At 59.5% G+C, this 57671-nt stretch carries 45 protein-coding genes and 1 pseudogene (1 of these 46 running past the window's edge); 27 read left to right on the top strand and 19 right to left on the bottom strand.

What is annotated here, in order from left to right; all coding sequences use genetic code 11:
- Positions 1-969, top strand: partial view of an ATP-dependent DNA helicase RecG gene (gene recG / locus AC07XF_RS16305; protein ID WP_495027291.1) — the 3' portion only. 1107 nt of this gene lie to the left of the window's left edge; 969 of the gene's 2076 nt are visible here — the last part of the coding sequence; the start codon falls outside the window, past its left edge; it ends in the stop codon at positions 967-969.
- Between the two features lie 78 nt (positions 970-1047).
- On the top strand, positions 1048-2448 hold the full coding sequence (locus tag AC07XF_RS16300) for an aminoacyl-tRNA deacylase and HDOD domain-containing protein (protein WP_495027290.1): 1401 nt from the start codon (positions 1048-1050) through the stop codon (positions 2446-2448).
- A 155-nt stretch (positions 2449-2603) separates the two neighbouring features.
- On the opposite strand, the gene AC07XF_RS16295 is transcribed toward AC07XF_RS16300, so the two are convergent.
- A complete protein-coding gene (locus AC07XF_RS16295; RefSeq protein WP_008000275.1) occupies positions 2604-2975 on the bottom strand; it encodes a hypothetical protein in 372 nt (123 codons plus the stop codon).
- Between the two features lie 257 nt (positions 2976-3232).
- Positions 3233-3442: a hypothetical protein gene (locus AC07XF_RS16290; protein WP_495027289.1), complete on the bottom strand. Its 210-nt coding sequence runs from the start codon at positions 3440-3442 to the stop codon at positions 3233-3235.
- A 508-nt stretch (positions 3443-3950) separates the two neighbouring features.
- Between AC07XF_RS16290 and AC07XF_RS16285 the strand changes: the two genes are divergently transcribed.
- On the top strand, positions 3951-4331 hold the full coding sequence (locus AC07XF_RS16285; protein WP_495027288.1) for a DUF6124 family protein: 381 nt from the start codon (positions 3951-3953) through the stop codon (positions 4329-4331).
- Between the two features lie 199 nt (positions 4332-4530).
- On the opposite strand, the gene AC07XF_RS16280 is transcribed toward AC07XF_RS16285, so the two are convergent.
- Positions 4531-4932 (bottom strand): GFA family protein, encoded by a 402-nt coding sequence (locus AC07XF_RS16280; RefSeq protein WP_495027287.1) that lies wholly within the window; start codon positions 4930-4932, stop codon positions 4531-4533.
- 353 nt (positions 4933-5285) lie between these two features.
- Here AC07XF_RS16280 and AC07XF_RS16275 point away from each other — a divergent pair, with 353 nt between their 5' ends.
- Complete coding sequence (locus AC07XF_RS16275) at positions 5286-9881, top strand: hypothetical protein (protein ID WP_495027286.1); 4596 nt, start codon at positions 5286-5288, stop codon at positions 9879-9881.
- A 22-nt stretch (positions 9882-9903) separates the two neighbouring features.
- Positions 9904-14445, top strand: a complete 4542-nt coding sequence (locus tag AC07XF_RS16270; RefSeq protein ID WP_495027285.1) for a dermonecrotic toxin domain-containing protein — start codon at positions 9904-9906, stop codon at positions 14443-14445.
- 35 nt (positions 14446-14480) lie between these two features.
- Here the strand turns inward: AC07XF_RS16270 and pdxR are convergent, their stop codons facing one another.
- A complete protein-coding gene (gene pdxR / locus AC07XF_RS16265) occupies positions 14481-16034 on the bottom strand; it encodes a MocR-like pyridoxine biosynthesis transcription factor PdxR (RefSeq protein WP_495027284.1) in 1554 nt (517 codons plus the stop codon).
- A gap of 92 nt (positions 16035-16126) precedes the next feature.
- On the opposite strand from pdxR, the gene AC07XF_RS16260 reads away from it, so the two are divergent.
- From AC07XF_RS16260 to AC07XF_RS16245, 4 genes are all read left to right on the top strand, one after another.
- Positions 16127-16750 (top strand): FMN-binding negative transcriptional regulator, encoded by a 624-nt coding sequence (locus AC07XF_RS16260; RefSeq protein WP_150724855.1) that lies wholly within the window; start codon positions 16127-16129, stop codon positions 16748-16750.
- 10 nt (positions 16751-16760) lie between these two features.
- A complete protein-coding gene (locus AC07XF_RS16255; protein ID WP_495027283.1) occupies positions 16761-17207 on the top strand; it encodes a GNAT family N-acetyltransferase in 447 nt (148 codons plus the stop codon).
- A gap of 16 nt (positions 17208-17223) precedes the next feature.
- Positions 17224-17904, top strand: a complete 681-nt coding sequence (locus tag AC07XF_RS16250; RefSeq protein WP_495027282.1) for a GNAT family N-acetyltransferase — start codon at positions 17224-17226, stop codon at positions 17902-17904.
- Positions 17905-18120: 216 nt separating this feature from the next.
- On the top strand, positions 18121-20424 hold the full coding sequence (locus AC07XF_RS16245; RefSeq protein WP_495027281.1) for an autotransporter domain-containing protein: 2304 nt from the start codon (positions 18121-18123) through the stop codon (positions 20422-20424).
- Positions 20425-20632: 208 nt separating this feature from the next.
- Here AC07XF_RS16245 and oadA read toward each other — a convergent pair whose 3' ends face one another.
- Positions 20633-22456 carry a sodium-extruding oxaloacetate decarboxylase subunit alpha gene (gene oadA / locus AC07XF_RS16240; RefSeq protein ID WP_495027280.1) on the bottom strand — a complete coding sequence of 608 codons (1824 nt, stop codon included), beginning with the start codon at positions 22454-22456 and terminating at the stop codon, positions 20633-20635.
- A gap of 11 nt (positions 22457-22467) precedes the next feature.
- Positions 22468-23883: an acetyl-CoA carboxylase biotin carboxylase subunit gene (locus AC07XF_RS16235; RefSeq protein WP_007971702.1), complete on the bottom strand. Its 1416-nt coding sequence runs from the start codon at positions 23881-23883 to the stop codon at positions 22468-22470.
- Positions 23884-24074: 191 nt separating this feature from the next.
- Here AC07XF_RS16235 and AC07XF_RS16230 point away from each other — a divergent pair, with 191 nt between their 5' ends.
- The gene (locus AC07XF_RS16230) at positions 24075-25037 is read left to right on the top strand and encodes a LysR family transcriptional regulator (RefSeq protein ID WP_495027279.1); all 963 of its coding nucleotides are present in this window, start codon (positions 24075-24077) and stop codon (positions 25035-25037) included.
- Here AC07XF_RS16230 and AC07XF_RS16225 read toward each other — a convergent pair.
- Together AC07XF_RS16225 and hexR are read right to left on the bottom strand one after the other, a co-directional pair.
- Positions 24979-25188: a PA3496 family putative envelope integrity protein gene (locus AC07XF_RS16225; protein ID WP_007989628.1), complete on the bottom strand. Its 210-nt coding sequence runs from the start codon at positions 25186-25188 to the stop codon at positions 24979-24981. The two genes, AC07XF_RS16230 and AC07XF_RS16225, sit on opposite strands and share 59 nt — an antisense overlap.
- Before the next feature lie 223 nt (positions 25189-25411).
- Positions 25412-26278: a transcriptional regulator HexR gene (hexR, locus tag AC07XF_RS16220; protein WP_007927594.1), complete on the bottom strand. Its 867-nt coding sequence runs from the start codon at positions 26276-26278 to the stop codon at positions 25412-25414.
- A gap of 351 nt (positions 26279-26629) precedes the next feature.
- On the opposite strand from hexR, the gene AC07XF_RS16215 reads away from it, so the two are divergent.
- On the top strand, positions 26630-26944 hold the full coding sequence (locus AC07XF_RS16215) for a hypothetical protein (RefSeq protein ID WP_495027278.1): 315 nt from the start codon (positions 26630-26632) through the stop codon (positions 26942-26944).
- 62 nt (positions 26945-27006) lie between these two features.
- Here AC07XF_RS16215 and AC07XF_RS16210 read toward each other — a convergent pair whose 3' ends face one another.
- Positions 27007-29877, bottom strand: coding sequence for a putative bifunctional diguanylate cyclase/phosphodiesterase (locus AC07XF_RS16210; protein WP_495027277.1), 2871 nt, complete (start codon positions 29875-29877; stop codon positions 27007-27009).
- A gap of 256 nt (positions 29878-30133) precedes the next feature.
- Here AC07XF_RS16210 and uvrD point away from each other — a divergent pair, with 256 nt between their 5' ends.
- The 4 genes from uvrD (at position 30134) to AC07XF_RS16190 (ending at position 34508) form a co-directional block, all read left to right on the top strand.
- Positions 30134-32317: a DNA helicase II gene (uvrD, locus tag AC07XF_RS16205; RefSeq protein WP_007971693.1), complete on the top strand. Its 2184-nt coding sequence runs from the start codon at positions 30134-30136 to the stop codon at positions 32315-32317.
- Positions 32318-32463: 146 nt separating this feature from the next.
- Entirely contained in the window at positions 32464-32904 is a 441-nt protein-coding gene (locus AC07XF_RS16200) for an EamA family transporter (protein WP_007989639.1), read from the top strand.
- Positions 32905-33083: 179 nt separating this feature from the next.
- Positions 33084-33962, top strand: coding sequence for a Tim44 domain-containing protein (locus AC07XF_RS16195; protein ID WP_495027276.1), 879 nt, complete (start codon positions 33084-33086; stop codon positions 33960-33962).
- Between the two features lie 138 nt (positions 33963-34100).
- Entirely contained in the window at positions 34101-34508 is a 408-nt protein-coding gene (locus tag AC07XF_RS16190; RefSeq protein WP_007989643.1) for an SMI1/KNR4 family protein, read from the top strand.
- Between the two features lie 22 nt (positions 34509-34530).
- Here the strand turns inward: AC07XF_RS16190 and AC07XF_RS16185 are convergent, their stop codons facing one another.
- Positions 34531-36294: a cation:proton antiporter gene (locus AC07XF_RS16185; RefSeq protein WP_495027275.1), complete on the bottom strand. Its 1764-nt coding sequence runs from the start codon at positions 36292-36294 to the stop codon at positions 34531-34533.
- Positions 36295-36581: 287 nt separating this feature from the next.
- Between AC07XF_RS16185 and AC07XF_RS16180 the strand changes: the two genes are divergently transcribed.
- Positions 36582-37064: an acyl-CoA thioesterase gene (locus AC07XF_RS16180; protein WP_007989648.1), complete on the top strand. Its 483-nt coding sequence runs from the start codon at positions 36582-36584 to the stop codon at positions 37062-37064.
- 129 nt (positions 37065-37193) lie between these two features.
- Here AC07XF_RS16180 and pdxY read toward each other — a convergent pair whose 3' ends face one another.
- Positions 37194-38066, bottom strand: a complete 873-nt coding sequence (gene pdxY, locus AC07XF_RS16175; protein ID WP_495027274.1) for a pyridoxal kinase PdxY — start codon at positions 38064-38066, stop codon at positions 37194-37196.
- A 119-nt stretch (positions 38067-38185) separates the two neighbouring features.
- Here pdxY and AC07XF_RS16170 point away from each other — a divergent pair, with 119 nt between their 5' ends.
- A complete protein-coding gene (locus AC07XF_RS16170; RefSeq protein ID WP_495027273.1) occupies positions 38186-38599 on the top strand; it encodes a DUF3301 domain-containing protein in 414 nt (137 codons plus the stop codon).
- A gap of 4 nt (positions 38600-38603) precedes the next feature.
- Here the strand turns inward: AC07XF_RS16170 and AC07XF_RS16165 are convergent, their stop codons facing one another.
- A complete protein-coding gene (locus AC07XF_RS16165; RefSeq protein ID WP_495027272.1) occupies positions 38604-39575 on the bottom strand; it encodes a CobW family GTP-binding protein in 972 nt (323 codons plus the stop codon).
- Positions 39576-39602: 27 nt separating this feature from the next.
- Here AC07XF_RS16165 and AC07XF_RS16160 point away from each other — a divergent pair, with 27 nt between their 5' ends.
- Positions 39603-39959, top strand: a complete 357-nt coding sequence (locus tag AC07XF_RS16160; protein ID WP_495027271.1) for an NADH:ubiquinone oxidoreductase — start codon at positions 39603-39605, stop codon at positions 39957-39959.
- A 15-nt stretch (positions 39960-39974) separates the two neighbouring features.
- On the opposite strand, the gene zigA is transcribed toward AC07XF_RS16160, so the two are convergent.
- A complete protein-coding gene (zigA, locus tag AC07XF_RS16155) occupies positions 39975-41180 on the bottom strand; it encodes a zinc metallochaperone GTPase ZigA (protein ID WP_495027270.1) in 1206 nt (401 codons plus the stop codon).
- 142 nt (positions 41181-41322) lie between these two features.
- Here zigA and AC07XF_RS16150 point away from each other — a divergent pair, with 142 nt between their 5' ends.
- The 7 genes and pseudogenes from AC07XF_RS16150 to AC07XF_RS16120 all read left to right on the top strand — a co-directional run bounded on the left by AC07XF_RS16150 (position 41323) and on the right by AC07XF_RS16120 (position 46367).
- Positions 41323-41700, top strand: coding sequence for a glutamine synthetase (locus tag AC07XF_RS16150; protein WP_495027269.1), 378 nt, complete (start codon positions 41323-41325; stop codon positions 41698-41700).
- Positions 41701-41873: 173 nt separating this feature from the next.
- Positions 41874-42770 carry a GTP cyclohydrolase FolE2 gene (gene folE2 / locus AC07XF_RS16145; RefSeq protein WP_495027268.1) on the top strand — a complete coding sequence of 299 codons (897 nt, stop codon included), beginning with the start codon at positions 41874-41876 and terminating at the stop codon, positions 42768-42770.
- Positions 42767-43435: a metal ABC transporter ATP-binding protein gene (locus AC07XF_RS16140; RefSeq protein WP_495027267.1), complete on the top strand. Its 669-nt coding sequence runs from the start codon at positions 42767-42769 to the stop codon at positions 43433-43435. The genes folE2 and AC07XF_RS16140 overlap by 4 nt, the downstream gene beginning before the upstream one ends.
- Complete coding sequence (locus AC07XF_RS16135) at positions 43435-44301, top strand: metal ABC transporter permease (protein WP_495027266.1); 867 nt, start codon at positions 43435-43437, stop codon at positions 44299-44301. The genes AC07XF_RS16140 and AC07XF_RS16135 overlap by 1 nt, the downstream gene beginning before the upstream one ends.
- Before the next feature lie 11 nt (positions 44302-44312).
- Positions 44313-45188, top strand: a complete 876-nt coding sequence (locus tag AC07XF_RS16130; protein ID WP_495027265.1) for a metal ABC transporter substrate-binding protein — start codon at positions 44313-44315, stop codon at positions 45186-45188.
- A 16-nt stretch (positions 45189-45204) separates the two neighbouring features.
- Positions 45205-45457 (top strand): annotated as a pseudogene (locus AC07XF_RS16125) (dihydroorotase); the annotation flags it as partial.
- 31 nt (positions 45458-45488) lie between these two features.
- The gene (locus AC07XF_RS16120; protein WP_495027264.1) at positions 45489-46367 is read left to right on the top strand and encodes a His/Gly/Thr/Pro-type tRNA ligase C-terminal domain-containing protein; all 879 of its coding nucleotides are present in this window, start codon (positions 45489-45491) and stop codon (positions 46365-46367) included.
- A gap of 97 nt (positions 46368-46464) precedes the next feature.
- On the opposite strand, the gene AC07XF_RS16115 is transcribed toward AC07XF_RS16120, so the two are convergent.
- Entirely contained in the window at positions 46465-46986 is a 522-nt protein-coding gene (locus AC07XF_RS16115) for a DUF3617 domain-containing protein (RefSeq protein WP_116262400.1), read from the bottom strand.
- 132 nt (positions 46987-47118) lie between these two features.
- Between AC07XF_RS16115 and cls the strand changes: the two genes are divergently transcribed.
- Positions 47119-48558, top strand: coding sequence for a cardiolipin synthase (gene cls, locus AC07XF_RS16110; RefSeq protein WP_495027263.1), 1440 nt, complete (start codon positions 47119-47121; stop codon positions 48556-48558).
- Here cls and cfaB read toward each other — a convergent pair.
- The 5 genes from cfaB to AC07XF_RS16085 all read right to left on the bottom strand — a co-directional run bounded on the left by cfaB (position 48555) and on the right by AC07XF_RS16085 (position 55920).
- On the bottom strand, positions 48555-49739 hold the full coding sequence (gene cfaB / locus AC07XF_RS16105) for a C17 cyclopropane fatty acid synthase CfaB (RefSeq protein ID WP_495027262.1): 1185 nt from the start codon (positions 49737-49739) through the stop codon (positions 48555-48557). The two genes, cls and cfaB, sit on opposite strands and share 4 nt — an antisense overlap.
- Positions 49740-49956: 217 nt before the next feature.
- Positions 49957-51867, bottom strand: a complete 1911-nt coding sequence (locus AC07XF_RS16100; protein WP_495027261.1) for a cation-translocating P-type ATPase — start codon at positions 51865-51867, stop codon at positions 49957-49959.
- Positions 51864-52922, bottom strand: coding sequence for a protease modulator HflK (hflK, locus tag AC07XF_RS16095; protein WP_108230959.1), 1059 nt, complete (start codon positions 52920-52922; stop codon positions 51864-51866). Before hflK ends, AC07XF_RS16100 begins: the two co-directional genes overlap by 4 nt.
- Complete coding sequence (gene hflC / locus AC07XF_RS16090; RefSeq protein ID WP_495027260.1) at positions 52919-53965, bottom strand: protease modulator HflC; 1047 nt, start codon at positions 53963-53965, stop codon at positions 52919-52921. The genes hflK and hflC overlap by 4 nt, the downstream gene beginning before the upstream one ends.
- Positions 53962-55920: an SPFH domain-containing protein gene (locus AC07XF_RS16085; RefSeq protein ID WP_495027305.1), complete on the bottom strand. Its 1959-nt coding sequence runs from the start codon at positions 55918-55920 to the stop codon at positions 53962-53964. The genes hflC and AC07XF_RS16085 overlap by 4 nt, the downstream gene beginning before the upstream one ends.
- A 214-nt stretch (positions 55921-56134) precedes the next feature.
- On the opposite strand from AC07XF_RS16085, the gene lpdA reads away from it, so the two are divergent.
- Positions 56135-57535 (top strand): dihydrolipoyl dehydrogenase, encoded by a 1401-nt coding sequence (gene lpdA / locus AC07XF_RS16080; protein ID WP_495027259.1) that lies wholly within the window; start codon positions 56135-56137, stop codon positions 57533-57535.
- Positions 57536-57671: the final 136 nt, after the last annotated feature.

Below are 57671 nucleotides of genomic sequence, written 5' to 3'. Positions count from 1 at the left end.
GGCATACCGATGGTGGTCGGCACCCACGCGCTATTCCAGGACGAAGTGCAATTCAAGAACCTGGCGTTGGCGATCATCGATGAACAGCACCGTTTCGGCGTGCAGCAGCGTTTGGCCTTGCGGCAGAAAGGTGTCGGCGGGCGCATGTGCCCACATCAGCTGATCATGACCGCCACACCGATTCCGCGCACGCTGGCCATGAGCGCCTACGCCGATCTCGACACCTCGATCCTCGACGAACTGCCCCCCGGCCGCACCCCGGTCAACACCGTGCTGATCACCGACACCCGGCGGGTCGAAGTCATCGAGCGGGTGCGCAGCGCTTGCGCCGAAGGGCGTCAGGCCTATTGGGTGTGCACGCTGATCGAAGAGTCCGAAGAACTGACCTGCCAGGCCGCCGAAACCACCTTTGAAGACCTCACCGCCGCCCTCGGTGAATTGAAAGTCGGGCTGATCCACGGCCGCATGAAGCCTGCGGAAAAAGCCGCGGTGATGGCCGAGTTCAAGGCCGGCAACCTGCAACTGCTGGTCGCGACCACAGTGATCGAAGTCGGCGTCGACGTCCCTAACGCCAGCCTGATGATCATCGAGAACCCTGAACGCCTGGGCCTGGCGCAATTGCACCAGTTGCGCGGCCGCGTCGGGCGAGGCAGCGCCGTCAGCCATTGCGTGCTGCTCTACCATCCGCCGCTGTCGCAGATCGGTCGTCAGCGCCTGGGCATCATGCGTGAAACCAACGACGGTTTTGTCATCGCCGAAAAAGACCTCGAACTGCGCGGCCCCGGCGAAATGCTCGGCACACGGCAAACCGGCCTGCTTCAATTCAAAGTCGCTGACCTGATGCGCGATGCCGATTTACTGCCCGCCGTACGTGATGCCGCCCAGGCATTGCTCGAGCGCTGGCCGACCCACGTCAGCCCGCTACTCGACCGTTGGCTGCGTCATGGCCAACAATACGGCCAAGTGTGACAACTGTCGCAGTTTCTGAGGCGTGGCCCTGAGCAAGCTGGTTATACTCCTGCAATTGTTTTAGCACGGATACAAACCATGACCGAAGTTGCCTTCGCACCCGACACCCCGCACGCTCCGTCGGTTATTCGGCTGATGCTGGGCAAGTTAGGCATTGCCTACGAAGAAGTGCTGGACCATCACGGCCTCAATGCCGCGCGCAAGGTCCAGGCCGTTTTACTGGATGACAGCGTTGGCGCGCTGATGGTGTTGTTCCCACAGAGCCAATTGCTGGACCTCAATCGCCTCACTGAACTCACCGGTCGCCGCCTCACCGCCGTACCGATCGAGCGCCTGACAAAAATGCTCGGCAAGCACAACCTCAGCTTGCTGCCGGGCCTGCCGGCGCTGACCAGTTCACCCTGCCTGTACGACGAAAGCCTGCTGCGTCAGCCGAAGTTGCTGATCAACTCCGGTGAGCCGGGCGTGCTGCTGGAAGTCTCCAGCGAAGACTTCAAGACCATGCTGGCCAAGGCCAGCGCCGCCAACTTCGGCGAAAACCTGACCAGCATCCGTCCCAACCTCGACCGCCCCGATGACGACCGCGAGGAAATCACCCAGGCCGTCCAGGCGTTCACCGCACGGCGCATCCAGCAGCGCCTGGAAGCGACCATCGAAATTCCGCCGCTGGCCGAAACGGCGCAAAAAATCATCAAGCTGCGCGTCGACCCCAACGCCACCATCGACGACATCACCGGCGTGGTCGAAACCGACCCGGCGCTGGCGGCACAAGTCGTGAGCTGGGCGGCGTCGCCGTACTACGCCTCGCCGGGCAAGATTCGCTCGGTGGAAGACGCCATCGTGCGCGTGCTGGGCTTCGACCTGGTGATCAACCTGGCGCTGGGCCTGGCCCTGGGCAAAACCCTGAGCCTGCCCAAGGACCACCCGCAACACTCCACGCCGTACTGGCAGCAATCGATCTACACCGCCGCCGTCATCGAAGGCCTGACCCGCGCCATGCCGCGCGCCCAACGCCCGGAAGCCGGCCTGACCTACCTCGCGGGCCTGCTGCACAACTTCGGCTACCTGCTGCTGGCCCACGTGTTCCCGCCGCACTTCTCGCTGATCTGCCGTCACCTGGAGGTCAACCCGCACCTGTGCCACACCTTTGTGGAACAACACCTGCTGGGCATCAGCCGTGAACAAATCGGCTCGTGGCTGATGCGCTACTGGGACATGCCCGAAGAACTGGCCACCGCCCTGCGCTTCCAGCACGACCCGGCCTACGACGGCGCCTACGCCGAATACCCGAACCTGGTGTGCCTGTCGGTGCGCCTGCTGCGCAGCCGTGGCATCGGCTCGGGCCCGGACGAAGGCATCCCCGACACCCTGCTCGAACGCCTTGGCCTGAGCCGCGAAAAAGCCAACGACGTGGTCAGCAAGGTCCTCGAAGCCGAAGTGCTGCTGCGCGAACTCGCCTCGCAATTCACTCAGGGCTGAAAAGCATCGTCGGAGCGCCGCCCGGGGCAAGCCACGCTCCCACATGGATCACCTGAATCCTGTAGGAGCGGGCTTGCCCGCGAAGGTCGTCAACGATGACGCGTGCATCCTGGATAAACGCGGAGCACTTGAGTTTCTCGCGAGCAAGCTCGCTCCTACGCCTTCTTCGGCTTCAAATACTTGGTCAACCCCTGGAACCAGATCACCAGCGCCGGGTTGCCCTTGATCTGAATCGACTTGTCCTGAATCCCCGTCATGAACGCCAGTTGCTTGTTCTTCGCCTGCATCGTGGCGAAGCCATACGCGGCGTCTTTAAAGGCAATCGCAAACGCAGGCTCGGCGTGCACACCCGATTGGCTGGTAATGCGCTGGTCCTTCACCCGAAAATGCCGCGCCACCTTCCCGTCCAGGGTCTGCAGCTGAAACACCAGATCCTTGTCACCCAACTGCTGCTGAAACGCCGGATTGGTCCGGCTGGCCTTACCCATCAACAAACCCAGCATCCACAGCAGAAAACGAAATTTCATGCGCACAGCCTCAGAAGAAAAATGAACGGCCGGGGCAGTGTAACGGCTTCGAACAGGAACGCCACTATCGAGTTTCATTGGAAGAAGATGTCGCCGTTTTTGACGCTGATGACTACCAAGTCATTGACGAAACACGTCTTCCAGTCGCTTTCAAAAACTACAATTTCTTGACCTGAATTTGAGTTATTGCATTGATATCGCCAATGAGTTTCATCGCTTTTGCGTGGTGCCTTGAATGAATCAATAGCCGATTACAGTCAATCGCCCTCCATCATTACAGCGAGCGTCATATTGATGAACTCTTCGTTCTTGCTGATGGTAGAGAGGGCGCTACGCACGTTATTGGCGACGTCATCTGATCCACGCTGCTCAACCCAGTTCGAAAGCTCCATGATGGCGGCTTCGAGAGCAGTTTGGTTTTCGTTGATCTTTTGCAGCAGGGATGGGAGTAGATCTAAGTTTGGCATCGTGAATCCTGCTTAGGTCATTTGCTGCCTTTGGCAACACTACGTCATTTCCTCGTCGATCATGACTACGAAACATCATGGTCAAACTCAATGTAGCTTAACGGTCAGTTGCAACCCAAATGGCTGAGCAGGCACGTGAAAAGAGACGTTTAAGTGAAGTGCGATTTCGTACCTATTCCCCGCAACCTTCTCGGAATTTTCCTTCGAAAAGTCGAGCCCTCCATGAACTATTCACCTTCCCTATCCCCGGTTAACCTCTGCTCGTCACCGCAAAAAACGGTGACACGGACGTGCAAGTCCGGTACATATCGCCGCGCAAACGCCTCGCAGACCTTTAAGCATTAAAATGTTTTTTGGATCGCAATATGGCGGCTGTGCGTGGGAGGTCCCTTTGGGACCTGCCGGGGTCCGATATGCCCGGTCTTGCACACCTGCGCACGGCTGCCACCACCATTCGAATGCAAGCGAAAAGGTGTCAGTCCCTAAACACACATATCGGGATACACCAATGATCAAGCCAACACCCAATCCGCCAGATAACCCTGACACATCTCCCTACGAGGGCCTCGATACTAAAAGGCTTCATGAAGCCGCGGAACGCGCCCTCGATCACCATCTCGCCCCACCAAAACAAACACCACCAAAACGCAAAGGCCAGCTATTCAGCGTGTACCCAAACGTCAACACCGAAGCATTACTCGCTAACGCCTCAGAAGACCTACTATCCATCAGCGCCATAGCCGCCGATCTCGCAGACGATGTTGATGGCTCGCGCCGCTCTATTGCCTTGGCGATCAGCCGCCTGGCTGATGGAGTTCAGTTACTGGTGGAGCGAGCACTGGATCATCTGGATGACCCAGAAATACCGGGGAGTCTTGTCAAAGCATAAGGCTGGATCAAAATTACTCGCGCAGAGAAAGCACAGCCCCAATTGTCGTAAACAATTGGGGCTGATTTTTTGAAGCAAGCCATGATTGGGTAATTGCACGGACTTGCCCACCCATTTGCATTCGACCTGACCAGTCATTTGCATCAGATTTGACTAGCACGATTCGTGGACATGACCGGCAGAGAACGACCCGATGCAGTCAGTCGACCTGGGGACATAATTTGGATGGCGTGTACCAGTGGACTGCGGAGTCGACATGAACGTGTTTTTGCTTTTGAGGCAGGAAGGGTGTGTCAAGCGTTCCCAATGCTATCGAAACCCAGTCAGCAAATTCGCCTTGAGATCGTGACCAGAACAACGTCGAACCACAGTGCGCGCAGAACTCGCGTAACACCGTATCTGAGGAAGGATAGGTTTTGATGCTGGTGGCGCCGCCAAGTATCCGTAGCGCGTTGCGGGGAACGCTGCCGTACGAAGCGAAGGCTGCCCCGTGACCTTTGCGACACTGGCTGCAATGACAATGACTCACTGCTTTTGGTGGAGTGAGTAGCTCGTAACTGACTGCTGCGCATAGGCAGCTTCCTCGGTATACCTCTGTCATGCGCCCAACCCTGCACGTGAAAACACGCCAGCTTAACCATCTCAATCAAGACAGTCGACTGACCGCTCCCGGCCGTTCTCTGCCGATCATGGTTACAACGCGTGCTGGTCAGAACGAATGCAAGTGACTGGTCAGGTCGAATGCAAACGGGTGGTCAAGTGGAGCGCAATTTCGCAATGATTCAGGAATTCCCTCATCACACATAAAAATGGTTCTTCCCTGGATTCCGTGAAGAACCTTTTTTTTGCCCGCGATATTTATTTACCGCCAACCGCGCCCTGCCGGTCACTACCTTGCAACGGATCGCGCACCGAACTTTCGACGGTGCCTGCCGCCTCACAAAGGATGTGACCATGACCGAAATTTTCAGCCCGCTCGTCATACCCGGCCTCTCCGCCGATCAAGATGCCCTGCTCACTCAACTGGTGACAGGCCCTTCGATCAGCGAGGTTGCCACCCATGCGCTGCAACCGGCCCTGAATACGCTGTACCCGAACCTGCCGATCGACCCTCGCCTGGCGATGGTGGTCACACCGACCTGGACGCTACGCGAGCAACTTGTCGTCCCCGGGCCGCGACATTTCGAATCGCTGACGGATGCCCTGGTACGCCACGGTGTCGCGCAAACGCCCGTGGTTTACCTGGATGGCGAGCACTACCTCACCCTGCAACCGCTGGAGCCGTCACCGGCGCAACTGCCCGTCAGCGTCGAAGCCATCGGGCGCCTGCTCAATGAGTTGGCGCCGCTGCTGTTCGATGCCTTTCAAGAGCAACAGGTCGACTACTGGAACCAGTTCACCGGTCCCTCGACCCCGCGCTGGAAAGGCTTATCTCAGTCGTTGCGCGAACTGTGGAACATCGAGGCCAACCCGAACTGGTCGAACGACCAATGTGCGATGGCTCGCAACTTGTTCACCTACCCGGACAAAAGCAATCGCATGACGCACGATCGCTATGGCTCCCGCGCTTGCCTGATCGACCTGGACTACCAGAACGAGGGTGTCTCGACCCACCTCAACACCCTGGACATGGCCGTACTGATCGGGACTCTGGGCAGCCGCACGCTGATCCTCAGCCACACCATTACTAATGGCTTCCAGGCCCACGACTCGTTGCAGGAACTGGGCGAATCCCTGCGGATGTATACCAATGGCGACGTACCCGGCGATACCTTGCAATGGCGCCTTATCGAGCCGGAGGGTAATTTTTTCGACCATCAGGCATGCACCCTGATCGCCCTGCAGGCGGACTCGATTGCCGCACTGGCAAACGATAGCGCAGAGGCAAACCCCGACCTTGCCCCCCACATCAGCCGCACCAAAAACGAACTCGCCCCATCGGACAAGCCGGCACCCTCGCGCTTCAACCAGGTCGAGCAGGCGCTGCCTGACTGGATGGCCAATGCCACCTCCCGCGATCTCACCGCCTACAGCCGTCACCTGATGGATCTGGTGACCGTACAGAACCAAAACGCCGGGCAGTCGTTCCAGGACGGTATCAAACCGATCCGCGAATTCGCCCTCGATCAATTGCGCGATGCCATGCTCACCGAACATCCCGAGGCCACGGACTTGCAGCTGGCGGACATCGAGATCGTGATCGACAGGGTCGTGGTCTGGGGCAGCTTTGCACCGCCAGTGGACCCCGAGCGCACTACGCTGAGCCTGGTCGATCTGGCGCTGCAAAACCTGATCGCCCTGCCGCTGGGCAACAAATCCGTGCGCAGCACCAGCGCCGCGATGCTGCCAACCTGGTTGACGGTCAGCTATCTGGAAGGGTTGATCGTCAGCGTCAACATTGGTGAAACCTATCCGGCGCTGATCAAAAGCAAACTGCTCGACGATCCCCTTGAAAGCCTGCGCCGCCAGAACCTGTTCACCAGCCGGTTACGCGTCGAGTTGCCGCTGCTGGCCTTGCAGCAAAAAATTCGTACTCGGGGCGGGATCGATGAGTTGGGCTACCGCTATGTCGCGGCCGTGGTCCAGGTCCTCGACGCCAATCGCTGGGTAGACGGTCAGGAGATCGTCATCCGCCCGCTGGCGTTCTCCCCCGCCTGGCGCCTGGGGACGTCCACAGACGAAGTGACCAACATGTTCGTGATTGCCCCCCGGCAAATGGACAAGGGACCTTGCCTGCTCTACCAGCCACTGCTCGACCAGCCCTTGAGCCAGTACCCGACGCCGGCCAACCTGATCTATGCCATCCGGCATTCTCCGAGGCTGCGACAATCGGTGCTCGCCTGGCTGCCGGACAGGGTTCGCACCAATTACGCCAACCATGTGTTCACCGGAGATTTGCCTTCGGTCTGGAGTCTCTCGCAACTGCTGGCCGACCCACTGACCTCCCTGCAAATGAGTGGTCCCCTTACCCTTGGCTCTCGAGTCGTCGCGACGGATTACCTGGCCAACCTGTTCAAGGCCAACGTCAATGCAATGGTCGAGCTGGCACACCGGCAATCGGTGTCCAACACGCAAAATCGCTGGGCGACCTTCAAGCAGGCCGGCTGGAAGATCCTCAACACAGCGTTGCCTTTTCTGGGCCGGACTGTCGGGACGGCCGCCTGGATCTGGCAAGTACTCGATGATCTGCAACAAACCCTCGACGCGGGTGAGGAAGGCAACGCCGAACAACAGAAAACCGCCATGGCCGACCTGTTGCTGACTCTGGCCATGGTGCTCGCCCATCACGCCAGCACTCGCCGTCCGACAGCCCGCATAACCGAGGAAAAATCTTCGCCAACGTCTACGACCGAGGCCGTGGAAAAACCGGCAGCAACGCCGATTGCCTTTATTCAACTACCCGACATCGTCGGCGAGCCCTCGGCTACACAGCACCGCATTTCAGTCGCGACCGATGCCGCCCTGAGCCTGACCAAAACCCTGGATCGCTTCAATATCGCCAGACCCGAAAATCTGACTTCTCCCAATGGTGCAGCCGGTATCCATCAACATCTCTACCGGCACGGAAACAGCTATTACGCGCCTGTCGGTGAGCGTTGGTTCGAAGTGGCCGTCGAAGAAACCGGTGAAGTGTCGATCATCGATTCAAGGCCACAGTCCCCCGGCAATGGCCCCGCACTGATCAGCAATCAACGGGGCCAGTGGTTCGTCGACACGCGCCTGCGTTTGCGTGGCGGCGGCTTGTCGAGTCGGCGCAAGGCGTTGCAACAGCAAAACCGCCAACGCATTGCCGAGCTCAAACGGCAACTGGCCGAGTTTGATAACGAACGCGAGCGCGCACGGGAGGAACTGACCAGTACCTACAACCAATTGAAAGCGACCAGCGACGAGGCACACGCTGCGATAAAACTGCAGTTTCTGGAAAGGCTCGACCGGCGAACCAGCGACTATGCCGCCCCCATCGAACAGCTGAAATCGCTGAACCTGCTCGACACGGTTCCCAACTACCGCAGTGCCATGGTCGAGATGCTCGGCACCCAGCTGTTCTTCAACCAGACATGGCTCGATCAGCAAAACGCGGTGTTCGTCCAAACCCTGCGCGAAACCCTGGCGTTGCTTGAGGCTGAAGAAACGACGGAGGGGGCCGGGGATCGTGCGACCTACCGGAAAATGATCGACCTGACCGAGGGTATGATCGGTAAAATCGAGTTTGCCCAATCGCGGTTCGAGGAACTGAGCCAACTGGGCAGAAGTGCTGCCGAGGTTGCCAACACCTACAAAACAAAACTGCCCGTTTACAGCCTTGACGATCTCAAGGCGCTTCAGGTTTCCCTGGCCCGCGAGGTATGCCTGAAAGAAGGTGACAGCATTGCGCTGACTGAGGCCCGCAGCGAGTTCGCACGCTTGATCGACTCCACCAACCTGGTTATCCAGACGTCCCAGGAGCTGATGCTCAAAGACAGTGCCTGGAGTGACGGTGAACGTACCGAAAACCTCAATGGCATGCTCGAACAGTTCGTCGCCATCGATCAGTCCTTCGAAGACTTCGCTGTCAGCCACAAGGAAGCCGTGCAGGAGCAACCGTTCAAACATTTGCGCACACGAGTCAGCGAATTCCAGCAGCACACCGAAAGTTACCTGGCGCAGTTGCTGCGCGAACAACAGCCACTGGAGCCCCGACCCGGTCCCTCGAGGCCTGCGCCCGCATCACGCAAACGGGTGATCAAGACACGCTTCAAGGGCACGGTCGTTGGCGAAGTCCGTCTCTCGGCACCGGGGGAACCGGTGTTGCTGGATGTGCGCGCCCCCGTGACCGGCAAGGTCATTGCCACCTTTCATGAAAAGACCCCCGGAGTATGGCTCGAGCGAGTGCCCGCAAGTCCTCGCCGGCCAACTGCGCAGACTCCCGCACTCGATACGCAAATCATCCACGGCCGGACGCTGCTCGATGGCGTGGAATCCTTCATCCGGCAAACCGAAGCAAGCTCGAAAAAACCCGGACGCATTCCGGTGGAGGTCGAGGAGCTGTTTCAACAGAGAGCCGATCTGCTCGACCAGGCGGCCCGAACCCTGGAACGGTCCCAGTTCGAATCGAACACAACCGACGCTGCCGCGACAACCCTGACCAGGGAACTCAACGAGGCACGCAATCGCCTGTACACCGAAGGTTCCCGGATACGCGTCGAGATGATCAAACAGCAACCGCCCACGGCATCCCGTGTCGAGTGGCTGGTGAGCAAGGATGAAATCGACATTGTGCGCAGCGGTGAACGACGCCGCCTCAAGGGCCCGCGCAAGGATTTCCTGCAGGAGTACGAAATCCGCGAGCGCAGTTCCGGACAAGCGCTGTGGTATGCCCATTTTCACTACGCCAGCCAGAACGCGCCCCTCGACACGTTTACCGCCGCCCACCTGAAACTGCGCGATCAACGGCTAATGGCAGGCGGCCTGGACCTGCGCTCGGCCGCCACCAACCCGCAATTGATCGCCATCTATCGCAGCGAGATCAGCCCGCAACTGGCACGTGCGCTGTTCTTCTCGCAAAACTGAAACGTCAAAAAGGAAAATGACGATGACCCCACATTCGGAAAATATCGAGACTCCGGTCCTGCTGAAAAAAAGCCTGGTCGTCCACCAGACGAGCCAAGGGCCGACCGTCAATGAAGTCGCCGCTCAAATGCTGCGCAAGGCCCTCAAAACGCTGTATCCCGAACGGGATCTCGACCCCGACCATACGATGATCGGCACGCCGCAATGGCAAACGCTCGACGGCGCGCTCGTGGCCTTGTCGACCCGGTTCGAGTCGCTGACCCAGACGCTGGTGCATCAGTTTTTTACCTCTACCCACGCCAATTACCTTGAAGGCGAACACTTCCTGACGTCGAACCCACAGGCCTCGCCCGTGGTGCATCTTGACGTCGACATCGAAGCCATCGCCGAGATGCTCAACGACTACTCCCCCCTGCTGTTCGTTGCGTTTGAAGAGCGCCAACTGGCCTACTGGAACAGCACCGGGAAACAGGCACCGCACTGGCAGGAGCTGTCCGATGCCTTGCGTAAAACATTCGATGTGCAACACGTCACCGGCTGGGATGCGCTCCAGTGCCGCGTGGCCAGGGCCGTCTCGCTTGAGCCTGACAAATCACAACGACAATCCAGTGATCCGGCGCTGTCGGCCATCCAGGTCTGCCTGATCGACATCGATACCGTCGATGCCAACGGCAGCACCCGGCATTTGTTACTCGGCGGTGCCGCCGTGCTCACCGGGCGCTACGAACAACGTGACTTGGTGATGATGTACACCGTGGAAAACGGGTACGAATCGTTCGACTCCCTGAAGCAACTGGGTGACTCAATACCGGCGCGCATCGAGACGCAGCTGGCGGGACGCAACATGAAGTGGCAGTTGTTCGAGCCCGAGGGAAATTTTTTCGACCACATGGCCTGGGCCTTGATCGCTAGCCAACTCGACACGATCGCCGCAATCACTGGCGAGGGTGTCGCCGCCGAAACGGATGATCCTGCCGAGCCTGCTTTCCCCGTCGATCACGCCAACACTCGGGAGAAGAACACCCTCATTGGCCTCGACGATTCCATTCCCGACTGGCTGTTCGGTGCTTCGGCTGCCGACCTGGATGCCTACAGTCGATCCGTGAATGCACTGGGCAAACTGTACAAGCAGGCCGACAAAAACCTGTTCCGGATTCAGCCCATCAGCACGTTCGCCCAGCAGCGCATGCGTGACGCGATCGGTGCCGACAAGCCTTCTGCGAAAACGCTGCCCCTGGATAAACTTGAGATTACGATCACCAACAGTTTCGAGTCCGGCGGATTGACGCTGCCCAATCCGCATGACATCCACACTGAAATCCTGGGCGAATACGCCTTGCAAAACACGGCACCGTATCAGGCAAGCGTTCGATTCAACCCACCACAACCTGTACCTGAATGGCTGACTGTGGCCTATCTGACGCAAATGGCGAGCGAAGTCGATATCGGCGCGAACTACCCCAAACTAATCAAGGACAAGTTGATCGAGGACTCAATACAGGCCGGTTTGCAACAGCACTTCTACATCAGTCAACTGCGTGCCTTGCTGCCGCTGATTGCACTGGAATGCAAGATCCGGCGCATCGGCGGCATCGATCAACGGGGTTACGATTTTGTTCGCCAATGGCTCAACCCAACACCAGGTTACCCGCAACCAATTGCCATCCGTCCGCTCGCCTTCCTCCATGCCGGGGACACCCACGCAGACACCGTGGCGAACATGTTCATCATTGCCCCGCGCCAGCCGGAAGGTGGGCCTTGCCTGTTATATCGTCCGCTGTTTGAACAGCCGTTGTTGCAATTCCCCTCGGCGCAAAACCTGCTGTACGCCTTGCATCAACCGGGCGAACTAAGGGACTCGGTTCTGGCCTGGTTGCCCGACTCGGCCACCAGTTTCAAATACGCCCAGTACACCTTCCCCGTCGGCCTTCCCAGCCCGTGGTTGGGAACCCAACTACTTTCCGAACCCTGGACCTCCGTGGACTGGGCCGGCCCGGTCGGGCTCTCGGCCGATGAGCTGATCGGCGATGTTTTCCCCGTCCTGTTCAAGACCAACGCCCAGGCCATGGCCGAACTCGCTGATCGACAGTCACTGTCCAATGCGCAACGCCGTTGGGCCTTGCTGCGTGACAGCGGTTGGGCACTGTTCAACGTCGCCGCGAATTTTCTCAGCGGTCCGGCAGGAGCTGCGGTGTGGATCTGGCAAAGCATCAGTGAAATCGAGCAGGCGCTGGATGCCCACCAGCATGGCGACAAGCTAACTGAATGGAGTGCGATCGCAGACATGCTGCTGAGCCTGGGCATCCTTCTCGCTCACCATGCCGCCATGCGCCGCAAGACCGGTGCGCTACCGATGCCACGACGAATCGACAGCGCAATGCTCAAGCCCGAGACACCAAAGATCGAGCCGGCACGGCCCACCGCGACCCTCATTCCCACCCGTTTGACCGGTGAACTGCCACCCAGCCATTACTCCTCACTGGAGGCCAGCGGCTCGGTGCCTCGTCGATCGCCCACGGCATTGGCCACGTATTTGAACTCTTTGGCCGTATCAGCACCTGATCTCACAGCCCCGACCCTGGAAACACGCCTGCTTGATACCGCCCCCCTGTATCGACTGGGTGAGCGGACTTATGCACAGGTCGGTGAGCGCTGGTTTTGCGTGGTGGAATACGACGATCAGCAGGTACAACTCGTGTATCCGGACGAGCCCTCGAAAACCGGTCCGCTATTGATTCACAACCGACAAGGCCAGTGGTTTCTGGATCTCCGATTGCGCCTGCGTGGCGGTGCCGGTGGTAGCAGCTTGCAAAGCCAACTCAAGGCCCGGCGCAGGGAAAAGGTGCAGCAAAAGCAAGAACTGAGCGTTGCGCTGGAGAACTTCAAACGTCAGGAAGCCGCCGGTAATGCCGCGCTGAATCGGGCCCAGACCGAAATGATGAGCGCAACCGGGCTAGCACATGATCAGGCGACCGAGCGCTACCTCAGCCAGGTGGAAACGTTGGTCGGCGATTACAGCCAGGCCCTGAAAAATCTGCAGCAATGGCGCCTCATGGGCGGAAGCGAGGGCTATCTCAATGATCTGTTGAGCATGACCACCCACCTGCAAAAGAACCTCAGCCTGTGGTTCGTCCTCAAGCGCAACGCCTACGCATTACAGACGCGCAGGCTTGCGGAGAACACGCGCACTGATTCAAACACGCTGTTGCAGACCCATATCGAGGGCGTCCGGCAGGCGCTGGCGCTAAGCCAGGACATGGTCGCCCGCCTGCAATTGTCCGCCAGCTCCCTGGAGCCGCTCGACGCCATTGGCAGCGCCGGCATGACCGCGGCAAAACGCCTGCGGCAACTACAGCCAACCTTCACTCAGTGGGATTTGAAGTCCAACGAAATCGGCATGTCCCATGAGTTGTGCATGCGCGACGACGCCAGTCTGGACAATGAACCGGCCCGCACGGCGGTGGGAGAGCTGATTATCGAGGCGGCAACGGCCACGCACCGGCACGCGGCCTTGAACCGGAGCCCGGAAGGCGCTGACGGTGCAGCGCTTCGCATCGATGATCTGAGCAGGCTGATCGATGTCTACGCCGATGCCGATCAGCGCCTTGAAGACCTTCCCGGTGAATACCCCGCCCAGGTGGAGCCCAGCGAACTTGAGAGAGTACGTGGCTTGATCAGCGAGTTTCGCCAACTGGCCCAGGAGCAACTGAGCACACTGTTGCCCGAGAGCGGCAAAACCCTCACGCCTGTCTTGCCCAAACCGGCCATTGCAGGACCCTCCCGGCCAACCGCCAAGGTCACCAAGAGTCGACCACGTGACCCGATGCCAGCCAAGGCCCCGCCACCCGAAGAACCAAGCTTCAAGGAAATGCTGCCGGCCCGGCCAAAACCCGCTGCACCGCCGGTATTGGATGACAGCGGCACCATTGCCGATGGCCTGGAACTGAACGTGAATGTTCAGGACTTCATTAAGCGAACGCAAAAAGATGCCTCCAAGCCCAACCGCATACCGGCAGACATGCAGGACTTGTTCGATTTGCAGGCCCAACGGCTGGAACAGGCCGCCATCAATGTCACACAGGCCATGGCGCGTCTGCGCGCCGCGGGGCAACCCCCCCCTCCGGTGGGCAACCTGGCCGCGGAACTTAATAGCGGCGCTATGCAGTTACGCGCCACAGGCATCGCTACCCGTGCCAGCCTGCTCAAGGAACGCCAACCCCGACAGGCCTATCTGCAATGGCTGCTGGACAACAATCAGGTGCGGATCGAAAGAAACGACCAGGGACGGATCAGGACCAAGAAACGCCGGGACTATTTTCAGGAGTACCGGATTCTCGACATTGCGAACAACGATCAGCCGTTGTGGCTGGCGCACTTTCACTACGATTCAGTGGATGCCCCGCTGGAACAGTTCACCGCTGCACACCTTAAAATCGCCGAACCCTATTTGCAGAAATTCACCGCCGAGCGCCGTCAAGCACTCACCACCCTGGCACCGATCGACTACGTGTTGAGGCGCATCAGCGACTCGACGCTGTTCTTCAAACTCGAAGCTCAACCCTGATACAGCCTGGCGGGCGGACTGAAAAGCCGCCCGCTTCAGAGCACCTTCCACACACTGCGCAATCGCTCCAGCGCTGACTCGATCGCTTTTTCGGGCACGGCAGCAAAACCCAGCACCAGTCCCGCGCGCTGATCCATCGGCGTCGCTGAGTCGGGCAACCAATAGCTGCTCAAACCGTTGATCTCGACATCGACGCTTTGCGCCAGCTCGATCAATTCACGTTCACGCGCCACGCTATCAACGGGTACGGTCATGTGCAGCCCCGCGGCGACGGTGGGCAACGGACCGACACCAGGCACATCCGCCGGCCAGCCGCTGAGCAGCGTATTACGCCGGCTCAACGCCGCACGGCGCATGCGGCGGATATGCCGCTGGAAGTGCCCGGCCGCCATGAATTCGGCCATCACCGCCTGGGTACTGACTTCGGAATGGCGTACGTCCACGGCTCGACGCTGGGCAAACGCCTGCACCAGCCCTGCCGGCAACACCAGGTAACCCAGGCGCAACGCCGGAAACGCCACTTTGCCGAACGTGCCGACGTAGAGCACCCGCCCTTGTCGATCCAGTGCCGCCAAAGGTGCCAGCGGCGCACCGCTGTAGCGGTACTCGCCATCATAGTCATCCTCGACGATCCAGCCCTGAGTGCGTTCTGCCCAGGCCAGCAACTCCAGGCGGCGAGCCAGGCTCATCACCACCCCGGTAGGATACTGATGGGACGGTGTGACGTAGGTCAGACGACAATCGCCGAGCTGTGCCAGCGTGTCGCAGTCGATACCCTCGCTATCCACCGCGACCCCATGCAACCGGGCACCCGCCACGGCGAACGCATGACCCGCCGCCCGATACCCCGGATTTTCAATCGCCACCCCGTCACCGGGCTCCACCAGCAGCTGTGCACAAAGGCTGATCCCCTGCTGTGCGCCACTGGTGATCACAATTTGTTCAGCCGTGCACTGCATGCCACGGGAACTGCGCAAATACGCGGCGATCATTCCACGCAAGCGCGCATCGCCGGCCGGGTCGCCGTAACACAGTTGCTGCAAATCCGGTTTGCGCCAGAAAGCCGCATTCAGCTTGGCCCAGACCTCGAACGGGAACAGATCGAACGCCGGAACACCCACCCGAAAAGCTCGAGGCGGGCCACTCGGCGGGCTGGCCAAATGGTTGTTTTCAACCCGCGCCAACGCGTTGCTGTGGATAACTTTGCTGGATGAATTCACAGGTAAATCGAGCCAATTTGTGGATAAGGCTGTGGGTAACCCTGTTGAAAACCCTGTGGATACTTTTGTGGATAGTTTTTTTGCCGGCAACGCCGCTTGAGGCAGTTGCGCGACATAAGTGCCATCCCCGACTCGCCCCTCAATGAAGCCTTCGGCGTAAAGCTGATCGTAGGCACGCACCACGCTGTTACGGGAAATCGCCAGCGCCGCCGCCAGGTCACGACTGGCTGGCAAACGCGTACCGCTGGCCAATCGTCCGTCGAGAACGCGAAGTCGCAAGGCCTGATAGAGCTGGCGACTCAACCCCTGGCGACGATCAAGTTCGATACCGGCCGGGTTGAACGATAAGGAAAGCGGCGCATCCGTCATGACAATGGACCCATGAAATTGGTCATTAATGGCTCTTACAACAGACCAATAGCCTGCCTAGGATGAAGACATTCGCCAAGGAAAATATCTCCATGTACACGCCACGTGCTTTTGCCATCGACGAGTTGTCCCAACTACATGAACTGATCCTCGCCACCCGTCTCGCCATATTGGTGACCCACGGTGAAAGCGGCCTGCAAGCCAGCCATGTACCAGTGCTGCTGCATTGCGAACAAGGCTCGAACGGCACGTTGTACGGGCATCTGGCCAAAGCCAATCCACAGTGGAAAGACCTGCGCGACGGCGCCGAAGCCCTGCTGATTTTTGCCGGTGCCGACGCCTACGTCAGCCCTGGCTTCTACCCGAGCAAGGCCGAACACGGCAAAGTCGTGCCAACCTGGAACTACGTCGCCGTACACGCCTATGGTCGAGCCGAAACCTTCAGCGATGGCGGGCGGCTGCTCGACATCGTCAGCACCCTCACCGATCGTCATGAAGCTGGCCGCGCCCAACCGTGGTCAGTGGCCGATGCCCCCGCCGATTACATCGACGGCATGCTCAAGGCCATTGTCGGTTTCGCCATTCCCATCGACCGCCTGGAAGGCAAGCGCAAGCTCAGCCAGAACCGCAGCCCCGCCGACATCGCCGGCGTGCGCGAAGGCCTGGCCGCCAGCCCCGACGTCAACGACCAAACCCTCGCCCAATTGATGCGCTAAGGAAGTCACCATGAGTCAAATCGACATTTGCCAAGTCACCGCCGGTGATCACGCGGTCTGGTTGCCACTGTGGCAAGCCTATCTGCGCTTCTATAAAACCGAATTGCCGGAGGCCGTCACTCACAGCACCTGGCAGCGCATGCTCGATCCGAACGAGCCAACCCACGCTGCCCTCGCCTGGGCTGACGGCAAAGCGGTGGGCATGGTGCACTTCATCTACCATCGTTCGAACTGGGCCATCGAAAACTCCTGCTATCTGCAAGACTTGCTGGTGGTCCCGGAAACCCGTGGCACCGGTGTCGGCCGCCAGCTGATCGAATTCGTCTACACCACGGCCAAGGCAGACGGCTGCAACAAGGTCCACTGGCTGACCCACGAAACCAACGCCACCGCGATCCAACTCTATGAGCGCATCGCCGAGCGTCCCGGTTTCATCCAGTTTCGCAAAGCCATTTAGGTTCAAGGAGAACAGCATGTCGATTTCACTCGCCGACTGGAAAGGCGTCCCGGCTCCCACGACTCAACTGATCGAAGGCCGTTACATCCGCCTGGAAAAACTCGACCAGGCGCGCCATGGCGACGACCTGTTCAATGCGCTGCAAGGCCCCGGTGCCGATCCAAAACTGTGGGACTACTTGCCTTACGGCCCCTTCCCCGAGCGCAGCATCTTCAACGACTGGCTGAACAACCACGCGGCCAGCAGCGACCCGTATTTTTTCAGCGTGATCGACCGCGCCAGCGGCGAGGTACAAGGCATTCTCAGCCTGATGTCCATCGTCCCGGCCCAGGGCCGCATCGAGATCGGCCACGTCACCTTCGGTGCCCCGATGCAGCGCTCGCCGAAAAGCACCGAGGCAATTTACCTGCTGGCCAAGGAATCCTTTGCCCTGGGTTACCGTCGCCTGGAATGGAAGTGCAACAACGCCAACGCCCGCTCCAAATACGCGGCCGAGCGATTGGGCTTCAGTTTTGAAGGCGTGTTCCGCCAGCACATGGTGGTCAAGGGTCAGAACCGCGATACCGCGTGGTACTCGATCCTGGACTCGGAATGGCCGGCGATTGGCGCCGGGTTTGAGAAGTGGCTGAGCGCTGAGAACCAGACGGCTTCGGGGCAGGTGAAAGGGTTGGTGGAGTGTCGTAACCAAGGGCAGTAAGTAGACGAGCTTCCGACACTACGCCAACGGACACGTCCGGGAATGCTGTAAGGAAAAACGGCTGACCAACGGGTAAATCCGGGCAAGATCGAAACCTTCCGGTGATTGGGCTACAAGCGCCGCTTCTGTGGACTGCCAGCTACCCGGAAACGCCCGGCATCGCGAATTTTCATCGACTTTTAGAGTTTGGCCTCCCTTCACGAGAGGCTGAACCCAATGTTGATCCGACACGCTTACCGACCCCATTGCATGGCACTGGCGATTTCCGTCGCCTTCGGCCATGCAGGCTGCGCAATCGCTGAACAGTCAACCGTGCCCATTGATCTGCCCGCCGAACAGAGGGCGCGGCTGGAAGCACTGATCAATGATCCAGCCACCATCAGAACCCCGATAACCAAGCCAGAAACAGGTGCGGACGGCATCGCATTAAAGCTGGGTGATGACCATGACCTGGTCACTGTCAGTCGACGCGGCCGTTTCGATGGCCTGGTTGACGGAGGCGGCGGCAACAACGCGCTGCAACTCGATACTGCGAATGGTGGTGAACTCGGAGAAAGCCGCAACTTCGACTTTCTGCACATCAAACGAGGCCAGTGGACACTGACAGGGACAGATGACTTTCGTGACGGCGCCATCGTGATGAACAACGCCACGCTGACCAACCATGGAAGCATTGTCGGCCAGGTGTCCGTTGATAAACGAGGGACGTTTCGCGGCAATGGCCAGGTCGGCCACCTGCACGTAGAAGGCCATCTTGAGATTGATGCCTTGCACGGCGCCCCACGCGTGAAGGGCGACCTTACCCTTTATAAAACCGCCGAACTGGCCTATGAGGTCAACGCCGATGGCCGCAGCGAAACGATTGAAGTCGATGGCACTGCCCGTCTCGGCGATGCCACGCTAAAGATTGTCGCAGCACCGGGCGATTACCCGGTGACCAGCCAATACTCGGTCATTGAGGCCGGTCAAATCGAAGGTGAGTTCGGCAAGGTTCGCAACGATCTGGCGTTCTTGACTCCAGCATTGCAGTACAACGAAAAGACCGTCGGCCTGACCTTCGCTCGAAATGATGTGGAGATCGAGAGCGTCGCCACCTCTGCCAACGGACGGGAGTTCGCTCAAAGCATTTCGCTTACAGAAGAAATTCCATCAGCTCAAGTCCCCCCTGAAGCAACAAACAACATTATCAATGCGCCGAGCCCATTGCCTGTTACGGAAACCTCCGTTGCTGCTGCGCTTTCATCTCCTGTCCTTGAAACGTCCGATGCTTCTCCGGTTCCAACTGCTGCACTCGAAACGTCCGTTACTGCTGCGGCTCCAACTACTGTCCTTGATGCCTCCGTTACTGCTCCGGTGCCTACCGTTCAACCCTCCGCTGAAACATCGCTTGCACCACCTGCCACTCAAACTTCCGGCACAGCTCAAACCCCTTCCCCGGTCTCCCGGCCAACAGTCGCATCGTTCAAGCCTGCCCAGATAACGAACGCCGCGATCGCAGCTCTGATGGGGGCCAGCAAAACCACCGCAGCACAGGCATTGGAGCAATTGGCGGGGGGCAGCAATGCCAATCTTGGCAATGCCACGTTGAGCAGCGTCGATCCGCTCAGTACCAGCATGCTGTCAGCCATGCGCCAACTGGATAGCACTCAACTCATCTACTCAAAAGGTACGCCACGTCGGACAGCAGACGGCGAAAACAACGGCAGGGTCTGGCTACAGGCGCTGGGCAATGGCGGCACGCTCGATCGCGGCCAGGGCAGCAGTGCATTGCGTCATGCCACCAAAGGCCTGGTGCTGGGTGCGGACTGGACAGTCGATGAGCAATGGCGACTGGGTGTGATCGGCGGAAAATCGCGGACCCGTCTGGATGCTAACCAGCTGGACGGGAATCTCGAGAGTGTTCATCTCGGTGCCTACGCTCTTCGCCAAAGCGGACCACTGGCGATACGCTTGGGCGCCACTCACAGCAGCCACGACGGCAGCAGCAAACGTCGGGTGGCGTTCAACGGATTCAGCGATCGCCTCAAAGGCAACTACGACGCAAGTACCCAGCAAGCCTTCGCAGAACTCGGCTACAACCTGGGCACCGGCAACCTGACTGCCGAGCCGTTCGCCAATCTCGGCTATCAGCGTTACCAGCGCGATGGGTATACAGAAAAAGGTGGCCCGGCGGCTTTGCAGGTCGAGGGGCAAACTCAGGACAATATTGGCAGCACTTTTGGCTTGCGCCTCGCCCAACTCAATACGCTGGACAACGGCATGCGCCTGACACCGAGCGTCAGTGCCGGTTGGAAGCATATCTACGGTGACATCGACAGTCGTACCCGGCAAAAACTGAAAACGGGCAGCAGGAGTTTCACCGTTCGGGGGACAGCACTGGATCGTGACAGCCTGAGCCTGGAGGCCGCGCTGGAACTGTCTCTTTCGCCTCGGCATACCCTGGGTGTCGGCTACAACGGCGCAGTCGGTAGCGACAGCCGCAGCCACGGCGTGACGGGTCAATGGCGGATGGCGTTCTGATCAACCACTGACCCAACACAGAACCTGTGGGAGCGGGCTTGCTCGCGAAGGCGGAGTGTCATTCAGTATTTGTGTGGCTGTCACACCGCTTTCGCGAGCAAGCCCGCTCCCACAGGATAGGTGACGCTTTCATGAACGGATTTGCGGGCAAAAAAAGGGGAGCACATGCCCCCCCGAGGTATAAAACGTTGTTATCCCGGCTGTTAACTCAGCCTTCGATCTCGATCAGTATCTCGCCCGGGTTCACCCGGTCGCCCTTGGCCACGTGAATGGCGGTGACTTTACCGGCGATGGCGGCCTGGACTTCGGTTTCCATCTTCATCGCTTCGGTGATCAGCACGGCCTGGCCTGCCTTGACGGTGTCGCCCTCCTTGACCAGCACGTCGACGATGTTGCCCGGCATGGTGGTGCTGACGTGGCCCGGTGCAGTGGCTTGCTTGCGCTTGCTGCTGCCGCCGCTGACGAACTCGTTGAGCGGTTCGAACACGACTTCTTCCGGCATGCCATCGATGGACAGATAGAAGTGACGCTTGCCTTCAGCCTTGACGCCGACACCGGTGATGTCGACGCGGTAGGTTTCGCCGTGGACGTCGATGACGAACTCGGTCGGCACGCCTTCGCCGCCCGCCGAAGCCACCTTGCCGGCTTCCGGAATCGGCAACAGCACTTCAGGAGTCAGGGTGCCAGCCGCGCGCTCTTCGAGGAACTTGCGGCCGATATCCGGGAACATGGCGAAGGTCAGCACGTCTTCTTCAGACTTGGCCAGTGCACCGATGTCGGCACGCAGCTTGGTCATTTCCGGCTTGAGCAGGTCGGCCGGACGCACGTCGATCACTTCTTCGCTGCCGATGGCCTGGCGACGCAGTTTTTCGTTCACAGTGCCCGGCGCCTTGCCGTAGCCGCCCTGCAAGTACAGCTTCACTTCGTTGGTGATGGTCTTGTAGCGCTCGCCGGCCAACACGTTAAAGAACGCCTGGGTGCCAACGATCTGCGAAGTCGGGGTCACCAGCGGCGGAAAGCCCAGGTCTTCACGAACCCGCGGGATTTCGGCCAGCACTTCGTTCATGCGGTTGAGTGCGCCCTGCTCTTTCAACTGGTTGGCCAGGTTGGAAATCATCCCGCCCGGCACCTGGTTGACTTGAACACGGGTGTCGACAGCGGTGAATTCGCTTTCGAACTGGTGGTACTTCTTGCGCACGGCATAGAAGTACAGACCGATCTCTTGCAGCAGTTCCAGGTTCAGGCCGGTGTCGAACTCGCTGCCTTTAAGCGCTGCGACCATCGACTCGGTGCCCGGGTGGCTGGTGCCCCAGGCGAAACTGGAGATCGCGGTGTCGATGTGGTCGGCACCGTTTTCGATGGCCTTCATTTGGCACATCGCGGCCAGACCCGCCGTGTCGTGCGAGTGAATGAACACTGGCAGCGATTGCTCGGCTTTCAGAGCCTTGACCAGTTCGCCGGTGGCGTACGGGGTCAGCAGGCCGGCCATGTCCTTGATCGCCACCGAGTCGCAACCCATGGCTTCCATTTGCTTGGCCTGGTTCACGAAAGCCTCGATGGTGTGCACCGGGCTGGTGGTGTAGGCGATGGTGCCCTGGGCGTGTTTGCCGGCGGCTTTCACCGCTTCGATGGCCACGCGCAGGTTACGCACGTCGTTCATGGCGTCGAAGATGCGGAACACGTCGATGCCATTGACCGCGGCCTTGGCGACGAAGGCTTTGACCACGTCGTCGCTGTAGTGGCGGTAGCCCAGCAGGTTCTGGCCGCGCAACAGCATTTGCAGGCGGGTGTTAGGCAGCGCGGCGCGCAGTTGGCGCAGACGCTCCCACGGGTCTTCCTTCAGGAAACGTACGCAGGCGTCGAACGTCGCGCCGCCCCAGCACTCCAGCGACCAGTAGCCGACTTTGTCGAGCTTGTCGCAGATCGGCAGCATGTCTTCGGTGCGCATGCGGGTGGCGAGCAGCGATTGGTGGGCGTCGCGCAGGATCGTGTCGGTAACGTTTATCTTTTTAGAAACAGGGGGTTTGCTCATTGTTCTATTCCTCACAGGCCTGCGTGGGCGGCGATGGCGGCGGCGATGGCCAGGGCCAGCTCTTCGGGTTTGCGCTTGATCGAGTAGTTAGTCAGTTCAGGGTGGCTTTCAACGAAGCTGGTGTTGAACTGGCCGCTACGGAATTCCGGGTTACGCAGGATTTCCTGGTAGTACGCGGCAGTGGTCTTGACCCCTTGCAGACGCATGTCATCGAGGGCGCGCAAACCACGGTCCATCGCCTCTTCCCAGGTCAGCGCCCACACCACCAGTTTCAGGCACATCGAGTCGTAGAACGGTGGAATGGTGTAGCCGGTGTAGATCGCCGTGTCGGTACGCACACCGGGGCCGCCGGGTGCGTAGTAACGGGTGATCTTGCCGAAGCTCGGCAGGAAGTTGTTCTTCGGGTCTTCGGCGTTGATCCGGAACTGCAGTGCGAAGCCACGGTGCTGGATGTCTTCCTGTTTCACCGAGAGCGGCAGGCCGGAAGCGATGCGGATCTGCTCGCGGACAATGTCGATGCCGGTGATTTCTTCGGTGATGGTGTGTTCCACCTGCACCCGGGTGTTCATCTCCATGAAGTACACCTCGCCCTCGGCGAGCAGGAACTCCACGGTACCGGCGTTCTCGTAACCCACGGCCTTGGCCGCACGCACCGACAGGTCGCCGATGTAGGCGCGCTGTTCCGGGGTCAGTTGCGGGCTCGGGGCGATCTCGATCAGCTTCTGGTTGCGGCGCTGGATCGAGCAGTCACGCTCGAACAGGTGCACCACGTTGCCGAAGCTGTCGCCAAGAATCTGCGCTTCGATGTGCTTCGGATTGACGATACATTTTTCCAGGAACACTTCCGCCGAACCGAATGCCTTGGTGGCTTCGGAAATCACGCGAGGGAAGGCCTGTTCGAGTTCTTCGCGGCTGTTGCAGCGACGAATACCGCGGCCGCCGCCACCGGACGTGGCCTTGAGCATCACCGGGTAGCCGATGCGATCGCCTTCGGTCAGGGCTTCTTCGATGCCCGACACGTTACCTTCGGTGCCGGGGGTAACCGGTACGCCGGCCTTGATCATGCTGCGGCGGGCTTCGGTCTTGTCGCCCATGCGGCGAATGACTTCAGCCGATGGACCGATGAACTTGATCCCGCGTTCGGCACAGATCTCTGCCAGTTCGGCGTTTTCCGAAAGGAATCCGTAACCAGGGTGCAGTGCATCGCAGCCGGTTTCCACCGCCAGGTTCACCAGCTTGCGCGGGTTCAGGTAACCGGCCAGCGGCTCGGCACCAATGCTGTGGGCTTCGTCCGCACGCTTCACATGCAGGGCATGGCGGTCGGCGTCGGAGTAGATCGCGACCGAGCGAATGCCCATTTCGGCGCAGGCACGTACGATTCGTACGGCAATCTCACCACGGTTGGCGATCAGGATCTTTGTTATCACTTGGAGTTTCCCTTGAGCCGGTGGTACCCACGACCTGCTAGACCCAGGTCGACGCGTGACCAAATGTTTCAATTTGGTCGCAGGTCCACACTAGCGCCCACAAGGGATTAACAAAAATGAATAAAAATTGGGTCATGCATAAGTAAAGACTTATAGTTGAATCACCAGCCAGCGACGAGAGCGACCAGATAATGCGTAAGTCATTGATGCGTATGACTTTGCGGCAATTGCAGATCTTCAATGAAGTCTGTGATTTGCGTTCCTACAGCCGTGCGGCCGAGGAAATGTCGCTCACACAACCTGCCGTCAGCCTACAGATTCGTCAACTTGAAGAGCTGATTGGCCAGCCTTTGTTCGATTACGTCGGCAAAAAACTCTACATGACCGAAGCCGCTGAAGCGTTACAGCGGGCCAGCCGGGATATTTTCGGACGCCTGGAAAACCTCGACATGCAGCTGTCGGACATGCAGGGCTCGTTGCAGGGGCAACTGAAACTGGCGGTGGAATCCAGCGCCAAGTATTTCGTGCCGCACTTGTTTGCCGCATTCAAACGCCAGCACCCGGAAGTGAACCTGCAACTGACAGTGGTCAATCGCGGCCAGGTCATTCGGCGCCTGTCGGACAACCGCGACGACCTGGTGATCATGTCCATGGTGCCCCAGGACATGGGCCTGGAGTTCCTGCCGTTCCTGAACAACCCGATCGTCGCCGTGGCGCCACCGGATCACCCGCTGTGTCATATGGGGCCGCTGCGTTTGCAGGATCTCGAACCCTACACACTACTGTTGCGTGAGCCGGGCTCCGGGACGCGGCTTGCGTGCGAAGAATACTTCAAAGAGAAGCGCGTGCACTTCAACCAGACTCAGGAAGTCTCGTCTGCCGAAGCCCAGCGTGAATGTGTACTGGCAGGTCTGGGCGTTGCGCTGTTGACGCGCCACGCCCTGAACCTTGAACTGGCAACCGGCGGACTGATCGAGTTGCCGGTCGAAGAATTGCCGCTCTACCGCAGCTGGTGTCTGGTGCAGGCCAAGGCGAAACGCCTGTCACCGGTGGCTCACGCCTTCCTGGCGTTTATCCGTAGCGAACGCATTCAGATCAGCGCGCTGGTTGAGCGTTTCGACGGGAAGTCGAGGGAGATGACTGCCAGAAGTTGAGCTCCAGCTCCGGAAAATCGCCAATTTCGGCCAGAAGCTGACGGCGTTCGCAGCGATCTTCAATGGCGCGACGGAATTCCATGCGGCGCTGATCTTCTTGCTGACGACGGGTTTTGACAGCGCTGTTGCGTTCTTCGTAGGGCATGGCCATTTCGAGTCTCCCAAGGCGAGTACGGGAGTTTCAAGATAGGCGCGCGGGATGACGGTTTGGCGGCTCGTTGATTACAGACTAATGAAAATTTGGTGGGCACGCTGTACCTGTGGCGAGGGAGCTTGCTCCCGTTGGGTCGCGAAGCGGCCCCAGGATTTTGCGACTGCTGCGCAGCCGAGCGGGAGCAAGCTCCCTCGCCACAGGGTCCGCGCCAGTCTTGAGATCAGTCGTCCAGCGCCTTCACCGACTTGGGCGACAACCGCAAACTGCGAAGGCTGCGCTTGACGCTCTTGAGGTGGTTGACCAGGCTCGGTCCGCGCGCCATGGCCACACCCATCGCCAACACGTCGATGACGACCAGGTGGGCGATTCGCGAGGTCAACGGCGTGTAGATTTCGGTGTCCTCATGCACATCGATCGCCAGGTTGACGGTCGACAGCTCGGCCAACGGCGTCTGGCTCGGGCACAGGGTGATCAACGAAGCACCGCTTTCACGCACCAGGTTGGCGGTGATCAGCAAATCCTTGGAACGCCCCGACTGGGAAATGCAGATCGCCACATCGGTCGGCTTCAGGGTCACCGCCGACATCGCCTGCATGTGCGGGTCGGAATACGCCGCTGCGGTCAGCAGCAAACGAAAGAACTTGTGCTGGGCGTCTGCCGCGACCGCACCCGAGGCGCCGAAGCCATAGAACTCGACACGCTGGGCCTGGGACATCAGCGTCACCGCACGCTGCAACTCCACCGGATCGAGTTTCTCGCGAACCTCCATCAGGGTGTGCAATGTGGTGTCGAAGATTTTCAGGCTGTAGTCGGCGACCGAGTCATCCTCATGGATCGCGAACTGGCCAAAACTCGCACCCGCCGCCAGGCTCTGGGCAAGCTTCAACTTCAGGTCCTGGAAACCGGAGCAACCGATGGCGCGGCAAAAACGCACGATGGTCGGCTCGCTGATGCCCACGCTGTGGGCCAGGTCGGCCATGGAACTGTGCATCACGGCCGCAGGATCAAGCAGCACGTGGTCGGCGACCTTGAGCTCCGACTTGCGTAACAGGTGGCGAGACTGGGCGATGTGTTGCAGCAGATTCAAAGGGCTGGACTCTTTGTTATTGGCAGGTGCCGGGGATGTAGCACGCTTGTAGTTATACTACATGAATCGGCTTTTTGCCTGCTCAATGCGTAACCACATCCCTCGACATTCAGGCACGCGCGCTCCATGTAGCGCTTATCGCCAGCGTTCCAGTTGCTCATCGATGCTCGCCTTTTGGCGTTGCGACAAAAATGGGCCGCCCCTTACAAACTTCACCATTAGTTATCTCATCAACAACACACAACCCACATCAACTTACAAACAAGTCAACTATCGCCACCAAAAATTTAATAAAGACGGATATATTACATAGGCAGGACGCAATTATTTTAATTACAGGAGTTACACACAATGACCATTACAACCAAAGACTGGATCGCCCAAATTGACCGCATGCCCGGCGCTGCTTCCTTCCGTGCCTTTGGCACGGTAACCGTTGCAAACTCTGGCATTACGCCAAAACTGGTACTGAGCGAGCTTCAGGACAAGTCGTTTGATTTGCGACTTGACCTGAAACTTGAAACAACCCACGAAGTTGCACTTCAAGTCCTGACTGACAGGCTTGTCGAATATAAAACTGCTGGTAATTCCAACGTCACTGGCGTCAGCATTTTTTTCGAAGGCAAGTTACTGCACCACATTGATAAAGTACTGATCACCGATTAAATAATTACCTACTGAAAACTTCCCGTCAGGCCTTTTGGCGGTCTGACGGGAAGCACCCTCAGTCAATCCGCGCCCTGCCCTCGCAGCTGACCCGCCAGGTCTTGTGCCTCTACCGGCCGACTGATCAGATAGCCTTGCACCTCATCACAGCGCTCACGCTTGAGAAACTCAAGCTGCTCCTCCCGCTCCACCCCTTCCGCGACGACCTTCAACGACAAGCCATGAGCCATGGCAATGATCGCCCGGGTGATCGCCGCATCCTCGGTGCCCTCCCCCAGCCCCCGGATAAACGCCTGATCAATCTTCACGTAATCCACAGGAATGCGCTTGAGGTAGCTCAGGGATGAATAACCGGTGCCGAAATCATCGATTGCCAGTTTCACCCCCAGATCGCGCAACTGCTGGAACGTCGCGATGATGTGCTCGACGCTGTCCAGTAACTGGCTTTCGGTCAACTCCAGCTCCAGGAAGTGCGGCGCCAATCCGGTTTCTTCCAGCACCTGGCGCACCAGGCTGACCAACTTACCCTGGCGCAACTGATGCACCGACAAATTGACCGACACCCGAATCGGCTCAAGCCCCTGGCGCTGCCATTCACAGGCTTGCCAGCAGGCCTGACGCAGCACGAACTCGCCGATCGGACCGATCAGCCCGGTTTCCTCGGCCAGCCCGATAAAGTCCCCCGGCGGCACGCGGCCCATGGTCGGATGATCCCAGCGCACCAGCGCTTCGGCGGCGTTCAGCCGGCCGGTGGCCAGGCACAGCTTCGGCTGGTAATACACCTTGAGCTGTTTATCTTCGATGGCTTTGCGCAGATGGTTTTCCAGTTGCAGGCGTTCCAGGGTGCTGGCTTGCAGACTGTCGGTGTAGAACTGGAAGTTGTTGCCGCCCAAGTGCTTGGCATGTTGCATGGCCATGTTCGACTGACTGACCAATGCAGACATCTCCCGGGCATTGTCCGGAAGCAGGCTGATGCCCATGGACGCACTGACCACCAGTTCATGCCCTTCGACCGTCACCGGCAGGCGCAACTTGGTTGCCAACCGTGTCGCCACCCGCGCCAGGCTCGACAGGTTGCCGTAGGAATTGAACAGCACCGCAAACTCATCGCCGGACAAGCGCGCGATGGTGTCTGCCTCCGGCAACGCGTTGACCATCCGCCGGGCCATTTTTTGCAACAGTTGGTCGGCGACTTCATGGCCGAGGCTGTCGTTGAGCAGCTTGAAGCGGTCCAGATTGATGTGCAGCAATGCCAGACTGCGATAACCGCCCTGACGTACCCGTTGGTGCGCCTCGCTCAACCGTTCACGAAACAGCGAGCGATTGGCCAGGCCGGTCAACTCGTCATAGTGGGTCAGGTAGCGCATGCGCTCTTCGGATTCGCGTCTCGCCGACAGATCAGCGAAGAAGCCCACTATATGACTGATCTTTCCCCGGGGATCACGCACGGCATTCAGCTGAAGCCATTGCGGGTACATCTCCCCGTTCTTGCGGGTTTCCACCAGTTCGCCCTGCCAACTGCCGTGCTGCTCCAGCGCTTGATGGATCGCGGTGAAGTGCCGGCGGGCGTCGCGACTGCACGGCAACTCGACCACGTTGCGCCCGAGAATGTCCTCGATGTCATAACCCGTTACGCGGCTGAAAGCCTGGTTGACGGCAATCAGTGCATAGGCGGGATCAAAAATCACGATGCCCTCACTGGCTGCCTCGAACACCGTTGCTGCCAGTTGCTGTTGTTCCTCCAGCACCTTGCTGGCACTGATGTCGCGGCGCGTCCCGACCATGCGAATGACCCGGCCGCTTTCGTTGCGCTCGACCGCCCGGCCACGGTCCTCGATCCAGACCCAGTGACCATCGCCATGACGCACCCGGTACTCGACCTGGTAATCCTCGCTTCGGCCCTTCAAGTGCTCGACCAGCGCCCGACGCAATGCCGGAAGATCCTCGGGGTGCAAGCGCGGCTTGAGATGGCGAAGCATCGCTGTCACATATTCCGGCTCCAGACCGAACAGCTCTTGAATAAGGGTGTGATGCACTTCGTCGGTCTGCAGATTCCAGTCCCAAAGCCCCAACTCACTGGCTTTTAAGGCGAGCGCCAGGCGTGCTTCGCTTTTGCTCAGGGCCTGGTTGGCCGCGTCCAGTTCCAGGCTGCGCTGGGTGACGCGGCTTTCCAGTTCAGCCTGGATTTGACGCAACTCGTCTTCGGCCCGACGGCGTTGGTCAACTTCCCTGGCCAGTTTCTGATTGAGTTGGTCACTGCAATTGCGGGCGTGTTGCAAATGCTCGATCAGCGCCTGATTCTGAAAACGCCGCAACAGTCCGTGATCGATCAAACGATTGACCTGCCAGGCCACGACACTCAGCGCACCGAGCAATATCAGGCCGAACCAGCCCCAGCCGTGCTGTTGCTCATCTGCGCCCCAGAACATATAGGCAATGGCCGGCAACAGGCAGGGCAAGGTAAAAGACAGGAAGGCCGGCAGACTCACTGCGTAAGCAACGCTGGCCGACAATGCCGCGGCGCCGATCAGGCCGAACACCCAGGCTTGCTGGATGAAATTGTCGGCGGGGATCAGCGCGATACCGGCACCCGCCAGGGTCAGGCCGGTCAGGCCCGAACCGAGCAAAAACATGCGTCCCCAGACTGGGTTGGCTTGACGGTTGGGAATGGCCGAATCAAAGGCGGCGACCTGGATGACCCGCAATGCCACCAGCGACAGCAACCAGACCAGCCACACGCTGACCAGGAAGTAGCGCTGCGGGCTCCAGAGCAAACCGGCACAGACCAGACCATTGATCAGCATGAACAACGTGGGCAGCAGCGAGCCCTGATACAGCAGGCGCGTGCGTTCGACCGCCATTTCCATGGCGTATTGCTTTCGGATAACCCGGGGCTCCACAGTGGGGCCCGACAGGTCGAAGCTGAGGGTCATAGGCAATGTTCTTGTTCTTATAATGATGAGCATGGGCCCGAAACTGCTCGGAGCATACACAAGCAATTGCCCGGACCAAACTGCTGCTGATCAATAAATCGCCAAATTTTTCAGCCGCCGACGCCCCTGAAAACGCCGAAGGCACGCCCCGCCAACGCCTGCAGCCGATGACTGACCGGTCGTCCTTTGCATAACTTTCATCGGCTAAATCGAAGTGGAGTTTGCCCGGTGTGTCGCGGCCCCCTAGAATGCCCCGATGCGCGATGATCTCTCCCTTCTGCTGAACTCCCTCAACGATGCCCAACGCCAGGCCGTAGCGGCCCCCGTGGGTCGTCAGTTGGTCCTGGCCGGTGCTGGTTCCGGTAAAACCCGAGTGCTGGTGCACCGTATCGCCTGGCTGATCCAGGTCGAAAACGCCTCGCCCCACTCCATCCTGTCGGTGACCTTCACCAACAAGGCTGCTGCCGAGATGCGCCAGCGCATCGAGCAACTGATGGGTATCAACCCGGCCGGCATGTGGGTTGGCACCTTCCACGGCCTGGCGCACCGCTTGTTGCGGGCGCACTGGCAGGAAGCGGGCTTGAGCCAGACGTTCCAGATCCTCGACAGCGATGACCAGCAACGGCTGGTCAAGCGGGTGATCCGCGAGCTCGGCCTGGACGAACAGCGTTGGCCGGCCCGTCAGGCCCAATGGTTCATCAACGGGCAGAAAGACGAAGGCCTGCGTCCGCAACACATTCAAGCCAGCGGTGACCTGTTCCTGGCAACCATGCGCGGCATCTATGAAGCCTACGAGGCCGCCTGCCTGCGTGCGGGCGTCATCGACTTCTCCGAATTGCTGCTGCGCGCCCTCGATCTGTGGCGCGATCACCCGGGTCTGCTCGCTCACTATCAAAAGCGTTTCCGACACATTCTGGTGGACGAATTCCAGGACACCAACGCCGTGCAATACGCCTGGTTGCGCCTGCTGGCCAAGGGTGGCGACAGCCTGATGGTGGTGGGCGACGACGACCAGTCGATCTACGGCTGGCGCGGCGCGAAAATCGAGAACATCTACCAGTATTCCGAAGACTTCCCGGACGCCGAAACCATTCGTCTGGAGCAAAACTATCGCTCCACCGCCGGCATCCTGAAAGCCGCCAACGCCTTGATCGCCAACAACACCGGGCGCCTGGGCAAAGAGCTGTGGACCGATGGTGGCGACGGCGAAGCCATCAACCTGTACGCCGCCTTCAACGAACACGACGAAGCACGCTACGTAGTCGAAACCATAGAAAGTGCGCTGAAAACCGGCCTGTCTCGCAGCGATATCGCGATTCTGTACCGCTCCAACGCCCAATCACGGGTTTTGGAAGAAGCGCTGCTGCGTGAACGCATTCCGTACCGTATCTATGGCGGCCAGCGCTTCTTCGAACGCGCGGAAATCAAGAACGCCATGGCTTACCTGCGATTGCTCGAAGGGCGGGGCAACGACGCCGCGCTGGAACGGGTGATCAACGTGCCGGCCCGTGGCATCGGCGAGAAAACCGTCGAAGCGATCCGCGACCATGCGCGCCACAGTGATGTGTCGATGTGGGAAGCGATGCGCCAACTGGTGGCCAACAAAGGTCTGACCGGTCGTGCGGCCGGTGCCCTTGGCGCGTTTATCGAGCTGATCGAGAACCTCGCCGCCAAGTGCATGGAAATGCCGCTGCACCTGATGACCCAGACCGTCATCGAGCAGTCGGGGCTGATTGCCTATCACGAAGCGGAAAAAGGCGAGAAAGGCCAGGCCCGGGTAGAAAACCTTGAGGAACTGGTCAGCGCTGCGCGCAACTTCGAAAACAGCGAAGAAGACGAAGACCTGACGCCATTGGCAGCGTTCCTCGGTCACGCGTCGCTGGAGGCCGGCGATACCCAGGCCGACGAACACGAAGACAGCATTCAACTGATGACCCTGCACAGCGCCAAAGGCCTGGAATTTCCTTATGTGTTCCTGGTGGGTATGGAAGAAGGCCTGTTCCCGCACAAGATGAGCCTGGAAGAACCCGGCCGCCTTGAGGAAGAGCGTCGTCTGGCCTACGTCGGCATCACCCGGGCCATGCAGAACCTGGTGATGACCTACGCTGAAACCCGACGCCTTTATGGCAGCGAAACCTACAACAAGGTGTCGCGCTTCGTACGCGAGGTGCCGAAAGGTCTGATTCAGGAGGTGCGGCTGTCCAACAGCGTCAGCCGTCCTTTTGGTGGTAACCAGTCAATGAGTGGCAGCAACCTGTTCAGCGGCAGCGAGATTCCGGAAACCGGCTTCAGCCTCGGCCAGACTGTGCGCCACTCGATTTTCGGTGACGGTGTGATCCTCAACTTCGAAGGCGCCGGGGCCCAGGCCCGGGTGCAGGTGAACTTCAGCGAAGGCAGCAAGTGGCTGATGCTGGGTTATGCCAAGCTGGAAGCAATCTAAAAGACCGCCAGAAGTCTAATGTGGGAGCGGGCTTGCTCGCGAAGAACGATCACGCGGTGTTTCTGATGAACCGCGGTGCTGCCTTCGCGAGCAAGCCCGCTCCCACAGGGTTAGGCGTTGGCCTATGTGAATGAAAGGGAACAAATATGGGCTCAGGCTTTTTTTCCTCTTGGACATTCTGGGCCCTGTTATCGGCGGCGTTCGCGGCGATGACTGCCATTTTCGCGAAAGTCGGCATCGAAAACGTCAACTCTGACTTCGCCACCCTGCTACGTACGATAGTGGTATTGGTCAGTCTGGCCTTGATTTTGTACGCCACGGGCCAATATCAGTCTTTGGGATCGATCTCTGCGAAGAGCTACCTGTTCCTGCTGTTGTCGGGCCTGGCCACTGGTGCATCGTGGATCTGCTATTTCCGCGCACTCAAGGTTGGTCCGGCGTCACTGGTTGCCCCAGTGGACAAACTCAGCGTGGTGCTGGTGGCCATTCTTGGCGTTGTCCTGCTGGGTGAAAAACTCGACCTGCGCCAATGGGGCGGAATCGGTCTGATCACGGCCGGAGTCGTCATGCTGGCCCTGCGACGCTAGGCGAACGTCCTACAAAACTTATCCATTCATCTGACATACCAAAGTCAAAAGGCCTTATTGCACTGACTGAAGCTGAACATGACCTGTCAGGCAAAAGCCCGAAACACTCTGCCGCTAGCCAGTAACACTTCAGCTGTGCAACATGGCGCGCGTGCCTTCCACAAATGGGAATTCCCTTTATGAAACGTTTTCTTAGCATCGCCATGGCGTTGTGCATCGGCCTGACGATGAGTCTCGACGTCAATGCCGCCAAGCGCTTCGGTGGTGGCAAAAGCGCAGGCGCTGCGCCGACGCACCAGACCAGCCAGATGGCTCCTTCTTCCCCAGGCATGGGTGGCGCCGCGGCGACCGCTGGTGCTGCCGGTGCCGCTGGCGCCGCTGCCAAGGCCGGTGGCGCTTCGCGCTGGCTCGGCCCTCTGGCCGGTATCGCGGCCGGTGGCCTGCTGGCATCCATGTTCATGGGTGGCGGCTTCCAGGGCATGCAGATCTTCGACATCCTGATCATGGCCGTCATTGCGTTCCTGGTCTTCCGCTTTATCGCCGCCCGTCGGCGCAAGCAGCAGGAGCATTACGCTCCGGCCGGCCACGCGCCGATGCAACGTGAAGCGTTCGAACAAAAGCCTGCCGGCGGTTCGATCTTCGGTGGTTCGCCAGCGCCTGTTGCCGCTCGTCCGGTGATCAACGCTCCAGCCTGGTTCAACGAAAGTAACTTCGTCGAAGCGGCACGCAATCATTTCCAGTCCCTGCAACAGCACTGGGACGCCAACGAAATGGACAAGATCGCCGAATTCGTCACCCCGCAAATGCTGGAGTTCCTCAAGCGTGAGCGAGCTGACCTGGGCGATGGTTTCCAGTCCACCTACATTGATAACCTCAATGTACAACTGGACGGTGTGGACGATCGCGCCGACAAGACCATCGCCACCCTGACCTTCACTGGCGTGTCGAAAACCTCGCGTTTCGACCAGGGCGAAGTCTTCAGCGAAAGCTGGAACATGGAACGTGCACAGGGCGAAAACCAGCCTTGGCTGGTGGCCGGTATCCGCCAGAACGGCTGATCACCCTCCACGTTTCACCTGCTGCAATAAAAACCCCGGCCTCGGCCGGGGTTTTCTATTTCGCGGTTGCATCTATAGCGAGCTACTGTATAAACCGCCCCATATAAACCGCGCCATACAAGCAAGAGGATCCCGGACGTGGAAGAAATCATCGAACAACTGCGTGAAGCCAACGAACCGGTACCGGTCCCCTTGGAATTGCCCGACGAAGACCTGCTGGTCGAAATCGAAGAACAACTGTTCATCGACATTCCGTTCGTCTTCAGAGAGTTTCTGCTGACCGTCAGCGATGTGGTCTACGGTAGCCTGGAACCGGTCACCGTGACCGACCCGCAATCCCATACCTACCTGCCCGACGTTGCCGCCAACGCCTGGGACGCTGGCGTTGATCGCAGCATGATTCCTATCTGCCAGGTCGGTGATGACTACTACCTGGTCGAAGAGGACGGCACCGTGGTGTTTTGGCAGGCCGAAGAAGAGCTGATCGCCGAAGAAACCTGGGAGTCCGTGTGGCACTGGGCGCGGGACGTCTGGCTGGAAAGCTGATCCAGCCAACGCCGCGGGGTGGTCAATGCCCGGACGACTCCTTGTGATTATCGAGGGTTTCCAGCAACGCCACCTGCATCCGCGTATGCACACGAATAAACCAGCGCCACAGCAGCGCCGCCACGGCGGCCGCGACGATGGCGATCAGCACCAGCAACTTGTTGGTCGGCAGAATACTGGCCGACAAGGCTGCCAGCAGCAAAAAGATCACCAGCAGCGACAGGATCGGAATCACTTCGGCGATCACCCGACGCACTCGCTGCGTGTGGCGCCCGGCCATTTCCGGCTTCACGCCCATTTCCGCCAGCAACATCGACAGTGCCTTTAGCTTGCGGTACGCCGCAATCAAAAAAGGCAGCGACAACAACAGCGCCCCACCCCAGATCAATGCCTTCTGCCAGCTCGAATCGCTGACCCAGTCTTGCAAGTAAGCCGACATGCGCTCGGCGAAGAACGCGCCCGAGAGAAAGATCGCGATCACCAATGCCAGGTTGACCCCAACCTGCAGCAAAATCCTTCTGATCATCGACGCCAACAACGCCCCCTCACCCTGGGGCTGAATGCTGCGCAGCCATTCGCCGTACATCCCCAACACCCGTCCCAGGCGTTCTGGCATGACGCCGGCGAGCTTGATCGACAATGGATCAGCCGCGCGGATCAGATAAGGCGTCAGCAAGGTCGTGATCACCGAAACAGCCACAGCCACGGGGTATAAAAAGTTGCTGGTGACCTGCAACGTCATGCCCAGTGCCGCGATGATGAAAGAGAATTCGCCTATCTGTGAAAGACCCATCCCGACCCGCAGCGAGGTGCGTCCGTCATTGCCAGCGATAAATGCACCAAGGCCACAGGACAGCATCTTGCCAAGCACCACGGCTACGGTGATTACGGCGATTGGCCACGCGTATTGAAGCAGAATCGCCGGATCGAGCATCAGCCCGATGGCCACAAAGAAAATCGCGCTGAACAGATCTCGAACCGGTTCAATCAAGCGCTCGATTTTCAGCAGTTGCCGGGATTCAGCCATGATCGCGCCAATCAGGAACGCCCCGAGGACCATGCTGTATTCAAGCTTGACCACCAGCAGGCAGAAGCCAAAACACAGGCCCAGCACGGTAATCAGCAGCATTTCGTTGCTATCGAATCTGGCCACGTAGGCCAGCAACCGCGGCACCATCAGAATACCGATGACCAATGCGACGATCATGAACAGCGATAGCTTGCCGACTGTGGAGAACACTTCACCGGAACTGACCGTACCGCTGACGGCGATGCTGGACAGCAGTGCGATGATGCCAATGCCCAGGATGTCTTCGACGATCAGCACGCCGAATATCAGCTGTGCAAATCGCTCGTTCTTCAACTTCAGATCGTTGAGCGCCTTGACGATGATGGTGGTCGAGGAGATCGCCAGGATCGCACCCAGGAACAGTGAATCCATGGTGTTCCAGTCGAACCAGCGACCAATCTCGTAGCCGATCCAGATCATCAGCACGATTTCCAGGAACGCCGCGATGAATGCCGTGGCACCAACCTTGAACAACTTGCGCAGGCTGAACTCCAGGCCCAGGCAGAACATCAGGAATATCACACCGAGTTCGGCCAGGGTCTTGATGGTTTCTTCGTCATGGATCAGGCCGAATGGCGGGGTATGCGGACCAATGATGAAACCGGCGACGATGTATCCCAGCACCACCGGTTGTTTCAGGCGATGGAAAATCACGGTTACCACACCTGCGATCAACATGATCACTGCCAGATCCTGAATGAAACTGATGGCATGCATGGTGTGAGACTCCCTGGATGGCATTGCTCGATCCCCGGACGCAGGAAAAGTCTGATCGAGCAGAACAAAAATCTGGATTACGCGTAGGAAATGCCCTTGAGGCAGGGCTTTTTTGCAGGGTAACACCGCGACTTCTGGCAGAAAGGCGGTGCAATATATGGAAACAGATCGATCCGGCGTGACGGCGACTCTGCACCCGGCGTCCCGATAACTGTTGGTTTGAAAAAACCGCTGAGGCACCCGCAGAGGTGCATCCCTCAAACCTGGCCTTGACCCGTGAGAATGCTATGGAACCCGGAAACGCCCAGCTGTCGATGACGGTATTGATGACCCCCGACATGGCCAACTTCTCTGGCAATGTTCACGGCGGCACCCTGCTCAAGTACCTCGACGAAGTGGCCTACGCCTGCGCCAGCCGTTATGCCGGCCGCTATGTGGTGACCCTGTCGGTTGATCAGGTCATTTTCCGTGAGCCGATCCATGTCGGCGAACTGGTGACCTTTCTCGCCTCGGTCAACTACACCGGCAACACCTCCATGGAGGTGGGCATCAAAGTGGTGACCGAGAACATCCGCGAACGCTCGGTGCGTCACACCAACAGTTGCTTCTTCACCATGGTCGCAGTGGATGACCAGCGTAAACCTGCACCGGTACCACCGCTGCAACCGCAGAACAGTGAAGACAAGCGCCGCTACATGCAGGCCCAACAGCGCCGGCAGATTCGTCAGGAGCTGGAAAAGCGTTATCAGGACATCAAGGGCGACGCCTGAGCTGGTCAGGCAGGCTGATGGTGTTCTCTAGATAGCCTTCGCGAGCAAGCCCGCTCCCACATTGGATCTATGCAACACCAAAGATCCAATGTGGGAGCGGGCTTGCTCGCGAATGGTTTCAACACTCAATCAGAGACTGATTGGTGTTGCCTCGAACCGCACCCGCGGATGGGCAATCCGGTCCTGAGCCCGAACCAACTCCAACTCGTAGCTGGCACACGCCTGGGTTTCCAGCAGTACTTCATGCACCGCCGACGCCGTGAACTCGAAGGCGGCCACCAGGCTGTCGCCCAACAGCACCCGCGCCAGGAACAGACCGGACGTCAGATCGCCAACGCCCACCGGCTGACGCGGAAACGCCAGCAACGGGCGCTGCAAATGCCAACTGCCTTCGGCCGTCACCAACAGCATCTCGAAGACCTCTGCCGGTTTACCGGGATAGTCCAGATGCTTGACCAGCACCGCTTTCGGGCCGCGCGCCAGCAATGCACGCGCCATTGCCAGGCAATCGAACAGCGATAGCGGCTTGCGCCCGGAGAAGCTGTCCAGCTCCAGCTGGTTCGGGCACATGAAGTCCGCCACGGCAGCGGCCTCTTCCAGCAGAAAATCACTGACTTCCGCCGGAACACTGCAACCCTTCTCCGGATGCCCCATGACCGGGTCACACAGGTACAGCGCCTTGGGATTCATCGACTTGATCCGCGCCACCCCCGTCAGGATCGCCCGGCCCTGGGCCGCACTGCCGAGGTAACCGGAGAGCACCGCATCGCAGTTGCCCAACTCGCCAATCGCCGCGATGCCTTCGACCAGGTCAGGAATCTGGTGCGGCGCCAGCACTTCACCGGCCCACTGACCGTACTGGGTGTGATTGGAGAACTGCACGGTGTTGAGCGGCCAGACATTCACCCCGACCCGTTGCATCGGGAAAACCGCGGCACTGTTGCCGGCGTGACCGAATACCACGTGAGACTGGATAGCGAGCAAATGCGGAGTACGTTTCATGCGGTGGATTTCCGTAAAACGATTGAAATTCTAGCCGCGCAGTATGCGACTAAACGCAGCCTGTACGACAGACCAGCGACACAGTTAAGCTGACACTATCTTGTTGGAGCACCCTGTTAATGCTGACCCTTGGAAATATATTCGTGCTGATGCTTTTCGCCACTGCCGGCGCATGGCTATGGCACAACCACGGCTTGCGCGAGCGCGCACTGGAGCGGGTCAAACAGCATTGCAGCAAACTCGGGATCGAATTGCTCGACGGCAACGTGGCCTTGAAAAGAATCGCGTTCATCAAGGATGCCAGTGGTCGGCGACGCCTGGCCCGTGTGTATAACTTCGAGTTCACCGTGACCGGCGAAACCCGCCACAACGGCACCATCACCCAGTTCGGAGCTCACAGCGCACAGATTGAGCTGGCGCCCTATCCGGTCCCATTCGACGAAACCGAACCGGTGGTCGATGTGGTGAAGCCTCGCGCAGAGGTGATCGAGCTGAGCCAGTGGCGTCAGGAACACACCAAGTGGCGGCCTTGAACCACTAACCCGATTCGGATCGGCACGCTGCGAGCTCACTCTGCAACAGTTCTGCATTCTGCGGTTCACTGAAAATCAGCTCGATACGTGAATCCTGCCGCCATTCACTGGGCTGCCAGTCCAGCACCGAGTTATCCACCGCATTCGCCGAGACCCACCCTTCGACACTGTGGATAACCAGCTTCGCCCGCCTCCAGCCAGCGTCCTCAAGCCACTGGCTAACCAGAGCGGCATCAAACACCTGGCCTGGGTGCCAACGCCAACCGATGCTCCAGCCACCGTCCTGCTCCTGACTCAAGCAGATTGGCAATGCGCGATCGCTCCAGACGGCCGGCAACTGCGCCAATCCCTTGGGCACGACGAAGTTATCCACACCTGCCTGCGCTTTGGTATTCAACCCCGGCAACTCGCTCAACGGTAAAACCGCCTGTTGCGTCCAGCACAGGGGGGTCGGCGGCAATAGCGCGGCGACTCGCTGGCGACGTTCTTCGTCGAAACCTTCCGACTTGTTCAGCAGTAACAATCCCGCATGGCTCAGCGCTTGCTGTTGCGCATCCGGCAACGGTTTGCCAGCGGCGAGCGACTGGGCGTCCAGCACCAGCACACAAGGCTGAACAGCCAACACGCCTTGCCACGGCGCTTCGCTCAATTGCCTGAGCAACTGCGCCGGATGCCCCAGCCCCGAGGGTTCGATGAACAGCCGGTCCGGTTGCGCCTTGCGCAACAATCGCCCAAGTCCAATCTGAAACGGTGCCCCATTGACGCAACACAAGCAGCCCCCGGCCACTTCGCCCAGTGCGATACCATCGGCATCCCGGGTCAGTAGCGCAGCGTCGAGACCGATCTGGCCAAACTCGTTGATCAGCACCGCCCACCGCTCGCCGGCCGGACGCTGGGCCAGCAGGTGCTTTATCAGGCTGGTCTTGCCGGCGCCCAACGGGCCGGCAATGACATGAGTGGGGATATTCTGCAGCATGGTCGATGGTTTCTGAGGAGGTGATGGATGCGGTTGATTGGCTTGTCGTTGCTCCTGGCACTCGTTTCAGGCGAGGCGCTGGCCCAGGCGTGTGTGGTTCACAGCCAGGCCGAGCGGCTTGACGTCCAGGTTTGCCAGCAGAACCGCAACATCCCGCCAAAGCTCTTTGCCGATGGTTTCTGCCAGCCGAACCTGGCGGGGCAGAAAGTCGAAGTGAAGTATGTCGACCAATGCCCCGGCGGCGCATTTGGTATCTGCAGCAACGCCCAAGTCGCCAATATGCCCTACCGGCAAGATATTCACTATTACGGAGTTGCCACCGACGCGGCGTATTTACAGCCGTACTGCGAGGCCCAGAGCCAGGGCACCTGGCTCAAGCCTTGAAGCTTGCGCAGCGGGTCAGGCAGCCTCTTCGTACCAAGGGCCGAATGGATCAGCCAACAATCGCCAGCCTTCTACACCGAGCGCCATTTCCTCATCGGTCAGCAGGCAGGCGTCCAGCTCGGCCGCTAGCTGCGTGAAGTCGATGTTCTGGCCGATGAATACCAGTTCCTGGCGACAGTCTCCGCTGTCGGCAGTCCAGTTTTTCATGATCCCGGCGGTACTTTCCGCATCCTGCGGCCATTGGTTTTTCGGCACGAAACGCCACCAGCGCCCGGCAAAACCATAGCGCATCATACCTCCGGCCTGAGACCAGCTGCCGGCGTCCATGTGCTTGCTTGCCAGCCAGAAAAAGCCCTTGGAGCGCAGCAGTTTGCCGTTGTCCCAAGAGCCGTTGATGAAGTTGAAGAAGCGCTGCGGATGAAACGGTCGGCGTGCCCGGTAGGCGCTGGAAGCAATGCCGTACTCTTCGGTTTCCGGTACGTGTTCGCCACGCAGTTCCTGCAGCCATCCCGGTGCCTGGGCAGCCTTTTCGAAGTCAAAACGACCGGTGTTTAGAATTTTATTCAAGGGGATTTCGCCCATCGCCATCGGAATGATTTCTGCCCGGGCGTTGAGCCGTTCAAGGATGGCAATCAGCTCCTCGCGTTCGTGGCTGCTGATCAAATCGATCTTGCTGAGCAAAATCACATCAGCGAACTCGACTTGCTCAATCAACAGATCGGTAATCGAACGCTCGTCCTCTTCCCCAAGGGTTTCTCCTCGGGAAGCCAGGCTTTCGGCAGCCTGGTAATCGAGCAGGAAATTCATGCCATCGACTACCGTGACCATGGTGTCGAGACGTGCGATGTCGTTGAGGCTCTGCCCGTTTTCATCGCGAAAGGTGAAGGTCTCCGCTACTGGCAGCGGTTCGGAAATACCGGTGGATTCGATCAGCAGGTAGTCGAAACGACCCTCCCCGGCGAGTTGACTTACTTCCTCCAGCAGATCTTCACGTAACGTACAGCAAATACACCCGTTGCTCATTTCCACCAACCGTTCTTCAGCCCGATTCAGGCTGACATCACGCTGGACTTCGGTGCCATCGACGTTGATTTCGCTCACATCGTTGACGATGACTGCAACCCGCAAACCATCACGATTACGTAGTATGTAATTAAGAAGTGTACTTTTTCCGGCACCAAGAAAGCCGGAGAGAACGGTCACGGGGAGTCGATTGGACATCTGCATATTCCTCACAGGGATGCCCGGTCGCTGTGTCGGGCTTATTTTAATGTTATAGTATAACAACACAAATAAACCATCCCCTCTTGCCCAACCGGCCAAAGGACACGATGCTGAACGCATTCCCTTCGTGAGAATCCCCATGCGCAACGCCCTGAAACCTGCGTTGATAATGCTTTCCCTGCTGGCTGCAGCCGACGCGCTGGCACAGGTCCCGAGCCTGACCAGGTGCACCCGAAGCGCGAACCTGCTGGCCTGCGTGGATGCGGATGGCAACGCCTACAGCGTCAATACCGCCGGAAGCACAATCTATTTGCGGGGTTTCGAAATGGCCGGAAAACGCTATTGGGTGCAGACCAACAGCCGCTACGGTCAACTTACGTTTTTCACCGGCATCGCTTCCGATGGCGAAGCTTGGGTTGGCTACAACCAACGCGTCGGCTGGACCACGATCAACCGGTTTTCCAGTTCCGGCGGCAGCAGCGCCAAATTCACCTGCAGCCGGATTGCCGGCTGTTAGGTCTGCCTGTTTTTCTTCGAATTTGCGTAGCCGACGCGCCAATGGCCACGCTGGCCAGAATCAGGTTGAGCAAGTGGTGTCGTGCAGGATGAAAACCTGTTCATGAAAAAGGCATCGTCGATTTAATTGTTATACTATAACATGCCAAATCAACTCCCTCGATGGACCTGCTCATGAATGCGCTGACTCTGCCGGATATCGCCGCGCAGGCCTCACGCCAAGCCCTGCCACTGGAGTGGGTGGGCATGTGCGGCATTGCTCTTCCTGTTTTGTTTGATGGCCAACGACTGAATGCAAAGGCCGATGCCGGCGTGAGTCTCGACGATGGCAACGCGCGTGGCATTCACATGTCACGGCTCTATCTGGCGCTTGAATTACTGGAGCAGGAAAGCCTTTCACCTGCTTTATTGCGCAGGGTTTTACAGCGTTTTCTTGAGAGCCATGAAGGGCTTTCCAGAAGTGCTCACCTAACCATTCACGCCGATTTGTTGCTGAAAAGGTCGGCGCTGATCAGCCCATTGGCAGGCTGGAAAAGCTATCCGGTCAGCATCGAAGCGCGTTTGAAAAACGCGATGTTCCACGTGGAACTAAAAATCGACGTGCCTTATTCCTCAACCTGTCCATGTTCCGCGGCGCTTTCTCGACAGTTGATTCAGCAGCAGTTCGCCGATGATTTCGCCAACAAGTCACTGCAACACGCCGACGTTTTAGCGTGGCTCGGCTCCACAAGCGGCATCGTCGCCACACCTCACAGCCAACGCAGCAGCGCAAAGTTGCGCGTACGGCTCGCTGATTTTGTCGATGAGTTGCCTCTGATCGCCGTCATCAACGACGCCGAAGCCGCACTCGGTACAGCCGTTCAAACCGCGGTAAAACGCGCCGACGAACAAGCCTTCGCCCTGGCCAATGGTCAGAACCTGATGTTCTGCGAAGACGCCGCACGCCGTTTGAATCTGGCCCTGAAACGCTCCACGGGCATCAATGCCTTCCACATCAGCGTCATCCACGCCGAAAGTCTGCACGCCCATGACGCCGTAGCCGAAAGCCGCTTCAACTGGGAGCTCGCATGATTGGTTGCCACGCCTTGCGCTGGGGTGCACCAGGTCAGCCACTCACGCCGGCGCTGGACCTCGAACTGCCGACGGGCAGCCTGACCGCCATCATCGGTGCGAACGGTTGCGGTAAAAGCAGCCTGCTGAAGGTCATCGCCGGTTTGCAAAAACCATTGGCCGGAAAGGTGCGACTGAGTGTTCCACTCAAGGGCGGCGTGTCGTTCCTGCCCCAGCAACAACACCTCGACAGGCAATTCCCGATCAGCCTCCAGGCATTGGTCGCCGCCGGTTTCTGGGGCAACAAACAATCACCGGAGACCCGCAGCCAACGACTGAAAACCGTCCTCGAAAACTGGTGCCTGAACGGCCTGGAAGATCGCCCCCTGATGGCCCTCTCCGGCGGTGAATTGCAACGCGCCCTGCTCGCCCGATTGAGCCTGACCGAAGCACCCTTGCTGTTACTCGACGAACCCCACGCGGCCCTTGATGAACTCGGCCAGGCATTGCTCTGGAAGCACTTGCACGACTGGCACCTCGAAGGCCGGACGCTGATGGTCGTGTGCCATGACCTCGCTTCTGTCCGCGAGCACATTCCACAAACATTGCTGATCAAAAGCAGCGGTTGCGTAGTTGGTCCGAGCACCGAACTGATCCGCCAACAACCACAAGCGCAGGTGGCCTGATGATCGCTGCTACGCATCTTTGGCAACCGTTCCACGAATTCGTCTTCATGCGTCGGGCGCTGCTCGGTGGTTTGGTCCTGGCGTGCAGCACAGCCCCGCTGGGGGTGTTTCTGATCCTCAGGCGCATGAGCCTGATCGGCGATGCCGTCGCCCACGGCATTCTTCCCGGTGCGGCTTTAGGCTTCTGGTTTGCCGGATTGAGCCTCCCGGCATTGACCATCGGCGGCCTCGGCGCCGGCCTGAGTATGGCGGGCCTCGCTGCCTGGATTACACGACGCACCGGCCTGCGAGAGGACGCCAGCCTCGCGGCGATTTACCCGATTTCCCTGGCCTGTGGCGTACTGATTCTCGGCATCGCCGGCAAACGCCTGGACCTGTTGCACCTGCTGTTTGGCTCGGCGCTGGCGGTCGACGGCCCCACCTTGACCGGCATGCTCTGGGTTTCAGGCCTGAGTCTGATTGCCATGGCACTGATCTACAAACCACTGCTGCTCGACACCCTCGACCCGCTTTTTCTGCAAACCGTCAGCCGACTCGGCCCACTGGCCCACGGCGTGTTCCTGACGCTGGTGGTGTTGAATCTGGTCATCGGTTTCCAGGCGATCGGCGCGTTGATGGTGGTCGGCTTGATGATGTTGCCTGCCGCTGCGGCGCGTTTCTGGAGTCGCCGCCTGCCGGTACTGATAGTCGTCGCGGCCTTGCTCGGCAGCCTCTCGGTGTGGCTCGGTCTGTTGATCTCGTTCTATTACTCGCTACCCAGTGGTCCGGCAATCGTGTTGGTCGCAGGCGGTTGGTATCTGTTGTCCGTGGTGTCAGGACCGGTGCACGGCTTGCTGCGCCGCCCACCTTTGCTCACATCCCAATGAGGTGTTACCCGATGCGCGCTCTACTCGTGCTGTTCAGTTTGATGGTGTCGATGTCGCTGTCTGCCGCCGAAAAACTTCAGGTGGTCACCAGCTTCAGCATCCTTGCCGACATGACCCGACAGGTCGGCAAGGATCATATCCAGATCACCAACATGGTCGGCGCGGACGCGGATGCCCACACGTACGAGCCGACACCGGACGACGCCAAGGCGCTGCTCAAAGCCAAACTCATCATCAAGAATGGTTTGGGTTTCGAGCCCTGGCTGGATCGACTGGTGACGAGCACCGAGACCAAAGCGCCGGTCATCAGCGCGAGCCACGGTGTCATACCGCGTAGCCTGGATGAAGACGGCGAAACCGTTCCCGACCCGCATGCCTGGCATAACCTGGCGAACACCGAGTTGTACATCGCCAACATCACCAAGGCGCTGATCGCCGCTGACCCGGCGAACACAGCCGACTATGAGCGCAACAGCCAAGCGTACCTGAAACAGGTCTACGCCTTGCTCGCCGAAGCCAAGGCCAAACTCGGCTCATTGCCACCGGGCAACCGCAAGATCGTGACGTCCCATGACGCCTTCGGTTATCTCGGCCAAGCCTACGGTATCGACTTCATGGCGCCTCAAGGCTTGTCCACTGAGCGCGAACCTTCAGCCGCCGAGGTGGCCGCATTGATCACCCAGATTCGTCAGGCCAAGGTCAAAGCCGTGTTCATGGAAAACATCAAGGACGCTCGCCTGCTCAAGCAGATCGCGGATGAAAGCGGTGCGCAGATCGGGGGCACGTTGTACTCCGATGCCCTTGCGGCGAGCGGTCCGGCCAGCACCTTCACCGGGTTGTTCGAGTACAACCTCAATACCCTGTACAACGCGTTGAGCAAGCCATGATCCGCAAGAACCCCACGCCGACCTGTTCGTCATTCCCGATCGCGGTTATCTTCAAGAAGGCTATCGGGCAGATCTGGTGCTGATCAAACCCGAGCCCGGCGGCGTTGCCGTTTCCATGCAACCAATCCGGTCGCAATGCGGCCGCCCCCTTCGCCCGCTGGAGCTTTCGGCACAGCGTCAGTACCACGATCACGTATAGGCAAATTGCCTGGTACGACAAACGTCTTAATGACAGCAGCCAGGATTTACGCCTACGGTTTATGCGATAACGCTCGTAAGAAGCACGTGAGTACGCCGACCATGATCCAGATCACCCTGCCCGATGGTTCATTGCGTGAATACGACCAGCCGCTGTCCGTGCATGAGGTGGCTGCCAGCATCGGCTCCGAACTGGCCAGTGCGGCCGTAGCGGGTCGAGTCAATGGTGTACTGGTGGACTGCGAATACATGATCGAGGCGGATGCCCGGGTCAGCATTGTCACCCCCCAGGAGCCGGACGGCCTGGAGATCCTGCGCCGCTCCTGTGCATTGATGCTGGCCATGGCGGTCAAGCAACTTCACCCACATGCGCAAATGCGCGCGGGGAAGGAATTGGGCGATGGCTTCTTTTACGAGTTTACAGTCGAGCGACCGCTGACCCCGGCAGACCTGCCCCTCATCGAAGCGCGCATGCAGTCACTGGCAGCGACCAATCACTCGATCCGTCGTCGGCCACCGCGCGAAGAGGTGTCGCTGTACAGTCTGGGGGACACCGAGTACCCGAGCCATGGGCCGCACGTCCCCACCACCAAAGTCTTGCAGGCGTTTGCCCTCGATCACATCAGCGGCACGTTGCAACAACGGATCTACGGCACCTGCTGGTCAAGCCATCAGGAACTGCAACATTGGCGCGTTCCGCCCCACGTGGTCGTCGTGAGCATGGATGATCGCCAGGCGACTTATGCACAAGCGGTGACCGAATCCTTGCGCCAAAGGGGCGTGCGCGCCAGGGCCGACCTGCGTAGCGAAAAGATCCACTACAAGATTCGCCAGCACAGCCGGACCGTGCCGTACCTGGTAGTGGTTGGCGAAAAAGAACAGGCGGGCGGATTTGTAAGTGTGCGCAGTCGCACGGGGGAGGATTTTGGCCGCATGGCTGTCGAAGCGGCGTGTGAGTGGTTGAGCCGGCCGGGGATCTAGGGAGGCTGGATGGACGCCTTCGCGAGCAAGCCCGCTCCCACATTTGATCTGTGGAGTTCACGAAACCAATGTGGGAGCGGGCTTGCTCGCGAAGCTTTTAAGCTCTTGGCTTCACAGTGCCGCAATCTTGCCCCAACCAGACGGCGCGGGATTCAAGGCTGCCCTTCTGCTGTATGCCGGTGGCGTTGAATGTCCCGTTGACCTTGGTGGTGAATTCGCGATCACTGACGAATGTCGCCACCCCCGCACCCTGGGCTTTCGGGCAGCTGAAGCGGAATTTCCACTGATTGCCGGAGCGGTCGGTGATTTCCTGCTTGCAGCCCGACTGCGGATCGGTCAGCGGAATGTTGTCGGTCTTGACCTGTTCCGGGGTCAGGCACGCCCGGATCCCTTTACCCCCCATGGTGATGCCCTGCTTTTCCAGCTGCGCACGCTGCTCAGGGGTCATCTGGCTCTGGAGCTGGCCGAGGATCAATTGCAGGTCCGGCATATTCTGCTCATCGACCTTCATGTTGCTCGTGGTCAGTTCCCACAATCCTGGTTGTAACATTTGCGCGTGAGCCGCCACAGGAAGTGCCAAACCCAGTGCCATGGCCAAACCCAGCAGACGAACGTTCATCGAGTAACTCCTGATCAGTAGTGGCCGTTAGACGTCAGCCGCAGGCTTCGGTTCATGGGCCAATTAATTAGCGACATTCTGCACGGAACATGGTCTGTTAAGCACTGAATCTTCAGGAGCAAGGCAGCCCCCATGGATTATTTCGGACCGCATATTTTCGGTTATACCGTCGCCCTGTTGCACTCATTGGGCATGATCGCAGCCATACACGCCGTGTTGACCGTTCGTACCGCCCAAGGCTCGATCGCCTGGGCCCTGTCGTTGTTTTTCATCCCCTACTTCACGCTGATCCCGTACCTGGTGTTCGGCCGCAGCACGTTCGATGGCTACATCAAGGCACGCCGGCAGGCCAACGAGGAAATGCGCAAGGCCATCTCCGAACTCAACTGGCGGCCCTGGGTGGAAGAAGCCCTCACCGCCCGCGCTTCCTCGGCATATGCCTCACTCAGAGCGCTGCCGAAACTGGGACACATGCCGTGCCTAGCCAACAACGAGATGCGATTGTTGATCAACGGCCAGCAGACATTCGACGCCATTTTCGATGCCATCAGCCAGGCGAAAGAAGCCGTGCTGATCCAGTTTTTCATTGTTCACGACGACCGCCTCGGCCAACGCCTGCAAACCCTGTTGTTGAAGAAGGCCGCCGAAGGCGTGGCGATTTACCTGTTGTATGACCGAATCGGCAGCCACTCCCTGCCCCACGGCTACGTGCAGGCCTTGCGTGATGGCGGGGTCGAGGTCAAAGCCTTCGCCACCCGCAGCGGCTGGCTCAATCGCTTTCAGGTGAACTTCCGCAACCACCGCAAGATCGTGGTGGTAGATGGCATTCTGGGCTTCGTCGGCGGGCACAACGTCGGTGACGAATACATGGGCGAGAAGCCGCCCCTGGCACCGTGGCGCGATACCCACGTGCAAGTGCGCGGGCCCGTAGTGGCGTGTATGCAGGAATCTTTCGCTGAAGACTGGTTCTGGGCGGCTCGTGCACTGCCGCCACTGATCCTGCCCGAGGTTTATCCGGAAGACGGCGTATTGTGCCAGTTGCTCGCCAGCGGTCCGGCAGATTCCTACGAAACCTGTTCACTGTTCTTTGTCGAAGCCATCCATGCGGCGACGGAACGGATATGGATTACCAGCCCGTATTTCATCCCCGACGAGGCCGTGTCCGCAGCGTTGCGCCTGGCGGTACTGCGCGGTGTGGATGTGCGCCTGCTGTTACCGTCTCGGCCCGACCACCGCATCGTCTACGCTGCCTCCAGCCTCTACGCCTTCGAAGCGGTACGCGCCGGTGTGCGGGTGTTCCGTTACCAACCCGGATTCCTGCATCAGAAAGTGGTGTTGGTCGACAGCGAAATCAGCGCCATCGGCAGCGCCAACATGGACAACCGTTCGTTCCGGCTGAATTTCGAAGTGATGTTGCTGACCGTCGACCGCGCGTTTGCCGCCGAGGTGGAACAGATGCTCAACGATGACTTCGCCAACGCCCACGAAATCGCTAAAGAAGAAGGCCGGGAGACCCACCGCCTGCAACAGGTCGGCATGCGGGTCGCCCGGCTGATTTCACCGATTCTCTAGAGGTAGATGTCGTCACGGGTCCATGGCAGTTCATGACTGCCATCGGCGTGGGCCTTCACCGCAAGAATCTGGTGCAGGTTGATCCAGCCCCGGGCAAACGCGTAAGCGCAACCGGCCAGATAAAGCCGCCAGATCCGCAGGACTTGCTCCGGTACGAGCTTGGAGGCCGCTTCGAGGTTATCCTCCAGGCGTTCGCTCCAGTGATCCAGGGTGCGCGCATAGTGCAGGCGCAAACTTTCGACATCGACGATTTCCAGGCCGGCCTCACTGATCTCGGCAGAGATCATCGACAGGTGCGGCAGTTCGCCGTTGGGGAACACATATTTTCCGATGAAATCACCGGCACCGCGCCCCACCGGACGGCCATCGGTGTACTTGGCGGTGATCCCGTGGTTCATCACCAGGCCGCCCTCTTTTACCGCACCGAACAGAGTCTTGCAGTACTCCGCCAGATTGGCGTGGCCAACGTGTTCGAACATGCCGACGCTGACAACCTTGTCGAAGCGGCCATCCTGCGGCAAATCGCGATAGTCGAGCAGTTGCAGTTCGACCAGGTCCTCCAGGCCCTCCGCTTTTACGCGCTCCCGGGCCAGAGCCAACTGCTCCTTGCTGAGGGTGATACCGAACACTTTCGCGCCAAACTCTCGCGCCGCAAAACGCGCCAATCCGCCCCAACCACACCCCACATCCAGCAGATATTCGCCGGGTTGCAGGCGCAGCTTGCGACACAAATGACGGAACTTGGCTTGCTGGGCCTGCTCGAGGCTTTCGCTGCCGGTCTCGAAGTAAGCGCAGGAATACGCCATGTCGCTGTCTAGCCACAGCTGATAGAACGCGTTGGAAAGGTCGTAGTGGTAGGAAATCGCCTTGGCGTCCGTCTCTTTGTCGTGGACGCTACGAACCGGCTGATTGTCGTCGCCTTCATCCAGCAATGCCTGGCTCCATTCATCGCAGACGCGGATCACATCGCTGATGGAGCCTTCGAGCTCCAGTTTGCCTTCGACAAATGCAGCGCCAAGAGCGTCCAGGCTTGGATGGGTAAACTGGGTGACCATTTGTGGGTCCTTGACCACAATCGTGACGCTGGGTGTCGGCCCCAGATTGAATTCATGGCCATCCCAGAGTCTCAGGCGAAGCGGTAATTGCAGATTCTGTAAGGCCGGTGGAAGTTGCGCGAGCATGGAAATTCCCCTTGTTTCAGACGTCTGATCAGAGGGTAGACCATCTTTGAAAAATAGCTGGCTATCGAATTAATAGCCGTTTTCAATGATTCGCGACGCCAGATCCGGCCGCCGCGAACGCACAAAATGATTTGCCCTCATCTTCAATGACTACGAACCGGGCGCACAGTTCTAAAAAGTTGAAGTCCCGTGATTACGCGGTTTAGAGCGTTCGCCTTCAGGCTTCGTCCTTGAGCTTGAGTAACGGCTCCTGGAACCGCAGCAAACGACCGGCATTACCCAACACCAGCAAGGTGCTGAGGTTATGCAGCAACGCCGCAATCATTGCCCCGGCAGCGCCGAGCCAGCCGAAAGCGGCGAAGGCCACGATCGCCAGGGTCCAGCCCAGTCCGATAATCACATTGACCTGCAACGTCTGACGGCACTGACGACTCAGGCGCACGCAGGTGCCGAGGCGGCGCAGGTCACTGCCGATCAACACGATGTCAGCCGATGCCAGGGCGATGTCTGCGCCGCCGGCACCCATGGCGACACCCACCACGCCAGCCTTGAGGGCCAGGGAGTCGTTGATGCCATCGCCGACCACCATCGGCCGGAAGCCGCTGTCGATTTCCTTGAGCACGCGGTTCAGTTTGTCTTCGGGCAGGGCTTGCGCTTCGACGTCACTGATCCCGACATCCCGGGCGAGTGTCTGCGCGACGCTATGGCGGTCCCCTGTGAGCAAAAACTGACGGCCCAGACCCAGTTCACGCAACTCACTCAAGGCAAACTGCGCCTCGGGTTTGACGCTGTCCGCCAGCAACAGCCAGGCAAGAAACTCCCCGTTGAGCGCCAGCCCGGCAATCGGACCGTCGTGATCGGGAACCGCCGTTGTGCTGATGCCCAATTGCGCAAACAACTCCGGCCGGCCGAGCGCCGCTTCACCCTGCCCGGTCATAGCCACCACGCCCAGGCCCTGGCGCTCATGAATGTCAGAAAGCAGCAGGAAATGTTCCTGGGTCACCAACCCCGCGAGCGCACGGCTGACCGGGTGACTGCTGGCCGAGCCGAGGCTGGCGGCGAGCTTCAGTACATGGCTGCGATCCTCCAGCGGACTGTCGATGGATTGCAGGCGCAAGGTGCCGAAAGTCAGCGTCCCGGTCTTGTCGACCACCAGCGAAGTCAGGTCCGCCAACTCTTCAAGGAACGCAGAGCTGCGGATCAAAATCCCGTGCCGCGCTGCCACGGCCACCCCGGCAATCGCCGTGGCCGGAGCCGACAACACCAGCGCACAAGGACAGGCCGCCACCAACACCGCGAGCATCGCTTGAGCGTTGTTGGTGATGAACCAGGTCACGGCGGCCAACAGCAAAACCAGCACCATATAACTGCCGGCGTAACGCTCCAGCAGACGGGTGATCGGCGGCTTCGAGCGCTCGGCGTTTTGCATCAGGGCGATGACTTTGCCAAGGGTCGATTCATGGCCGGTGCGGGTCACTTCGATTCGCAGCAGACCGTCGAGATTGATCGCGCCACCGAACACCGACATGCCGACTCCCGCCTCCATCGGCACCGATTCGCCGGTAATGGAGGCGGTGTCCAGACTGGCCTGGCCGACTAACACCCGACCATCCGCCGGCACCCGGTCCCCGGCGCGCACCTCGACCAGATCGCCGGCCTTGAGCGTGCCGTTGTCGACTTCGATGATGGTGCCGTCCGCCTGCACCTTGCGCGCGTGGCTGCGGGTCAGTTTGCCGAGGGCGTGAATCGCTTCCTGGGAACCGATCACGCTGCGCTCCTCCAGCACGTGACCGAAGATCATGATGATCGGCAACAGGGCTGCCGTCAGCAGATCCCCGGTGGCCCAGGCACCCAGCATGGCCAAGGCAATCAATTGATCGGTGATGCCGTGCAGGCTTGGATAACGCAGGCTGTACCAGGCCGAGCGCATGACCGGCACCGCGACCAGCAACGAGGCAAAACCCAGCAGCAGCTGACTGACGCCATTTTGCTCAGGCGACAACCAGCGCCAGATCAATCCCAAGGCGAGCAATCCCAAGGCGAGCATGGCCAGGGTCAGTTGACGTGCGGCGCTACGTTGTTCTGCCGAAGACAACATGCTCGGCGCGGTGGCGGTTTGCGCAGTCATTGTGCAGCTCCCTGAATGATCAGGCGGGAATCGTCTTTGGGATCGACCGTCGTGACCGATCCGGCCTGGCCGAGAATTTTCGGCATCCGCTCGCGATAGATGCGCAGCAACATTTGCGGATCAGTACCTTGCTGCTGTGCCTTGGCGAGGCTCAACACGGTGGCCGTATCAGCAGACGCTTTGGCCAGTCGTTCACTCGCCTGGGCATGGGCCACCTGCAGCGTGCGGTCGGCTTGCTCGTTGGCGGTCTGCGTCAGCTTCTCGGCTTCGGTGCGCGCATTGGCGACGGCTTTATCGGCTTGCTGGCTGGCCGTCAGCACCGCGTTGAAGGCGTTGACCGCAGGACTTGGCAGACTCGATTGCACATCGACCCGCGCCACTTCGATCCCCAAACCCTGCCCTGTCGCAGTGAGCTCAGCCAAGCGCTGGTTAATGCCCTGCACCAAATCCCCCCGCAAGCGCTCGCGTCTTTCCGCCGCCTGGCTATCGGCACCGATCAACTCCGGACGAGCGACCAGAATGGTGTCCAGATCCCGTGCGGCCGTGAGCGCCACGGCACTGCGGGTCACCAGCCGATCCAGTGCCGGCAACACATGTTCGCCCTGAAGCACGAACGCATAGGGCTCAGTGACTTTGTAGAAAACCCGCACATCGAGTTGCACCACCCCGGCGTCGCCCGTTAACAGATAGCCGGAGCCTGCGAGGGCATCGCTGATGGGCGTGGCAAAACTGGCCACGCGATCTGCCTGTATCGCGGCACCACTGCGCAACAGGCCTTCCACTCGACGCTCGATCACTCGATCCGCCGCCGGCAACAAAATCACCTGCTCGAACGGTTGCGGCCAGGCCAGTAACAACCCTGCATTCTGAATGCGATCCAACGCGCCGAAATGTAAAACCACCGCGCGATTTTGTGGATCGATCTGCCGCACATTGGAAAACGCCCACGCCAACGCCGCCAACACCGTTACCGCGTAGAGGGCAATAAATGCCAAGCGTCCGGCCTGAATCCAGGGACTGCTCAACTCATTTGTTCCACGTGGAACTAAACTCATGGCTGCGATCCGGACTTGTTTTCGAGGCTCGGCGGACCGTCAACCAACACCCGGAACGGTGCAGCATCGGTGCGCAGAATCAGCTTGGTCCCCGGCGTCACTACCGTGCCCAAGGTGTCGAGCGAGCGCAGCAAGTTGTAGAGCTGCGGCGATCCCGCGTAGGCGCGACCATAAATCTGCGCTGCTTCGACCCGCGATTGCGCTTCGATATCCGCCGCTTTCACGGTGGCATCGGCCTGCACGATCCGCGCATCACGCTCGGCAGCGGAACGAATTTGCGCGGCTTCACGCTTGCCGATGGCCGTGCGTTCAGTGGCGATGGTTTCACGCTCGGCGCGCATCCGGTCGACGGTCGCGGTGAGCGTCACCGATGGCAGCGTCAATCGTTCAATACCGACCTGCACCACACGCACGCCATAAGTGGTGAGTAGCTGCTGATCGATTTGCTTGCGCAGTTGGGCTTCGAAATCGGCGATGCGCACCTGGCTGGCATCGGTATTCACCAAATTCGCCAGATCAAAACTGCTGGCGGTGGTCTCCAGTGCGGAGCCGACAAAGGTGCGAATCTGCCGCGCTGCTTCATCGGGCTGGTTCTGCACCGCACGCATGAAGCGTTGCACATTTTCCGGATCGCCCTGTACCTGCCACGCCACGTAGGCCTGAACGATGATGCGCAATCCGTCCCGCGTGCCCACGTCCTGCAAACCGCTGGACGTGGTGCGCAGCCGCAGATCCACCGGGATCGCCGCCTCGAACGGTGCCGGCCAGCGCCAGCCCAACCCCGGTTCCAGCATGACCCGGGAAGGATTGCCGAAACGCGTGATTACCGTGGCCTCGCCCGAACGCACCTGCACCAGGCTCGCGGCAGCGACAGCAAACGCCACCAATAAAGCAGCCCAACCCATACGGCGCCATGGAAACGGTCCGGCCTCCTGAGGATCGCCATGATGGTGATGATGGTGATGGCCGTGGTGGTGATGCCCGCCATGGCCGTGATCGTGGCCGCTGTGGTCATCGTGATCGTGCGTATGGGACTGGCTCAATTGGCAGCTCCTGGCTGAGCGGTTTTACGCGACGGCGCAGGGTCAACCGGCAGCGTGAAAGTACGGAGGTCGATGGTCGGCGCATTGCTGCTGCCGCCCAGACGATGATCGAGAACCAGCAATTTGGCGTTGACCAAACCCTGGGACAACTGACTGAAATACTGCTCCAGCACAAAGGCTTGGCCAGCGCTGGCATAGGCTTTTCGCTCGGCATTGAATTTCAGGTCCGCTGCCTGGGCGCCGGCATTGATTTCACGGGCGCTGGCCGTCGCTTGATCGCGGGCGATACTGGCCTGCAACTGCGCCTGGTTAGTGGCCTCGGCAGCGGCGCCGCGCTCACGGGCGATCAAGGCTTGCGCAGCAATCTGCGCTGCTTGCACGCCGTGATAGGCGTTGGCTGCACCGGCCGGAGGGTGAATCGCCTCGACCACCGTGGCGAGAATTTCCACGCCGCTGTCGAGTTTTTGCAAGTCAGCCTGGACGGCGCGACCGATTTCTTCAGCCAGCCCTACCCTGTCCTCGCCCAGCAAACCGTCGAGGGTGCGTGAGGCGAAGTCGTGAACCAGAATTCGGCTGGCGGTGCTGCGAATCAACATCGGCACATCCGCACTGTTATAGGTCGCGGCCAACGCCGCCTCATCGCTCAGACCGATGCGATAGACGAAGCGCACGTCCATGTTGACGATCTGAAAGCTCTGCTTGTCGGCTCGGCTGCTGGCGATCACCTGGGATTTGTCGTTCACATGGCTGGCGTCCCATAAACGATTGGCGATCGCCGGGGCCGGGCCTTCGGCGGGGTCGGCCTGAACGGGGGCCGAGGTTTCGCCAACACTGGTGGCCAACTCGTGAACCACGCCGTTCTCGACGCTCAACACGCGCCCCAATGGCCACGGCAACCCCATATGCAAACCTGGACCAAACACCTCCACCGGCTTGCCGAATCGTTCGTAGATGCCACGCCCTTGCAGCGCAATTTCGTGAATGCCAGTCAGCGACCAGCCAACGAGCGAAACCACCGCCAACACCGGCAGGAACGCCCGACGCATGTAGGTGAAGGCCCAGATCTGCCGCAGATCGATGCCGAAGCGGTTATGCAATTCGTGCTGCAGCGCCAGCAATGGCTGTGGTGGCCAGCGCAGCATGTCGGCGACAAAACTGCGCGCCAGCAGCTCCGGTTCCAGGCGTTCGCGGCGCGGACTGAACAATGACAACACCGCGCGCAGCAACAGTTCTGCTGCCACCAACCCCGGCAGCAGTCCGATCAACACCGCCATGCGTACGGGCCAAATCGACGTTTCATCGGCAAACAACAGACAAAAGGCACCGAGTACCAGGCTGATGATCGCCACACGCGTCAATTGCGCCAACGCGGCAGCTTCAGGCCATTGCGCGGTGTTTTCCTGCGCCAGATGGCGCTCCATCACCAACAGGCCGAACGCCAACAACAAGGAACACGCCGCCCCGACAGTGGCGGCCAGGCCCAACGCTGCCGGGGGCAACGTGAGGTTCCAGGCCTGTTCGACGCCCACCAGCGCCAACACGGCCCAACCGCCAAGCCACAGCGTCGGCGCGCCTATTTGCCTGAGCAGGTGCTGCGATTGCCGGCTGATCCGGTCCAGCAACCGTTCATACCACCCCAAAGGCGCGACAGATTCGTCGACAACGACCTCCGGCACCACGGGATTCATTGCGCGGGCACGCCACTGGGCCACCCACCCGGCCGATTGCGCACCCGCCATCAACACCACAGACGCCGCGCTCAGGTTCAGCAGCAACGCTGGCCACAGTGTTTGCGAAGAAAACAGCCAGGCAAAAGAGGCCAGCAGTACACCTACCGTCGCGAGTATGCCCGCACCGATAGCGAACTGGCGCAATCGCCGCCCTTGTATGACCGCCTGCTGAAAGCGCGGCAACCCGGCTAACGGCGCTTCATCAACATCGAGATCGACTTGCATACCACCCCAGAGTGTCTTCGCTAACATGGCAATTCGTTACGATATAACGAAAATGGTGAAATTTCCGTATTCAAGCGCGCCATCTAAAGATGCACAACCTGTCACGTACCTGAAGCCTTGACCGAAATGCTGCAGAACGCACATATTACGTTCGTAATTTTATCCAGGAACTACTTTTACCCATCCCTTCCCCTTTCGATCCAGGAGTACATCCATGAGCACTTATGACGTCGTGATACTCGGCGGTGGACCCGGCGGTTACAACGCGGCGATCCGCGCCGGACAACTGGGTCTGAAAGCAGCCTGTGTGGAAGGACGCGCCACACTCGGCGGCACCTGCCTGAACGTCGGCTGCATGCCATCCAAGGCGTTGCTGCATGCCTCCGAACTTTACGACGCGGCCATGGGCGCGGAATTCGCCAACCTGGGGATCGAAGTCAAACCCAATCTCAACCTCGCCCAGATGATGAAGCAAAAGGATGAAAGCGTTACCGGGCTGACCAAGGGCATCGAGTTTCTTTTCCGCAAAAACAAAGTCGACTGGATCAGAGGCTGGGGCCACATCGACGGACCGGGCAAAGTCACGGTGACCGATAGCGCGGGTGGCAAGACCGTACTGAGCGCCAGGGACATCATCATTGCCACCGGTTCCGAACCCACGCCCCTGCCCGGCGTGGACATTGATAACAAACGCATCCTCGACTCCACCGGTGCCCTGGCGCTGGCCGAGGTGCCCAAGCATCTGGTGGTGATCGGCGCTGGCGTGATCGGCCTGGAGCTGGGTTCGGTATGGCGTCGCCTGGGGGCGCAGGTGACCGTGGTCGAGTTCCTAGACCGGATCTGCCCCGGCGTGGATATCGAAGCCGGCAAAACCCTGCAACGCTCCCTGAGCAAGCAAGGCTTGATTTTCAAGTTGAGTTCGAAAGTGACCAGCGCCACCAGCTCCGCCAATGGCGTTCAGCTCAGCATCGAGCCTGCCGCTGGCGGTGCTGCCGAGTTGCTGGAGGCCGATTACGTATTGGTGGCCATCGGACGCCGACCTTATACACAGGGTCTGGGCCTGGAGAACGTCGGCCTCACCACGGACAAACGCGGCATGCTCGCCAACAAGGGGCATCGCACCGAAGCCGCCGGGGTCTGGGTGATTGGTGACGTGACCTCAGGTCCCATGCTCGCGCACAAGGCCGAGGACGAAGCCATGGCCTGCGTCGAGCAGATCGTCGGCAAGGCTGGCGAGGTCAACTACGACCTGATCCCCAGCGTGGTCTACACCAAACCGGAACTGGCCAGCGTCGGCAAGACCGAAGAACAGCTCAAGGCTGAAGGCCGGGCATACAAGGTCGGCAAGTTTCCCTTCACCGCCAACAGCCGGGCGAAGATCAACCACGAAACCGAAGGCTTCGCCAAAGTGCTGGCCGATGAGCGCACGGACGAAGTCCTCGGCGTGCATCTGGTTGGCCCGAGCGTCAGTGAAATGATTGGCGAGTACTGCGTGGCCATGGAGTTCAGCGCCTCGGCCGAAGACATCGCCCTGACCTGCCACCCACACCCGACACGCTCCGAGGCGTTGCGTCAGGCGGCAATGAATGTGGAGGGCATGGCGACGCAGATGTAAGACTTGAAGAGTTGCAGTGACTGATCTATCGCCTTCGCGAGCAAGCCCGCTCCCACAGGTACAGCGCAATCCTTGTGGGAGCGGGCTTGCTCCTTTCTCTTCTACACATCTGACGCTGCCGACGATGGTATACCAA

It is taken from the genome of Pseudomonas sp. GW821-FHT01C01 (assembly GCF_059422645.1).
The sequence above is the reverse complement of the archived record's forward strand: the minus strand, read 5'-3'. Positions and strand labels throughout refer to the sequence as shown.

Bases quoted from the DNA above. Each gene is read 5' to 3' on its own strand.
- AC07XF_RS16300 (WP_495027290.1), top strand. From the start codon at position 1,048: ATGACCGAAGTTGCCTTCGCACCCGACACCCCGCACGCTCCGTCGGTT.
- AC07XF_RS16295 (WP_008000275.1), bottom strand. From the start codon at position 2,975: ATGAAATTTCGTTTTCTGCTGTGGATGCTGGGTTTGTTGATGGGTAAG.
- AC07XF_RS16290 (WP_495027289.1), bottom strand. From the start codon at position 3,442: ATGCCAAACTTAGATCTACTCCCATCCCTGCTGCAAAAGATCAACGAA.
- AC07XF_RS16285 (WP_495027288.1), top strand. From the start codon at position 3,951: ATGATCAAGCCAACACCCAATCCGCCAGATAACCCTGACACATCTCCC.
- AC07XF_RS16280 (WP_495027287.1), bottom strand. From the start codon at position 4,932: ATGACAGAGGTATACCGAGGAAGCTGCCTATGCGCAGCAGTCAGTTAC.
- AC07XF_RS16275 (WP_495027286.1), top strand. From the start codon at position 5,286: ATGACCGAAATTTTCAGCCCGCTCGTCATACCCGGCCTCTCCGCCGAT.
- AC07XF_RS16270 (WP_495027285.1), top strand. From the start codon at position 9,904: ATGACCCCACATTCGGAAAATATCGAGACTCCGGTCCTGCTGAAAAAA.
- pdxR (WP_495027284.1), bottom strand. From the start codon at position 16,034: ATGACGGATGCGCCGCTTTCCTTATCGTTCAACCCGGCCGGTATCGAA.
- AC07XF_RS16260 (WP_150724855.1), top strand. From the start codon at position 16,127: ATGTACACGCCACGTGCTTTTGCCATCGACGAGTTGTCCCAACTACAT.
- AC07XF_RS16255 (WP_495027283.1), top strand. From the start codon at position 16,761: ATGAGTCAAATCGACATTTGCCAAGTCACCGCCGGTGATCACGCGGTC.
- AC07XF_RS16250 (WP_495027282.1), top strand. From the start codon at position 17,224: ATGTCGATTTCACTCGCCGACTGGAAAGGCGTCCCGGCTCCCACGACT.
- AC07XF_RS16245 (WP_495027281.1), top strand. From the start codon at position 18,121: ATGTTGATCCGACACGCTTACCGACCCCATTGCATGGCACTGGCGATT.
- oadA (WP_495027280.1), bottom strand. From the start codon at position 22,456: ATGAGCAAACCCCCTGTTTCTAAAAAGATAAACGTTACCGACACGATC.
- AC07XF_RS16230 (WP_495027279.1), top strand. From the start codon at position 24,075: ATGCGTAAGTCATTGATGCGTATGACTTTGCGGCAATTGCAGATCTTC.
- AC07XF_RS16225 (WP_007989628.1), bottom strand. From the start codon at position 25,188: ATGGCCATGCCCTACGAAGAACGCAACAGCGCTGTCAAAACCCGTCGT.
- AC07XF_RS16215 (WP_495027278.1), top strand. From the start codon at position 26,630: ATGACCATTACAACCAAAGACTGGATCGCCCAAATTGACCGCATGCCC.
- AC07XF_RS16210 (WP_495027277.1), bottom strand. From the start codon at position 29,877: ATGACCCTCAGCTTCGACCTGTCGGGCCCCACTGTGGAGCCCCGGGTT.
- uvrD (WP_007971693.1), top strand. From the start codon at position 30,134: ATGCGCGATGATCTCTCCCTTCTGCTGAACTCCCTCAACGATGCCCAA.
- AC07XF_RS16200 (WP_007989639.1), top strand. From the start codon at position 32,464: ATGGGCTCAGGCTTTTTTTCCTCTTGGACATTCTGGGCCCTGTTATCG.
- AC07XF_RS16195 (WP_495027276.1), top strand. From the start codon at position 33,084: ATGAAACGTTTTCTTAGCATCGCCATGGCGTTGTGCATCGGCCTGACG.
- AC07XF_RS16185 (WP_495027275.1), bottom strand. From the start codon at position 36,294: ATGCATGCCATCAGTTTCATTCAGGATCTGGCAGTGATCATGTTGATC.
- AC07XF_RS16180 (WP_007989648.1), top strand. From the start codon at position 36,582: ATGGAACCCGGAAACGCCCAGCTGTCGATGACGGTATTGATGACCCCC.
- pdxY (WP_495027274.1), bottom strand. From the start codon at position 38,066: ATGAAACGTACTCCGCATTTGCTCGCTATCCAGTCTCACGTGGTATTC.
- AC07XF_RS16170 (WP_495027273.1), top strand. From the start codon at position 38,186: ATGCTGACCCTTGGAAATATATTCGTGCTGATGCTTTTCGCCACTGCC.
- AC07XF_RS16165 (WP_495027272.1), bottom strand. From the start codon at position 39,575: ATGCTGCAGAATATCCCCACTCATGTCATTGCCGGCCCGTTGGGCGCC.
- AC07XF_RS16160 (WP_495027271.1), top strand. From the start codon at position 39,603: ATGCGGTTGATTGGCTTGTCGTTGCTCCTGGCACTCGTTTCAGGCGAG.
- zigA (WP_495027270.1), bottom strand. From the start codon at position 41,180: ATGTCCAATCGACTCCCCGTGACCGTTCTCTCCGGCTTTCTTGGTGCC.
- AC07XF_RS16150 (WP_495027269.1), top strand. From the start codon at position 41,323: ATGCGCAACGCCCTGAAACCTGCGTTGATAATGCTTTCCCTGCTGGCT.
- folE2 (WP_495027268.1), top strand. From the start codon at position 41,874: ATGAATGCGCTGACTCTGCCGGATATCGCCGCGCAGGCCTCACGCCAA.
- AC07XF_RS16140 (WP_495027267.1), top strand. From the start codon at position 42,767: ATGATTGGTTGCCACGCCTTGCGCTGGGGTGCACCAGGTCAGCCACTC.
- AC07XF_RS16135 (WP_495027266.1), top strand. From the start codon at position 43,435: ATGATCGCTGCTACGCATCTTTGGCAACCGTTCCACGAATTCGTCTTC.
- AC07XF_RS16130 (WP_495027265.1), top strand. From the start codon at position 44,313: ATGCGCGCTCTACTCGTGCTGTTCAGTTTGATGGTGTCGATGTCGCTG.
- AC07XF_RS16120 (WP_495027264.1), top strand. From the start codon at position 45,489: ATGATCCAGATCACCCTGCCCGATGGTTCATTGCGTGAATACGACCAG.
- AC07XF_RS16115 (WP_116262400.1), bottom strand. From the start codon at position 46,986: ATGAACGTTCGTCTGCTGGGTTTGGCCATGGCACTGGGTTTGGCACTT.
- cls (WP_495027263.1), top strand. From the start codon at position 47,119: ATGGATTATTTCGGACCGCATATTTTCGGTTATACCGTCGCCCTGTTG.
- cfaB (WP_495027262.1), bottom strand. From the start codon at position 49,739: ATGCTCGCGCAACTTCCACCGGCCTTACAGAATCTGCAATTACCGCTT.
- AC07XF_RS16100 (WP_495027261.1), bottom strand. From the start codon at position 51,867: ATGACTGCGCAAACCGCCACCGCGCCGAGCATGTTGTCTTCGGCAGAA.
- hflK (WP_108230959.1), bottom strand. From the start codon at position 52,922: ATGAGTTTAGTTCCACGTGGAACAAATGAGTTGAGCAGTCCCTGGATT.
- AC07XF_RS16085 (WP_495027305.1), bottom strand. From the start codon at position 55,920: ATGCAAGTCGATCTCGATGTTGATGAAGCGCCGTTAGCCGGGTTGCCG.
- lpdA (WP_495027259.1), top strand. From the start codon at position 56,135: ATGAGCACTTATGACGTCGTGATACTCGGCGGTGGACCCGGCGGTTAC.